We start from the raw sequence: 56,758 nt of genomic DNA, 5'->3' as shown, positions 1-56,758 counted from the left end.
CTTCATGTCGATTTTCGCAGGGTTTCTGGTTTCGCTCGCCTTCTTCATTATCCTTGGGGCGATCTTCCTGACATTTCTGCCAAAGCCCGTTGAGAAGATGCGCAAATCCATTGCTGCACGACCCGGTTTCATCATGCTGGTCGGTGTTATTGGGCTTTCGATGCTGTTCGGTATGATCCCGATCATTGCACTGACCATTGTAGGCCTGCCATTTGTGCCGATTGTCATTCTGGCGATCCTTCTGGCCTGGATGCTTGGGTATGTGCTTGGGGCCTATGCTGTTGCTTTGCGCATCTGGCAAGCCTTCGGCGGGGTAGAAGACCCCAGCAAGGTTGCCAAACTGGTAGCACTTGCCATTGCAGTGATTTGCATCGCGGTGCTGAACTTCATCCCATTCTTCGGCTGGGTCGCTAATTATACGCTTGTTTTATTGGGTGTAGGTGCGATGACCAATGCGCTGTTTGAACGGATGATCGACAGCCCTGCCCCCGCGCGCGATGTTGATATGAACCCTATCGAAGATTGATACCCGTAAAAGGAGAATTCCCATGTCCGCCCAAGGATTGAACGTCATCGATCACACTGTTCAACTGACCCACGAATGGATCAACGAGTTAACCGACCGGCTTGACTGGACGCATCAACGCGATGCCTTGCGATTGATGCGCGTTACGCTCCACCAGATCAGGGATCACCTGAGCTCGGACGAAAGCGCGCAATTCTCTGCACAGCTACCGCTTCTGATCCGGGGGATGTATTTTGAAGGTTGGGTGCCGAAGAGAACCCCGATCAAGGAACGTCGCGCGACAGATTTCTTTACGACAATCGAAGGGCAGCTTGGCGACATCGCCGAATATCGCGGTCATGAGGATATTCAAACTATGTTCAAGCTGCTCAATGCGCGTATCTCGCGCGGCGAAATAGAAGATATCCGTGCCGTTTTACCAGCAGATATCCGCGGACATTGGCCAGAACCGTAAGTAGAGAGGGTTTATTCCCCCTCTGCCAATGCAAGCAAAGCATCAGGTTTCAGGATGATCACCGTCTGGACATTCTCTAATGCGATCACATTGCATTTGCGCAGCTGAGTGATTGTGCGGCTGACGGTTTCAGTGGTCAGACCAAGGAAATCAGCAATATCTGCACGGGACATAGGCAAAGAAATTTGTTTAAACTGACCAAGATTCTCACCCACCCGATCGTTGAGTACACAAAGAAAGGATGCAACCTTCTCGCTGGCGGACTTGCGGCCAAGCATCAAGAAATGATCCTGCATTGCGCTGATTTCCCGTAATGCCGCCTGAAGCAAAGAGCGATGAAGTTTGGTATTGCCCTTGCCCGTCTCAAGCGCAGCTACGGGATGCGAGATAACAGAGGCTTTCGTTAAAGCCTCACAATCGGTGTGGTGCAGCCCATTATTCGGAAAACCTACAATATCACCCGGATATCCGAATGCGATGACTTGGCGGCGTCCATCTTCCATTATGCGCGTCAGGCGCAGTGTGCCGCTAGTGACTTGGTACAAGCGTTCCGCTTCATCACCCTCATGAAACAGGTAAGCGCCGGGTTTGACGCGGTGTTCGGGTTTGGGATTTGAACATTCCGCAATACCAAATTGCGCGGATTTTTCGATGTGTTCGGCAGGTATCGTAACATACATAGTAGCAGCCCCCATTTGTGATCTGGGTAACTTTGCGGAAGACCTGTCACAGCATCATCTTCAGCCACGTATCAATTTGTATCAAATTGTATCAATGGCCCTTAGGGTGTATGAATCCGAAAGATAGCACCCATCTTGAGTCGAAAGATATTCTCAGACAGAGGGGCCGGAAAATGGATATCACGCGCATTCTTGTTGTTGATGACGATCCGAAGATCAGAACCCTTCTGCGAAATTGCCTTGAAGGCGAAGGCTTCGCGGTTCTTGAGGCAGATTGCGCAAAGCAAGTTCTGGATGTGGTCGGCACGACACCCTTGAACCTGATCACCCTGGATATTCATCTGGGCGATGATGACGGCTTCGATATCGCACGAAAACTTCGTAAAACATCGCAGGTGCCAATTATTATGCTGACTGGCAAGGATGATGTAATTGATCGTGTTGTCGGGCTTGAGATTGGGGCGGATGACTATATCACAAAGCCCTTCCATATCCGCGAAGTGCTTGCCCGTGTCCGCGCAGTTCTACGTCGTTATGCAACGCCAACCAGCACCACAATGACCTGTGGCTGCACCCCGCCCTGTACGTGTGGTGCGCCCGAGGCAAGCGAGGTCTACAAGTTGGATGGCTTGACTATCCTTCCCGAACGATTTGAATTTTGGGACCGCAACGGCGAGCAATGTGAGCTGACAAGCGGTGATTTCAAGCTTCTCAACGTATTCCTAAGCCACCCCAAACGTATCCTGTCACGTGAAAAATTGATGGACCTTGTTGGCGGACATGACTGGGCGCCGCTGGATCGCACAATTGACAATCAAGTGGCGCGCCTGCGTAAAAAGATTGAGCGTGACCCCGCCAGCCCAAAGTTGATCAAGACGGTGCGCGGCGTTGGATATACGCTGGTAGAAGATGTCACTATGGGGAAACCTCAGGTTTCAGCTAATAGTGCATGAAGGCTACGCGCCAGATCGGATTGGCGGTACGGTTTATGGAGTATAGGCAAGCTTGGCTCAGCCTCGGATTGCAGCAAGTCGCTTGCATATCCAGATGTTAGCAACACCTTGATATTTGGAAATTCTTGCTGAGCTTTTTGCGCCAAATCGTACCCGTTCAAGGTTCCTGGCATTATCAAATCCGTGAAAATCAGATCGACCTGCGCCCCATCTTTCAACACCGCGTAGGCTTCATCGGCGTTTTCGACTGCAAGCGCTGTGAACCCAAGGTCATCAATACGCTCTACGGATAGCTTGCGCACTTTCGGATCATCCTCGACGATTAAAATCGTCTGACCACGCCCGCGCGGTGCCGCACTGACAGGGCTATCTGCCAGCATATCAGCTCTTTCCCTAAGCACGGGGAAATAAAGGTTGAAAGTCGTGCCATGACCGATCTCGCTGTAAAGTGTGATATACCCACCAGACTGCCGCACGAAGCCGTAGACCATTGCAAGACCCAGCCCGGTGCCTTTACCGCTGGGCTTGGTTGTAAAGAACGGCTCAAACGCACGACGCTGTGCTTCAAGTCCCATGCCTTCACCAGTATCTGTCACAGATAGGCATACATATACACCACGCGCGATATCGATTTCCTGTGCCATGTAGTCATCATCAATAACAACATTGGACAACCCAAAGCTTAGGACGCCGCCATCTGGCATGGCATCACGCGCATTCATCAACAGATTAATCAAGGCGCTTTGAACCTGTGTGGCATCCGCATACGTCAGTTCAATATCATCAGAGAATTGTGTCTCGATCCGGTATTTCGAGCCCAACGTGTGTTTCATTAAGGTGATCGTTGCTTGACAAAGCTCTCGCAGGTCCAGCACTTCTGGGCTTAGATCGCTCTTGCGGGCGAAAACCATAAGGCGCGACGTCAGGTCCGAGCCAAGCTCTGCAGCCTCCAGAGCGTCCTTGATCAGTTTGCTCTGTGCCTCATCACTGATCCGCATATCCAACAATTCAAGATTACCGATCACTACCGTCAGAAGATTGTTGAAATCATGGGCAATCCCACCAGTCATCTGTCCAACGGCGTCCAGCCGCTGTGAACGGGACAGCGCTGCCTCCGTCGCGCGTCTGCGCGTCAGATCATGCATAATCGCGATGAATTTGGTCTTGCCGTTGATATTTGCCCGCCCAACGGACAGATGCAGTGGAAAGACAGTGCCATCCTTGCTTAGGCCCTCGACCTCGCGGCCGATATCAATGATCCTTTTTTCACCTGTATTCAGATGATGCGCCATAAATCCATCATGCAAGCGGGCCAACGCTTCGGGCATTAGCATGTTGACCTTTTGCCCAAGTATCTCATCCACTTTGTACCCAAAAAGCTGGCCTGCTGCACGGTTGGCTCTAATGATCTCGCCTTTGCGGTTTGACACAATGATCGCATCCACTGCCGCATCCAAAACAGCATTCAGCAGAGCAGCATCATCATGGGTGCCGTGCGCATCAGTCATGACCGTGAATGTGTCACCAAACGCACCTTCTGAGCAAGGCTCACTGACTAGGCGTGCCGTGCTGTGCCATCTGGCTCAGATATCGCTCATGTGGGTGCTGTGGTTTTGAATGTTGGGCCGGATGTGTTGAGTTCCTGAAGGATTGCAAGATAACCCAGAAAATCCGAGAGAGTTATGACACCCAAAAGGTGATGCTCATCTGCCACCAGAAATTTGCGTTGGCCCGTCTCGGTCATGCGTTGCATCAGCGCTTCGGCAGACAGGTCTTGCGAAACGGTGTTATCCTCATTCAGCTCATAGAATACATCGCCAACCTGAGATGTTGGCCAGTTCTCCCGGTCTATCTTCGCTAGAACCCCGCCATCGATATACCCAAGAAGCACGCCATCTTCGACCACTGGCACAAAACTGGTCCGGTGGCGCAGCATCACCTGATTGACCAGTGCTGCAAGGCTTTGGTCAGGATCCACGGTCACGACATCGCGGGTCATCATCGCAGCGACTGTTTTGTTCTGAAAAGCTGATTTCATTACCTGATGCTGGTACGTTGTACGCGCGACAGTCAGCAGGAAGAACCCGATGAAAACCTGCCATAACCCGGCGATTTCTCGTCCTTGAAACAGCGACAGTACGCCCAGCCCCATCAGCATATAGGCAAACGCCGTCCCCGCCTGCGCCGCTTTGCGTGTTGCTTCCAGAAGATTACCGCTCCGGTTCCACAAATAGGCCCGAAGAATGCGCCCACCGTCCAGCGGAAAAGCCGGAACCAGATTAAACAGTGCAAGGATCAGGTTAACGGTAGACAGGTAGCTTAGCACATCTGTCAACGCATTGGACGTGGGCGAAATCAGCGCCAGGAACCCAAAGCCCAACCATAGCGCAAAGCTCATGGCAGGCCCGGCAACTGCTATCCAGAATTCTTCCCCTGCAGTTTTGGGTTCGCCGCCCAATTCGGCAATGCCGCCGAAGATAAACAACGTGATGCCCTTGATCTCTACCCCGAAGCGGCGTGCCACAAGCGAATGGGCAAGCTCATGCAGGACCAAGGATGCAAAGAAGGCCAGCATCGCACCTATAGCCATTCCATAATAAGTTCGGGGGTCAAGGTCAGGTCGCACTTGTGGGAAAAGCTGTGTCGCAAGACTCCAAACGATTAAGGTCGCGATCAATACCCAGCTTGGATCAAGCTTGATATCAAAGCCATAGAGCGTGAAGATTTTGACAGAACGAGAGAACATAAGGACACCTCAATCACTGGCAAAATAATAACGCCCGCCGGAGAGCCCTGAATTGATATTACTCAAGCGGCACAAAGCATCAGACATGGAAAAGCGTACCGACATAATAGGCGATGCCGGCGGCGATTGCTCCGATCACTAAGGTCTCACCGCCAGACCGCCACCATGGTGCAAGCGACCAGCGACTTTTCACAGCGCCAATAGCAAAAAATACCAATGCAGTGCTAAAAATGGCTATGGTAAAAGCGTTGGCCAGTCCTAAAACAAACGGCAAAAGCGGCACGCTGCCCGCAATCAAAAAGGCAATGAAAGTCGCGATTGCGGCCCTTAGCGGCCGCGGCTGGTCCAGCGTCAGACCATATTCGTCCGTAAGCATTATCTCGATCCATTTCTCGCGGTTCGACGAAATTGCGTGGGTGGCTTCGGTCAATACCTGGCCAGACAATCCACGCAACTGAAGGATCTGGCGCAGTTCTTCGCGCTCTCCGTCTGGTTCTTCGATGATGTGGCGTTCCTCAATGGCCCGCAGGCGGTGGCGGTCGTCCAGATCAGCCTTGGTGCCTGAGTAATTCCCCGCTGCCATGGAAAACCCATCCGCTAGAATATTGGCAATTCCAAGTGCCACGATAATTGACGGCGCAAGCCCTGCGCCCTGAACGCCAGCAACAATGGCAAAGGTTGTGACGGCCCCGTCGATACCGCCATAGATCATATCGCGCAAATATCGCCCTTGCGTGCCGGGCGCGAGCCGCGCCGCAATCTCTTCCTTGGAATGTCCGTGTTCCAGTGCCATTGCCACAACACTTGCCTATCTGTGCCGCGCCCGCCTTGACGCAAATCAAAGCGCCCAGCATCCAACACGCTAGGCCAGTCCTATGATCCCGTCCTTACCTCTTGCTGCTAACTTCGCGGCTTTCATGCTTTGCGCCGGGTTGGTCTGGTTCGCTGGTGCGCGGCTTGCCTATTTGGCCGATACGCTTGCAGACCGTTTCAAACTGGCCAAATCACTGGTTGGCTTGTTGCTTTTGTCGCTTGCCACCTCATTGCCTGAAGTCGCCACGACACTAAGTGCGGCTGTCCAGCAATCGCGCGATTTGGTGCTTAACAACCTGTTCGGTGGCATCGCATTGCAGACAGCTATTCTGGCTGCTGCTGATTTTTGGGCGCGTGGCGCTATTACCAACTACCCCCGCAAGGCCAATCATGCGCTTGAAGCAACACTTCTTGTCCTGCTCTTATCGCTTGCGATGATTGTCACTTTGTTAGGCGAGCCATGGCAAATGCTTCATATTGGGCCTGGTAGCGTTCTGATTGGGGCGGCTTACGCGGGCACGATCTGGCTCTTGCGTCACTATGACAAAGCCAGCGACTGGGTTCCCGTTGATCTGCCAGACGCTGAAGTTGATATACCCCCGGTTGCAGGCAAAATCTCCAGCATCTCAGACCAAGCTCTTATTGTGCAAACTATCGGGGCTTGCCTTCTGATCCTTATCTTCGGCGTGCTTTTGGTTACTTTCGCCGAACGTATTGCCGCTCAGTCCGGTCTTGGCGCCAGCTTCATCGGTGTGACCCTTCTGGCCGCTGCAACCTCTCTGCCGGAACTGACCACCTCTATTGCTGCTGTCCGCATCGGAGCCTACACCATGGCTATCTCAAACATTTTCGGCAGCAACCTGATCATGCTGGTCCTCGTCTTGCCTGCCGATATGCTGTTCCTGAAAGGCCCGATTCTGCGGGAGGTATCACCGACCGTAACCCTTGCCCTCAGCTTCGGGATTGCCGTTACAGCAATTTATTTGGTTGGGTTGATTGTGCGACGCAAACCTCGCGTCGGAGAGATCGGGCTCGATTCCCTGCTTGTCCTGCTTGTCTTTGTGGCCAGTCTCTTCGCTTACTTTTTGGTAAGGTAAAGCAAGGATTTCACCAGTTCCGGACCCAGAAGGATCGGCAAGGCCAGCACGCCTATCGTCAACCAATGGTTCAAACTTAGTGGCACCGTATGCAGCAGGGACTGAAGCGGTGGCCAGTAAACCGCTACAACCTGTGCGCCAAGGGTGACTGCCAATGCCAGTAGCAAAAGCGGATTAGACAACCAACCGATTCTCCAGCATGGCAAATGTAATGATCGAAACGCAAAAACGCTGATCTTCTCGAACACTACCATCGCCGTGAATCCAGCCGTGCGGGCCAGATCGACGTTTACTTCAAGCAAAGACCAAAACAGCCACAGGCTTGCCCCGCCCGTATAACAGCCTAACCCAAGGATCGTCAGCAGACCCCAACGATCCAGAATAGGCGTGTTCTTGGGCTTCACCTTCTGACGCATCTGGTCGGGCTCACCTTTCTCCAGTCCCAGAGCAACTGCCGTCACGCCGTCGGTCACGAGGTTCATCCACAGGATTTGTGTTGCTAGGAATATCAGTGGCCCGCCAATCAAAATATTGGCCAGCAATGCGATCACTTCTCCTGCGTTCGAGGACAAAAGGTAGCGCACAAATTTCCGCACATTCGCAAATTGCCGCCGACCTTCCCCAATGGCCCGCACGATGGTTGCAAAATTGTCGTCCAACAATACAAGATCCGAGGCATCCCGCGCGACATCTGTTCCCCTTACACCCATTGCGATACCGATATCGGCTTGTTTCAACGCAGGCGCATCATTCACCCCGTCGCCGGTCATTGCCACGATCTGTCCAGCGTTCTGCAAGGCTGCCACAATGCGCATCTTGTGGGCGGGACGCGTCCGCGCAAACAGGACATCGCCTTGCAACGCCATACTCAGTTCTTCATCGCTGAGCTGTTCCACTTCTGCCCCAGTCAAGGACGAGGTGACTGGCAGATCAAGCTGTTCAGCAATAGCTGCAGCAGTGATAGGGCTATCGCCGGTGATCATGATCACCCGGATGCCCGCCGCGCGTGCCAGAGTTATTGCATTTCGAACCTCAGAACGTGGCGGGTCAATCAGCCCGACAAGACCCAGAAACTCCAAACCTTCCTCGCGCAACTCGGGACTGTCGCGCTGTGCCAGCGCGATGACCCGCAGACCCGCCGCAGCCATATCTTGATAGGCTGCCAGTACTGCATCACGCGACGCCGCATCTATCGCGCAGACATCCAGAACATGCTCTGGCGCGCCCTTGGTAAATATCATGCCGCTTGCCGTCGATACGCTCATTCGCTTGCGGTCGCTGCTGAAAGGGATTTCGCCTGTGATCTCATCCGCAGCCTCGCACCAGCCTTTCAGCCCCAGCGTAACCAATGCACCTTCGGTCGGCGTGCCGAGCATCTGCCACGTATCGCCCTCGTGATGTAAGCTGGCATGGGTGCAGGTCATCCCGACCCGCAATACGGCTGCAAGCACCGGGTCATCGCTTGCCCGAACCCGTGCGCCGTCAAGCTCGATATGGCCCGCAGGGTCATACCCTGTACCAGTTACCTTATAGGTCCGCTTGGGCGTCCAGATGCGCGTGGCCGTCATCTTGTTCTCGGTCAGCGTACCGGTCTTATCCGTGCAGATCACCGAGGCTGAGCCAAGTGTTTCGACCGCCTGCAAGCGCCGCACCAGCGCTTTCTGGCGCACCATGGCAGCGGCTCCAAGAGCCAGCGTAATTGTCACCACCGCGGGCAGACCTTCTGGAACCATTGCGACAGCCAGCGAAAGCCCGGTCATGAACATCTCGACGGGATCTTGCCCCATATAGAGCCCAAGCCCCAGAATGAGCGCGGCAACCATAAGCGCCGCCAGTCCAAGCTGCGTCGCCAATCGCCCCAATTGGCGTTGCAGCGGTGTTTTCTTTGTATCGACCGAGCCCGTGAGTTCTGCGATCTTGCCAAATTCCGTATGGGTTCCCGTTGCCTGCACCACTGCTTCAGCACGCCCGGATACGACTGAGCTACCCGTGAACACCATATCGTCACAGGCTTTCTCAACAGGTAAAGACTCTCCCGTCAGAATGCTCTCATCGACCTGAACTGCAAGGGCCTCAACCAGCTCTGCATCTGCAGGAACCCGATCGCCTGCGTTAACAATGATCAGATCACCGGGCACCAGCGCGCGCGCTTCGATATGTTGCTCTTGCCCATCGCGGACAACCAATGCCTGCGGTGCCAGCATGTTGCGCAATGTATTGAGCGCCGTTTCGGCCCGCCATTCCTGCACGAAACCCAGCACACCGTTCAGCACTACGACAATGCCAATTGCCAGCGTGTCCGTCACCTCACCCACAAAGAACGCGATGCAGGCCGCTGCAATCAGAATGAGAACCAGAAAACTGGTAAACTGGCGAAACAGCACAACCAGCGGATGGACGCGGCGTGCTTCCGGCAATGCGTTCGGGCCATATTTAGCGCGGGCTTCGGCGACCTGTTCAGTCGTAAGACCGGTTCGGGGAGTTGCGTGCTTCAACATGCTGCCTCCTTGGCTGATCCTTGCCTTTTGCGTCTTGATCAAGATCAATCTATGCAACACTCAAACCAGATATAGTCCCGCAAAGACACATGCATCAAAGGGGCGCAGACATGACTGAGAAATCAAAGACTGACACTACTACAGCAAATGAGGCGGTCATGGCCTCTTTGACCGAGCTACAAAAGGCAGGCTTTGGATCAATGGCTGGTCTTGGAACAGCTTGGTTCGAAAGTATGAGCGATATGGGTGCCGAGGTGCTTAGCTTCATCTCCGAGCGGATCAAGGAAGACGTCCAGACGCAACATGAGATTTTGCATTGTCAGGATGTCACTCAGCTCCAGCATATTCAGGCTGAGTTTATCCAGAAAGCAATCAACCAGTATACGGCCGAGACCGGAAAGCTCGTTGAGATGGGCAATCAGACGCTGTCTGAGGCGCTAGCTAAAGCTAGCAGTCAGTCAAAGACGTAAGCTCCAGGCGATTTACCCAGTGATCTGTGTTTGTAAGAACGGGGCGCAGCCAATGCCCCGCCTTTTTCGTGAAGCCAACCCACCCAGGCAGGCCACCATGAACCTGCGGATTGCCTTGCCGAGTCAAACCATTCCTGCGCGTCAACATAGGGTTCACCTTCCCGTTTATGGCGCGCGCGGTAATGTCGCCTCGGATGCCCCGGTTCTGACAAAACTCCCCCGTTATGCCCGCCATTGGTCAGCACAAAACTGACATCCGTATCAGTCAACAGTAACAACCGATACACCGACCGCCAGGGCGAGACATGGTCCTTCTCGGTCGCCAGACAGAAGACTGGCACACGAATATCGCTTAACGCCACCGGCGCGTCATCGACCCTGTAGCGGCCCTTCGCAAGGTCGTTTTTCAAGAAAAGCTGGCGCAGATATTCGGAATGCATCGTCGCAGGCATTCGCGTCGCATCCGCATTCCAGGCCATCAGGTCATTCATCTCTGTCCGTTCACCCAGCAGGTAATGACGGATGATCCGGCTCCAGATCAGATCGTTCGAGCGCAACATCCGGAATGCCCCCGCCATCTGATCGGCACTCAGATACCCTTGCGTTGCCATCAAATCCTCAAGAAATGCCACTTGGCTTTCATTGATGAACAATCCCAGCTCTCCGGGTTCCGAGAAATCCACTTGCGAGGCCAGTAGCGTCAAAGAGCAGAGCCGTTCGTCCCGATCTCGGGCCATTGCCGCCGCGGTGATCGTTGCAAGCGTACCGCCAAGGCAATAGCCCATCATATGAACATGCTCAGCCCCGGTGCCTGTTATATAGTTCATTGCAGCGCGAGGCCCCAGATCTACATAGTCCTGCATGGACAACCCGGCATCCTGCGCACCGGGGTTCTTCCATGAGATCATGTAGACCTCGAACCCCTGATCACAGAGGTATTTCACCAGCGAGTTCTGCGGTGACAGATCCAGAATGTAGAACTTCATGATCCATGCAGGCACGATCAGGATCGGCTCCGGGTGTCGTTTGCCACGCTTTGGGCGATAGCGGATCAGCTCAATCAGGTCATTGCGAAAAACCACATCGCCTGGGGTGACCGCAACATCCTCGCCAACTTTGTGACCGCTACCACCGCGCCTAGTTCCACTGATCAGATGGTTGAAATCCTCAATCCAGTTGCGCGCGCCACAGATCAGGTTATTGCCCATCTCTGCGCGCGTTCTGGCCTGAACAATCGGGTTGGTCAGGAAAAAATTCGACGGTGAAACCATGTCCAGTACCTGCCGCGCTATGAAATTGACGGTATTGAGGTGCTTGGGATCAACGCCTTTCACATTGCTGGTTGCCGCCTGCCACCATTGCTGACAGGCCAGAAAGTTTGCCCGAAACAGCGCGTAAGGCAATGCGGACCAGGCAGGATCATCAAACCGCGTATCTTCTGTTAGCGGTTCGGCCTCAACCCACATCTTTCCGGCGAGACCTATCAATTCCGCCTGTTTTTCGGGCGAGCCAATGAGATGTAACGCCCAATCCTGATAGGCCGTGGCCAATGCCGCTGGGGATAACCCCGCTGTTAGCCGACCAATGGCAGAATGCCAGACCGCATCGATATTCGGCGTATTGTCCATCTTACAAAGTTCTCCGATCAACAATCGCCGTCCCATCGCGGACTGCGTCAGAGGGATGCGTGACAACCACTTCTCCGGCTTCAAGCCCATTCAGAACCTCTGCCAGTTGACTGTTACGTTGACCTAATTCCACGATCCGTTTCTGCACTACGCCGTCACTTTCGACAAAAACAGCCCAAGACTCATCATCGCGAAACAAGGCACTTAGCGGAACACGCAGCACATCTTCAGCGCGCCATTCCTCGATGCGCAAAAAGACTGCGAAACCGTCTCCCAATTGTGCGCGGGCTTCTTTGGGTGAAGTGAGTGCAAAGATCGCATCGACGCGCTGTTCCTCGATGCCTAAAGCTGAAATCTTTGTGCGCGCCACAGGTTCGATCCGGTCCAATTCGGCGGTCAGGGACGTGCCGCCCCATCGCTCAATCATGGCTTGCGCCCCATCAGTCAGTCGCACTGCATCGCTTGATAAAAGATCAGCGACCAATTCCAGATTTTGCGGATCACCAATTGTCAGCAAAAGCGCACCTGCATTCACGGGGCGTTCGCTGATTGTCACAATAGACAGAACAACACCATCGGCAGGTGCTGTCAGTTCTATGCAACAATCTTCCTGCTCTGCATCCACCTGCGGCAAGATCAACCCAGCCTCGACCCGTTCCAGAGACCCTTTTGCCATGTCGATGCGCGCCCGTGCCGCATCGACCCCGGCATTCGCAACAGCAAGCCTCTGGGCTGCATCTTCCAACTGGGTCAGCGACGCTACATTGCGTGTCACAAGGGTCTGCACCCGGTTAAACTGGCTTTGCGCAAAGGTGCTGTCTTCCTCTGCCTTGCGCAAATCCGTCTCGGCAACATGCAAGGCCGCGCGCGCCTCTTGTAAGGCCGCCTCTCCCTGAAGCCTGCTGCGCGCATCCAGAAGACTGGGTGCGACGGGTTCAACCACAGCCACCACAGTTTCACCAGCCATCACTGGGTCGCCAACACGCACCGGAGAACGCATCGCCGTGCCCGTAATTGGTGCCGACACCTCGTAAATATCGCTAATCCGTGTCTTGCCATCCGCATCAATCGTCACCTGCAATGGTCCGCGCGTGACTTCGTGCAGATCAACCGGTACTGGCTCTACACGGAAACTCACATAGAGCAACCCCGCGATGATCGCCGCGCCGGCCGCTATCAAGCCTATGGTTCTGGTATTCAGGGACATTTTGTTTACTCCCGCGTTTTCATGACAGCGACCAGATCAAGCCGGTCCAATCTGCGCCTGACAACCATCACAGATAGAAAAGACGCGCTCAGCACCACCAGCGAGGCAAGCGCAAATGTGCCAGGCTTTAAAATCAGCGGCATTGAATAGAGGTCAGACGAGAACCCGTTCACCATCGCCTGTGCCAAACCCGAACCGATCAGCCAGCCCAGCGGCTGGGCCAAAAGTGCCAGAAGCAGCGCTTCCCCAATTAGGATGAACGAAACCTCCCCTCGTGAAAAACCAAGGATGCGCAGGCTTGCCAGCTCTCGTGCGCGTTCTGACAGCTGAATCCGCGCACTGTTATAGGCGACGCCAACTGTAATCAGAACAGCGATCGTAATGTAGACGGAGTTCATCACGACCACATTTTGCCGGATAGTGTCTTGAAATGAGCGCCGCATATCGGTCAGCATAATTAGCCCGGTTAACTTCGGGATATCTTTCAGCTGCGCGTGAAGTTCTGGCAAAAGAGTGTCATCCAGCGACACATTGGCCGTGGAGACGCGCGGGGCCTGACGAAACAGTGCGCTCAGATAGGCCATGTCCATATAAGCCCCAAGGCCGAAATACTGCTCGACCACGTCGCTTACCATCAATTGATAGGTCTCACGTCGACCAGTCAGAAATTCTGCCTCAACAATATCACCGGGCTGCACTTCCAGATGTCCAGCCAACCGTGTGGATAGCAAGATCCCGCCCGGTGGTACATTCAGCACCGCGCCTTCACTATCAATAACCCGACTTAAATCAGGGTCCGGTCTTCGCGCATCGATAGGCACGCGCTTGCTGAGTGAGCCATTGCGCAAGATCGCTGCATGGAACTGTTGTCCCTCAACCTGAAGCACACCTGGCAGGCGGGCTACATCGACCAGCGCTTGTTCTGGCACGTCATTGGCGAATAGCAGCATCGCGTCCTGACGGTTTGTCTGGAAGAAGGCCGTATCCACGATGAAATCCAGCACATCATTGAAAAATGCCGCCGCCATCACACATGCCACTGCCAAAGACAGACCCAGCGTCGTCATCGCGCTGCGCACTGGCCAGCGAAATAAGCTGCGCAAAATCATCACGACAGGCTGCGAAAGGTGTAACGCTGCCATACCCCGATCAAGAACAGATCGCTTGAAACGCGGTGGCGCTGGCGGCTGCATCGCAATAGCGGGTGCCAACCATGCGGCCTTCAACGCGGCACGCACAGCCCCCAAAGTGGTTGTCAGCAAAGCTGCCAAACCCGCCATTGCATAGACCCAATAGGACACACTGTAGATCAGAAACGGAAAATCGAAAAAGCGCGCATATTGCCAAGCCAAACTGCGCGCCAAGGCTGTGCCCACGCCCCAACCGATCAAGATGCCTACGATTGCAACCAATCCGGCCAGCATCAGGTAATGCAGGCAAACTTCGGCATCGGAATAGCCAATTGCCTTCAGCAACCCGATCTCACTTCGTTCCAGAGCGATAATCCGGCCCATCACCATGCTCACCAGAAACGCCGAAATTCCGAAGAATACCGGAGGCAAAACGCTTGCCATGCTCTTCAGCTGGGAAATCTCCGCGTCAATAAATGCATCTGATTGCTGCTGGCTACGATCATGCGCCCCGTAGCCGCCATATGGTTTCAAAAGTGCGTCCAATGCGTCGATAACCGTCTCGGGGCGTGTTCCAACGGCAATTTTCAACGACAGATCATTAAACGCGCCAACCATGTCGAATGCTGCTGCCACTGCACGTTCCGGCATCCATATAATACCAAAAGCAGCGTTATCTGGCATCATAGCGCCGGGGCCGATAGTGTAGATAAACTCTGGTGAAAGCGCCGTGCCTGTGATCGTCAGTATGCGCTTCTGGCCGTTCAGATTGGCCGAGAACGTATCCCCTACGATAAACCCGTTAGCTTCTGCGAAAGGCTCATTGACCACGACCTCATCCGTGGCTCCCGGTTCCGGCATGCGCCCCGAACGTAACAGCGGCACATTCAGCAGTGCCGTATTGTCTTCCGGCAAAGACAGAATTTTTCCTACCGCACTTTCAACCCGTTCCGGCAGATCCAAAATTGCCTCACCCGAGACACGTGGCTCTGCGACCAATACGCCTTCAATCGCGGAAATCTCGCGCAATAGCCCCAGAGGCACCCGGCGCGCCGCGGCGAACACGTCAGCAAAACGGTTCCGCTCATAATAGGCCATCCGCGTTTCGTCCAAGGCGCGATACATGCCAAAGGCTGTCAGCAAAATCGCCACCCCGCAGGCAAGCACCAGCGCAATCGCCAGCGCCTGCACCCAGAGCCGCTTGAAATCCCTCAGCAATTTTCGATCCAAAGCCTGCATGATCACCACACGATTTCAGACGGGGCAAGGCGCTTCTTGTTCACAACCGTCTCACTGATCTTTCCGTCCTGAAAAAAGATCACCCGATGCGCCATCTTCTGAATTTCGGCATTATGCGTAATCACCACTGTCGTGGTTCCGAAGCGCTCATTGATGTTGCGCAAGGCTTCCAGAACTTGGACGCCTGTGGTGCTGTCCAGCGCGCCTGTGGGTTCATCACACAGTAAAATCTCAGGCCGTTTTGCAATCGCACGTGCGATTGCGACGCGCTGTTGTTCCCCGCCCGACATCTCGGATGGGAAGTGATCCAACCGGTGCCCCAACCCCACAAGATCAAGTGCCTCAGACGCAGGCATCGGATCAGGCGCTACATCCGTTACCAATTGCACATTCTCCCGTGCGGTCAGGCTTGGGACAAGATTATAGAACTGAAACACGAAGCCGACGTGATCCCGCCGATAGCGCGTCAGACCCCGGTCATTCAGTCCCGTCAATTCTTGATCGCGAAACCAGACCCGGCCATCCGTTGCATGGTCCAAGCCGCCCAAAATGTTGAGAAGGGTCGATTTTCCGCTGCCAGATGGGCCAAGAAGCACTGTCAATTCACCGCTAAACAGCTCCAGATCAACGCCCGCCAAAGCGTAAACCTTCACCTCGCCCGTGTCATACACTTTGGTGACAGCTTTGGTTTTGAAGATGATCTCGGACACTGCGGGAATCCTTTCGGAGCTATGCGTGCCATCCCCCGCGCTATGAAACCTTGATATTGATCAAATGTTTGCATCTGAGCCAAGTATCTGACGAAAGTCCGCACAAAAATCGGTAATCAGGTGGTCCATATCGGCAGTACCGTCCTGCGCATTTGAAATGCTGGTTCTGGCAGGAATCGTGCGGCCCAGATCGTCTTCTGCAACCTTGTAAGCTTTGGAGGGCGGCGAATGATCACCATTGGTCAAAAACAACCCCAAGACCTCTGGCAATGCAGGCTTACCTGACAAATAAGATCGCAAAGGCGTCGCTGGATACGATGTCCAGACCGGGCCACCAATAGCTACGCCGTCATAGTCCTGCAAGTCTGGTAGTTCTGACAATGCAGGTTTGATTTGTCTAAGGCTTTCATACCCGGCACGCATGTATCCTAAAAATCGGCTTCCATATCTGGGGCACTGAATTCGAAAGATATCCGCGCCCAAAACTTTGGCGATACCATGTGCTGCGCGTTCTGTGTGGCCGCCCCGTGAATAGTAGATAACGGCAAACTTCTTTGAATTTTCTGACATTATGCGCCTCATACATTTTCGCCGCATTGGAGCATGAAGGTCAGATGGTATATTGAGCCAGATCAATCCAACCATCACTATGTGGCGTATTTTGCCTGCTACATCAGAAAGGGCGAACGACATGCTGACCCAACCCTCTTGGAGCAACCATTTCCCCGGTCTAGGCGGTATTTCAGATCATGTGCGTGAAACGCTCGACCGCAAGACTAAACAATTGCATATCCCGCAAGGGACGGTTGTCTTCGGGCCAAATAAGGCTGCCGAGAGCCTGTTCTTGCTGATTTCAGGTACGTTACGGGTACAACAGCTTTCGGAAGCGGGGCGGGAGATTGTGCTATATCGGGTCCATGCGGGGGAAAGTTGCGTTCTGACCACGGCCTGCCTGCTGGCACATGAGGATTATTCCGCTGAGGGCGTTGCGGAAACCGATGTGGAAGCTATCGCCATCCCAAGGGATGTCTTCGACGATCTGATGAGCAGTTCTGCCGCGTTTCGCGCTTTTGTTTTCCAAGCATATTCCAAGCGGATTACCGATCTGTTTGTTGTCATCGAGGAGATTGCATTTAAACGGATGGATATTCGTTTGGCGCAGAAGCTGTTGGAGTTGCAGGACATAGAGGGAAGCCTGTCGATGACGCACCAGAATCTCGCCACCGAGCTTGGAACAGCCCGTGAGGTGATCACCCGTCAATTACAAGAATTCCAGCGGCGGGGCTGGGTCAACCTGACCCGCGGTCATATTCAGATTGATGACAGTCTATCGCTTAAAAAACTGGCTGAAACCGGCTGATAGGACCGGGTTTTATCAGGGCATGTGACAAGATCACCGACGAAGATACGTAACAGCAGATAGAATTCAGGCGTGTATATAATGGAAAGGAAACCCCATGACTGCCAATGTTGGAACTATCGATCGCGTCCTTCGGATACTTTTAGGTCTTGCCTTGATTATAGCGCCGCTTGTCGGTCTGCCTGCTGCGTGGCAAAATGGCGTCTTGTTCTACGGAGCGATCATCGTTGGAATAGTTTTAGTGGCAACAGCCATTTTCAAGTTCTGCCCATTATACCGTATTCTCGGGCTTCGAACTTGTAAGCAAGAGATATGAAGAAGGGTTAAGATGGACATACAACGTCAGTCAGACACATACAGCACAGTCGGACAAATCACGACGGACGACATACCTCTGATCCACGCGCTGGGGTTTAAGTCTGTCTTGTGCAACCGTCCCGATGGCGAAGATATTGCGCAACAACTCTTTAAAGAAATCGCCTATGCAGCCGAGAATTCTGCCCTGAAAGTGGTTTATCTGCCGGTTCCCACAACCGGCCCGGATGCAGAAATACTGGACGAATTTCGTAAGGTGTATTCAGAGCTGCCGAAACCCATTCTTGCTTATTGTGCCAGTGGCGGGCGCAGTACAGTTTTGTATAAGGTTACTGAAGGCACGCGGTGATACGGGTCATGACAAAGCTTGGCATTGCTACTCTGATTATAACAATCAGCGCTTGCGAGAGGTCTGAGCCCGATCCTGATCTGGAATGCGCCTGCGAAAAAGCGATGCGCAAGGCAGCATGTGATGGACCAAATCCACCGGCAGATTGCCCCGGATGCTGAAGGCGCTCTTTGTCGGGTCATGTGTGATCATAGTAACGATCATCTTGGCTGCCGTGCTTTTCGAAGTCGCTGGACGGACGCTTCGGCGTTTGGGTAGTCGTCTCAACGGGAAACGGGCGCTCAAATCCATTGTTGTTCTGACGGGCGCATTGTTCTGGATTCTTCTGGCGCTGACCCTGTCGATTTGGGGGTGGGCATTTGTCTATTATAGCCTTGATCTGTTTGATCACCTGGAACCTGCTCTCTATTTCGCAATCGTGTCCTTCACGACGGTTGGATATGGTGATGTGGTTCTGGAAGAAAACTGGCGGCTTCTGGCGGGGATGACTGCCACAAATGGCTTGCTGGTCTTCGGGCTTTTTACAGCATTTCTGGTCGAGGTGCTTGATCTCATCCGAACCAACCCTGTGCGGGATCGAAATGAATAGCCCCTATCGTTGCAGGCCCACCAGTCTCATTCGTTTTTGGTCCTGAGTATTTTCATCGACTCTGCCATTGCAGCTCTAAATCGTGGCGCACGCCAGTTGGTCAAGACATATCTGCATAGTCGTATTCGCAACGCATGCTTTTCCTGATGTGTAAGGCGGCTCAACATTTCCCTTAGATAACGTAGATTAGTGCGGCGTGCGCGAAGTAGGGTATAGATATTATTGCGCGTGATGTTTCCTGCGATACATCCATCAACAATCGGCTTTAAAACCCCGAGGCCAACCCAAAGCGAGGCTATGCGGTGTCCCATGAAACGGCACCTTATCTTTTCCACATTATCTGATTGAAACAAGCAGGCATGCATTGCGTCAAGCTGGGATGATGGATCATAGAATAAATACACCTTTTCGGCGGACTTGATCATATCAGGTGCATACCCGTAGCGGTTGGTAAAATTACGTCTCCACACCTTCCTATAGCGCGTTTCCCAACCTGCAATATCACGATCCAATGTAGCTTGGGGGCTGATGCAGATGACTGTCGCACCCGGAGCAGCGTTTGAAAATGCGCATGCTGCATAAGCCCCCATGGATGCTCCATAAAATACAACTTTTTCGAACCTCTCAAAAAACCCCTCTGTCTTGAGGCCATCGAAAAAATCGAAAACAGCGTCATCTCGATACCATGTCCACTCATGGGCCATCAGCCCCATCACAGACCAGTTTCGAGATTGAATATAGGAAAACCCCCATGGCATACGGCCCTCGCCACGCTTGTAGACGTCATCAAGGTTATCAAAGGTGACGATAAGCGTCCGACCTGCTTCAGCAAACAGAACCGAATGCTGATCCCCCAAGCGTTTGAAAAAACCTTGCTCACGGCCAATCCCTTCTAACCGGTTTTGCCAATCGTCCTTTGTTTCTTCAGGTAAGCCAGTGTTTTCAACTGCCATCTTGCCATCCCTACTCAACTGACCAGTTCAAAATGTTTTGTTGCCTGACAGGCTAAAACCAGATGTGTCAGCGCTTGTGAATGACGACAATCTGATCACGCTTGCGTTTGTTAAACCCCGCCTGAAACATGAAACACCCCGACATATCGGGACGAAGCGCGTTGAATTCAGCAGCAATCGCTGGATCAGAATGGTTGAACACACCGCTGGCTTGATAGTTATAAAATAACTCTGCGGTCTTGGTAATCCCGGATAACTCCATTGCGCGCGGCTGCCAGCGCAAATCCTCGACAATATATAGGCCACCTGAATTAAGTTTGGGGAACAGTTCAAGAAAAGCATTCTGTTGATGATGAGAGGCATGGGACGCATCATCAATGATGATGTCGAAATTTGGCATCTCTGACACATGCGCTGCTATATCGCTTCGCACGCCCATGTCGCAGCGATAGAATGAAAACCGGTCATCCTTGAACCACGAGAAGTCCGAGACATCCAAACCATGTATGTGTGCCTTGGTAAAGTATTCCAACCACATCCGGATGGATGGCAAATCACTGGTTTTGCGATCTGCATCAACCCCATGTTCAGGACCGCCAATGAGAAGACCCATCTCAAGGAAATTGATCTTACGCGCACGAAACGGAAGGAAAAGCATCTGATACAGCTCCGTATAGCGATGCTTTGTAGACCCCTTATCTGACCCATACTTATCGGCTATATCGGTCAGATTGACCTGCCCCCTGCCATATTTTTCTACTGCGGGAACAGGATGGATATTCTGTTGAACGGCAGGGCTTTGCTTGAGCGGTGGTAATGGCGCGTCCTCCGGGATAATGCAATGTTTCGTAAGCAACTTGCCAAGCAGGCTTTTGGGGTGGGGTATACCGCCTTCGGCCTGAACCAAGCGCGCGCGCATACGTCTTCCATACAGATGCACCGAGGACGTATTTGCAGTAACGTATACGCTGGCATCGAAATTTGGCCGCAGCATCAAACGGCGATCCTTGAATGTGAATGGATAGAGTGCATCCTGTGGCAGTGCATATCGCACTTCACCGGTTTTTCGCAGAAAGTGGGTCACGGCATGTGGACCCCAAACACCCCATGGTTGCTCGCTGGCATGAACTGGATTGCCTGCATCCACTGCATCATGAAGCTCTTGTGTGTAAGCATCACCATACCATGTCGGGATTGCGAACTCATCGCTCGTAAATTCCAATAGCGCCTGCAAAGTTTCACTGTTCTGCGGCAGACCAAGGACACCACCATTGACGTGCTTATCAGACTCCCACCCATAGAAATGACCATTCACTGTCTCGAACGGCCGCATGCAATAAGCGTCGGTATCCGCCCAGATCATTCGGTCGTTCTTTTGTAACATCCAGTAGCGGAAAAGGTCCGAATGGAGCGCTGGGCTGCCGGTGCGTTCATGGGTCAGGAAATTTGTTCGAGGCAGGATGTCAGAAGCATCCGCCAACTCGATCCCGTCTGGTACATTCTGCAAGGGACCGTAGTGATACAATTTGACATGATGCCCGGCATCAACAAAAGATTTTAGGCAAAGCTGTTCCAGAAAGCTCAGCGGACCTTCCATCCAGAGCGCGCCAATCTGATATTCTGTTTTTGTCATCGACCGACCTCAAATCATTCATTCGCAGGAAGTTATTTCAATTTTTCGAGACTTGATACCAACAATTCTTGGTAGGTTAAGGTCAAGCGCACTATTGTTGCTCAGCGTGTTTCAAACGAATTCAATTGTAGAAAATGAACCGTTTCGTTTATGCTGAAGGACATATTTAATCGGAGGGCGCAGATTGGACGGCAATACGCCAGAAATCAAGAAAGGCCGTAAATATGCTCAAGTGGTAGCTGGTGCCCGGAAAGTATTTCTGGCCGAAGGCTTTGAGGGGGCAAGCGTTGATTTGATCGCGCGCGAAGCTGGGGTATCCAAGGCGACGCTCTACAGCTATTTCCCGGACAAGCGTGTGCTGTTTGTTGAAGTTGCTAAGGAAGAATGCGCCCGTCAGGCAGATCGCGCCCTGCGTGTGGACGTTGAAGATATTCCCGTTCGTCAAATGCTGGTCGGTGTGGGGCGCAAAATGATGGAGTTTCTGACGTCCCCTTTCGCGCAACGTATTTTCCGAATTTGCGTCGCCGAATCTGATCGTTTTCCCGAACTTGGCCAGGAATTCTACATGTCTGGACCAAAGCTTCTTGAGGACCGGCTGACAGAGTGTTTCGAGCACGCCTGCGCAAGGGGTGAGCTAAACATCGATGATGTACGTATGGCCGCACGACAGTTTCAAGAATTAATGAAAGCAGATGTTTTCATCAAAATGGTATTCAACATCATCGATAAACCTGAGCAGCACGAGATAGACCGCGTGATCAACGGTGCAGTTGACATGTTTCTTGCGCGCTACGGTGTCTAAAGTTTTCTAAACATGACGAACGCATCCACGAATCCCTCAGTCGGGTGGTGGAAAGCATCGGGAAGGCGCCCTACAGTTTCAAAGCCGTAATCCTGCCAGATCGCTATTGCGCGGGTGTTGGATACAATAACGAAATTGAATTGCATCGCCAGAAAGCCAACTGCCTTCGCGGTCTCAAGCGCATGTTCAAGCATTGCACGGGCAACACCTCTGCCGCGGGCCATGGGTGACGTGACAAAGCCGCAATTGCAGACATGATCCCCTCCGCCCTGTTGATTAGGGCGCATATAGTAGGTTCCGAAAATGTCACCATCCTGCGCGACAAACGCTTTGTGAGGCTGTCCCAACCAATAGGAAAGGGCGTCATCCCGCGTGATATCCTGCGGCAATGTATAGGTGTCGCCCGCGCGAAAAACAGGCTCTAACATAGCCCAAATAGCGGTCTCATCCTCAGCCGTGGCAGGACGGATAATCACAGATCAGAACTCCACGACGGCTCTGATTGATTTTCCCTGGTGCATGAGGTCGAAGCCTTTGTTGATGTCGTCGAGGCCCATTGTGTGGGTGATCATCGGGTCGATCTCGATCTTGCCCTCCATGTACCAATCCACGATCTTTGGCACATCGGTCCGGCCGCGTGCGCCGCCAAAGGCCGTGCCGCGCCAGCTACGCCCTGTCACCAGTTGGAACGGGCGGGTGGCAATCTCGGCCCCTGCCGGGGCCACGCCGATGATAATGCTCTCGCCCCAGCCCTTATGCGCGGCCTCCAGTGCTGTGCGCATCACCCCCACATTGCCCGTCGCATCAAAGGTGTAATCCGCCCCGCCACCGGTCAATTCCACCAGATGAGCCACCAGATCGCCGTCCACCTCGGAGGGGTTGACGAAGTCGGTCATGCCAAAGCGGTCCGCCATGGGCTTCTTGCCATCGTTCAGGTCAACACCCACGATCTGATCCGCCCCGGCCAGTCGTAACCCCTGAATGACATTCAACCCGATGCCCCCCAGGCCGAACACAATCGCGGTGCTGCCGATCTCGACCTTGGCGGTGTTGATGACCGCCCCGATGCCGGTCGTCACGCCGCAACCGATGTAGCAGATCTTGTCAAACGGCGCGTCCTCGCGCACCTTGGCCAGCGCAATTTCGGGCAGAACCGTGTGATTGGCAAAGGTCGAGCAGCCCATGTAATGCAGGATCGGATCGCCATCGAGCGTGCTGAACCGGGACGTGCCATCGGGCATCAGCCCCTGCCCCTGCGTGCTGCGGATCGCCTGACACAGGTTGGTCTTCGGGTTCAGACAATACTCGCAGGTGCGACACTCGGGCGTGTAGAGCGGGATCACATGGTCGCCCTTCTTCAGCGAGCTGACGCCCGCGCCCACATCAACCACCACGCCCGCGCCCTCATGACCCAGAATGGCCGGAAACAACCCTTCGGGATCCGCACCGGACAAGGTGAACTCATCCGTGTGACAAATCCCCGTCGCCTTGATCTCAACAAGAACTTCCCCCGCACGCGGACCATCCAGATTGACGTCCATAACCTCCAATGGCGTCCCAGAAGCCAATGCAACCGCAGCACGTGTGCGCATGATCCAATCCCTTTTTCTACATATCTTTTCTGTAACACTATCTGTGTCGCCAAGGTCCGGTGAACGCAAGTATAAAGGCCGTTGCATTCATGCTATCCGGATCAGCCTATCGGGTGCGAATGTCTTGACCAGCGCACATTCCCCCGCTTTGTGTATCCGATCGGCAGAATGGAATCACGCGTGGCAAAACCGAGCACGAAGAAAGACCCTAAAAAGAAAACACCTGCAAAGAAAAAGAAGAAATCTCTTTTCTGGTGGATCGGCGTCATGCCCGTTATCGCAGTGCGATGGGGTATGCGATTTATCGTCGTGGTGGCGATGATGGTTATTCTGGCCGTCGGTCTTTATGTCGTCATCAATCCCCCTACGACAGCTTATATTATCTCCGAGGGGTTACGCCTTGGCAGTGTGCGCCGGGAATGGCGGGACTTCGAGACGATCTCCGCTCATATGCCACGGGCTATCGTGGCGGCAGAGGACGCAAATTTCTGTAATCACTGGGGGTTCGACATGGATGCTATCCGGGATGCGCTCGCCAAAGGTGGGCGACGCGGTGCCTCAACGCTATCTCAACAGACCGTCAAGAATGCTTATCTCTGGCATGGTCGTAACTGGACGCGCAAAGCAATGGAGGCAGTTATCACGCCGGTTGTCGAGGCCTTCTGGTCCAAGCGTCGCATACTGGAGGTCTATATGAATATCGCTGAGTTTGACGAAGGCGTCTTTGGCGTAGGGGCTGCATCACAATGGTATTTTGGGGTCGACGCCAAGGATCTTAGCCTTACACAGGCGTCTAGGCTTGCAGCGATACTGCCCAACCCTAAAGGTCGATCCGCGTCGCGCCCTACGAATTTCGTGCAAAAACGTGCGCGGAGCATTGCGTCAGGGGCTCAGACAATAAGGGTTGATGGGCGCAGTGCCTGTTTCGAAGGTTGAAAAACCCACGCAAGCTTGCCATGACAGATCATCGAAGTTGATTGGTTGGATACCTGTATGAACCGTCTCTATCATGTGCCGCTATCGCCTTTTTGCCGTAAGGTGCGTCTTGTGCTTGCCGAAAAGAAGGTAGAAATCGAGCTGGTCGAGGAACGCTATTGGGAAGAGTCCATTGAGTTCATGCGCCGCAACCCCGCAGGTAAAGTGCCGATCCTGAAGATTGACAGCCAGGTTCTTAGCGAAAGCCAGGCGATCTGTGAATATCTGGAAGAAACCATTCCTGAGCCGGCATTGATGCCGCGCAAACCTGAAGACAGGGCCGAAATGCGCAGATTGGTTTTCTGGTTCGATGACAAGTTTCATCAGGAAGTAACGTCCAAGCTGCTTTATGAACGGGTCAATAAGAAGATCATGGGACAAGGCTATCCCGAAAGCCGCAACGTGAAACTGGGAGCGCAGAAGATCAAGTTTCACATCGACTATATGGGTTGGCTTCTGGAACAGCGGCGTTGGTTGGCTGGTGACACAATGACCTTGGCTGATTTCACAGCGGCAGCGCATATGAGCTGTCTGGACTATATTCGCGACGTGGATTGGAACCGGAACTCCCATGTGAAAGACTGGTACGCCAAGATCAAATCGCGCCCTGCTTTCAGATCAATTCTGGCCGATCAAGTTCCAGGTTTTCCGCAGCCGTCCCATTATGCGGACCTTGATTTTTGACTCTGAAAGTTCGTTTGCAGGATCAGGCTTTGTCCGAGGGCTTCGCCAAAATGCGCGTGTGCCGGCCCAGTGACATAGAGCACGCCGCTGGCCGTTTGGTAGAATTTGTGAACAAGGGCTATCACGGTCAGATGGGCTGGATGGCCGAGCGGATGGAGTGGCGAGGCGACCCATCTGCGCTTTGGCCTGAGGCCCGATCCGTCATTATGTTAGCAGAGCTTTACACGCCAGATCATGACCCGATGGCGATTTTAAAGCAGAAGGACCGGGGCGCAATTTCGGTTTATGCTCAGAACCGCGATTACCATGATCTGGTCAAGAAACGACTGAAGCGGGTGGGGCGTTGGCTGCTGGAACAGGCCGAAGGCGAACAGATCAAGGTTTTTGTGGATACTGCGCCTGTTATGGAAAAGCCTTTGGCACAAGCGGCAGGGCTAGGCTGGCAAGGTAAGCATACCAACCTTTTGGCGCGTGATCTTGGCAACTGGTTTTTTCTTGGCGCAATTTTTACCACTGTGGAAATAGAGCCTGACACTGCGGAAATTGACCATTGCGGCAGCTGTCGGGCTTGTCTGGATATATGTCCGACCGATGCGTTCCCGGCCCCTTACAAGCTGGATGCGCGCCGGTGTATTTCTTACCTGACGATCGAGCATAAAGGACCCGTAGACACGGAACTTCGCGAAAAGCTGGGGAACCACATATACGGCTGCGATGATTGCCTTGCAGTTTGCCCATGGAACAAATTCGCGGCTGATGCCCGCGACATACGTTATGCGGCACGCGATGATCTGGCAAACCCCAAACTGTCCGAGCTGGCGATATTGGATGATGCAGGGTTTCGTGCAAAGTTCAGTGGATCACCCATCAAACGTATTGGCCGCAACAGGTTCGTCCGTAACGTACTTTATGCCATAGGAAACTCTGCCATACCGGCATTGCAGCCTACGGCTTTGATCCTTTGTGATGATATGGATGAAACCGTGGCCGATGCCGCACGATGGGCAACTGAGCGGTTGGAGCACGCGCAATGACCCATATGCTGAGCTTTGGGCACGGGTATTCAGCCCGCGCGTTGGCAAAACGACTGCATCCAAAGGGGTGGTCGATCACAGGCACAACGCGAAACGAGGAAAAGGCTAAACAGCTTCGCATTGAAGGTATTACACCGCGCCTTTGGCCAGGGGATGATCTAACCGATGATATCGCGAAAGCCACGCATCTGCTGATCTCTGCTGGACCGGATGCTGCGGGTGATCCTGTGCTGAACCTGCTGAAGGGTCAAATTGCTAAACACGCCAAACAGTTTGCGTGGGTGGGGTATCTATCCACAACCGGGGTCTATGGCGATCATCAAGGCGGCTGGGTGGACGAGACCACGCCTCTGAACCCCAGTACAGAACGTGGAAAGCACAGAGTCTTTGCAGAAACCCAATGGCAGGCGCTGGCGCGTGATACTGGTCTGCCGCTGCATATCTTTCGATTGGCAGGCATCTATGGGCCTGGAAGAGGTCCATTTTCCAAGGTGCGCAATGGTACGGCAAAACGGATCATAAAACCGGGCCAAGTGTTTAGCCGCATTCATGTGGATGATATTGCTCAGGTTTTGGAAGCCTCGATCCGGCAACCCAACCCTGATGCGGTTTACAACCTCTGTGATGACGACGCTGCACCACCTCAGGATGTTCTGGAATACGCTGCCAAACTTCTGGATGTACCCATTCCACCCGCAATAGCCTTTGAAAACGCTGAAATGAGCCCAATGGCCCGTAGTTTTTATGCGGAATCGAAGCGTGTGCGGAATGACCGGATCAAAACAGAACTCGGCGTTGAATTGCTCTATCCCGACTACCGCACTGGTTTAGAGGCCCTTTTGGCTCATGATCAGTGATCACAAACGTGTCATATATGCTCAATAGACCCTATTTATAGATTTTCCCGATTCCTCGATAGGCGGATTTACGCTAGTGTTTTCCAAAATATAAATCGGGACAGGGTCTATATATGTCTTTCAGAATTATTCGCAGTGTCGCCTTAGTGATGGTTTTATTCTTATCGGCCTGCTCTTCCAAATTCATCAATTATAATGGTCCCGAAGTCACCAGAGTTGAAGTTTTCAAAAACGCTCGCATTATGAACCTATATCATGGCGATAGCCTTCTAAAGCGCTACGCTGTCGATCTGGGGTTTGGTGCAACTGGTCATAAGCAGTTTGAGGGCGACGGCAAAACGCCTGAGGGTCGATACACAATTGATCGACGCAATCCGGAAAGCTCTTTCTACCTGTCGCTTGGGATTTCATATCCGAATGAACAGGACATTGCCTATGCAAAATCCATTGGCAAAGATCCCGGTGGTGATATCTTTATTCACGGTCAACCCAATATTACAGGGCCGCGTGGCCCTGATTGGACGGCAGGGTGTATCGCGGTGACCAATAAAGAAATGCGTCAGATATATGCCATGGTTAATGATGGTACGGTTATCGACATTTTCCCCTGACCCCGGTCGCTCAGTTCCCGTAATTACAAAGAAAAAGCCCCAGCACATCCACCGGGGCTTTGCTGCTTCTTGAAGCGGGGAAATTATTCCTCAGCCGCTTCCTCTTTCTTGATCTCTTCGCCCGTCTCTTGATTGACGACTTTCATCGATAGGCGAACCTTGCCACGGTCGTCGAAGCCCAGAAGTTTGACCTTCACTTCCTGACCTTCTTTCAGAACGTCTGAAGGATGGTTCAGGCGACGATTTTCGATCTGGCTGACATGGACCAAGCCGTCGCGCTTGCCGAAGAAATTCACGAAGGCACCGAAATCGACCAGCTTCACAACCGTCCCGGTGTAGATCACACCTTCTTCCGGCTCTGCCACGATTGAGTGGATCATGTCATAGGCTTTCTTAATCGCTTCCCCATTGGGCGAAGCAATCTTGATCACGCCGTCATCATTGATGTCGACCTTGGCACCAGAAACCTCAACGATCTCGCGGATAACCTTGCCGCCTGAACCGATGACTTCGCGAATTTTATCCGTTGGCACCTGCATCGTCTCGATGCGGGGCGCATGGACAGAGAAGTCGCCTGCCTCAGTCAGCGCTTTGGACATCTCACCAAGGATATGCAAACGCCCCTCTTTGGCCTGCGCCAGAGCCGTTTTCATGATCTCAGGTGTAATACCCGCGACTTTGATATCCATTTGCAAAGACGTGATACCATTCTCGGTCCCGGCGACTTTGAAGTCCATGTCACCAAGGTGGTCTTCGTCACCCAAGATATCCGTCAGAACTGCGTAGGATCCGTCGTCTTCCAAGATCAGGCCCATAGCAACGCCCGCCACTGGCGCTTTCAACGGTACGCCGGCATCCATCATGGACAAGGAACCACCGCACACCGACGCCATCGAACTTGAGCCGTTGGATTCGGTGATCTCGGACACAACCCGGATCGTGTAGGGGAAATCCGTAGGCGCTGGCAAAACAGCCTGCAATGCCCGCCATGCGAGCTTTCCATGACCAACCTCGCGACGGCCGGGAGGGCCGAAGCGACCAACTTCGCCGACCGAATACGGCGGGAAATTATAATGTAGCAGGAAGTTTGATTTATACGTGCCTTGCAGCGCGTCAATCATCTGCTCGTCATCGCCAGTGCCTAACGTGGTGACAACCAGACCTTGTGTCTCGCCACGGGTGAACAGAGCAGATCCATGGGTCCGTGGCAGAATGCCAACCTCAGATTCAATCCCACGCACTGTATCCAATGCACGCCCGTCAATACGCTTCTTGTTCTTGACGACATCGCCGCGCAGAACCGTCGATTCCAGCTTTTTCAAAGCAGAACCGAGGTTTTCATCCTCTAGCTGTTCTTCTGTCAGCTTGGATTTCGCTGTTTCTTTTGCCGCAGCAACGGCCGAAGTACGCTCTTGCTTATCGGTGATCGCATAGGCCGCGCGCATCGCCTTTTCGCCCGCTTTCGAGACGGCTTTGTACAAGGCCGAATAATCTGGCGGTGTGAAATCGAATGGCTCTTTCGCACAATCCTCAGCAAAGTCGATGATCAGATCAATCGCTGGCTGGATTTGCGCATGAGCGAACTCAACTGCGCCAAGCATCTCATCCTCGGTCAGCTCATAGGCTTCCGATTCAACCATCATCACCGCGTCTTTGGTGCCAGCGACGACCAGATCAAGGCGCTGTTCAGGGTTGGCGCGCAGGTTGTGCATGTCATCAAGTTCGGGGTTCAGGATGTATTCGCCGTCCTCAAAACCTACACGGCATGCCGCGATTGGTCCCATGAAAGGGGCGCCGGAAATGGTCAGCGCTGCCGAGGCCGCAATCATCGCAACCATATCCGGGTCATTAACCAAATCATGTGAAAGCACCGTGCAGATCACCAGAACTTCGTTTTTGAAGCCCGGGACGAACAGCGGACGGATCGGACGGTCGATCAAACGCGATGTCAGCGTCTCTTTCTCGGTCGGACGCGCTTCGCGCTTGAAAAAGCCGCCAGGGATTTTACCGGCGGCGTAGTATTTCTCGTTATAATGGACGGTCAGCGGGAAAAAGTCCTGCCCCGGCTTTTGTTCTTTTGCAAATGTTACAGCGGCCATAACGGAGGTCTCGCCATAAGTGGCAATTACGCAGCCATCAGCCTGACGCGCAATCTTGCCGGTTTCGAGTGTCAGCGTCTCTTCGCCCCACTCGATGGATTTCTTCGTTTCGTTAAACATATATCGTTTCCTGTCTGGGCCAATCTCGGCGTTCCGAGTGCCCGTTTGAATGGTGGCCCCATTGCCACCGACCCCTTGATCCTTTGCGTGGGCGCCGGGGTCAGGGCGCTACGTCTCAGATGAAGCAGCCCTTACAGTAGATTAGATAGTTTGGGAAGTGCCTGACACATTATCGCAAAATCATAGGCTTTGTTGAAGGCGAGCACTCTGCCAAAGCCATGTCCAATGAAATCGCAATACGGCATTTGCAGACAAAACATTATACCTAACGATAGCCGAATGTTCTGTCGGGGATTTCTTCTTTAAACGGGGCAATGCGGATACCGGGGGTTTGTCCATACCACTCATGTTTATGGCCTCCGATCTGTACAAGACGTTCTTTTGCCTGAGTAGAGCTTTCCTTACCCTTTCGCTTTAGCACGATAAGGTTTCGCCTTAGCCAAGACAAAGTAGCCAACGCACGCATACCTAAGCTGTCATTCAAATCAGCAACCCAACCGCGCTTTTCCCAAAGATCCAGAACCTCTGTAATGCTGCGGCAGTTTATGTGACCGTTTCCGGGTTGTGTCGGTTCTGCCATGGAGAACAGAATTAAGTCCTTGGCGTGCCGAGCAATATTATCGAGCGCGATATCAATGGCTTCAGGCTTCAGATGCTCGATGACTTCGATGCACATGACCAGATCAAATTTTTTGCCGACATCGAGAGGATTCTGTAAATCGACCTTATCGTATTCACTCTCGCCAAGTGCTGTTGCGGATAGTGGGATACCATCGACGCCATATATTTCATCGACATCCAGCGTTTTTAGAAATTGCAAATATCCACCGACGCCACAACCGACGTCGAATACCTGTTTCGGCTCATATTTCTCAACAAGGTAGCGAAACGGTGAATCATCCAAGAACAAATTATCCCAATGCCACTCATTATTGAATGCATTAGTGATATTCGACTGATCTGAGATTGAGGATTGACCAGCATTGACGAGTTGGAAGTCTTGCTGCTCAACGAGGTTGTTTGCCGCCGCGATCAGCACATCAGGGTCGAAAAATTTGCCATCAGAATATCTTCGGGTAGGATCAATATGATGTTTGACAGCAACCACGTTGTCGTTAAAAGGTTCGGTCTTTTCATCCTGCGCGTATGCCAAGGCTTCATTGGTAAGGACGTACGGTTGCTCCAGAACACCTGGTGTTTGTGCCAAATCGTGTATATGTTTCCAATGATATCCTTCAGTCTGCAAATTGCCTTCAGAATTCCGTGCAAGATTCGCTTTCCATCCGATAACCCCCTTGGCTTTAAGCTGGTTAACGCTTCGCAGCGGAACATGCATGAGCTTCAAATCCTCAAGCACTTGCGTGCGTAATAGCACCCCCTTGCGAAATACTTCATGACTGCCTTGACCTATAGTGATGGCCGGATCAATTCGGCCACCGAACCGCATAATTGATTTGTAGAATTGTGGTTGTTCTTTCTTCCGCCGCAAAGTCATACGTGCCAGAGGATCTTCACCAAGTTCTGCGAGAGGATCAGGGATCAGTGTTTCCCAGGGAAGCTGCGCTGCTTCGCCAATCGGAACGTTTGACAATGACTCTAGAAACGCTTCTTTATTGGGGCTTTTGATAAATTCATCGGCATCAAGAAAAGCGAAGAAATCAGCGAAGCATACTGATTGTACGCAATGCATAGTTGCGGTGGTAAATTTTGCTTGCCGATAGGCCGTTTCCGGCTGATTGGAAACTACAATATTCCCAAGCTCACGGGCGCATTCAAAAAGGATTTCGCGTGTTCGATCTGCTGAATTATTATCCAGAACAACCATCAAATCGAAGAACTTGTAGTTATGCCGCAGAAAGGGCTCAATGATATCCTGCTCGTTCTTTATTATTGAAATGCAAACACTAGGAAGTACGGGCAAGTTCTGAACTGTCGGATCATTTTTAAACCCGTCGGCTAAAGCGCGGCGTATTATGTTCTTAAGACGTCCCATGCTTTTCTTTCTCGAACTTGACCGCACTTTTGCAAGGCAAAGTATAAGTGCCGTGGTCAGCGTTGTCCATTTGTTCGGAATGCTCAGATGCAAACAGAAACGCCCGCCGAAATGGCGAGCGTCTTTCAAAATTCAAATATTAAGCTGTCGAATTTAACGACGAATGCCCAGCTTTCCGATCAGGTCGGTGTAGCGCTGTTCTTCTTTGGCTTTGAGGTAGTCCAATAGCTTCCGGCGCAGAGCGACCATTTTCAGAAGACCACGACGACCGTGGTTGTCTTTCTTATGGGTCTTGAAGTGTTCTGTCAGCGTGGTGATGCGCGAGGTCAGAATGGCAACCTGAACTTCCGGCGAGCCAGTGTCGCCTTCTTTGGTTGCAAATTCTTTCATCAGACGTGCTTTTTCTTCAGCAGTGATCGACATCGGGGTCTCCTTCATTAGGTTAAGGGTTATGGCGCAAGCCGGGATGTCGTCCAGCAAGGCCCGTGGAGTGTCTGCGCAATTGCAGATGGCGCGTATAGGAGGTTTTGGCGAGAAAGGAAAGCCTCGATTTGAGCCTCAGACAAAATGTTCAACCCAAACTCAATGTTGCAGAAAAAACCTTTCAAAACATGCGATCACTGCCGCCGGATTTTCTTCCATTACGAAATGTCCGCTTATGCAGCTTTCTATCGTTAAGTCCGGTGCCCAATCACGCCAGACACTGCCTGGATCACCTGTCTGGGCGGGAAAGCCACCCTCGCCGTAAAGAAATTTCATTGGGCATTGAATCTGCCTTCCTTTGGCGCGGTCCGCTTCGTCCAAAGCCCTGTCAAATGTTGCCCCTGCCCGATAATCTGCGCACATCGCATGAAGTCGCGCAGGGTCTTCTGCTTGCGTCCGGTAACTTTCCAAAGCTGCGGGCTCGAACACATCCAGCGATTTGTCCAACACCCATGCGCTTAGTGTCCAGTCTATATAGCTGCGTGCGTCAGCGCCGATCATCCTTTCCGGTAACGGGGCATCCTGCGCCAGAAACGTCCAGTGATATGCTTTCATCGCTAGATCAGCGTTCCAAGCTGCCCAGAAATCGCCTGTAGGCACAATCTCAATGATCCCAAGCTTCAAGACTAGTTCAGGGTGATCCAACGCCATTCGATACGCGACCCGTGCCCCGCGATCATGACCCAGAATGTAGGCGCTCGAAAGTTGCAGCGCATCCAGCAGGCCAACAATATCGCGCGCCATCTGCCGTTTGGAATATACGCTATGCGCGTCATTATCCGCAGGCGCGTCGCTTAGACCATAGCCCCGTAAATCTGGCACGATACACGTGAAGGATTTTGCAAATTGGGCGGCCACCTTTGCCCAGCAATGATGATTCTGGGGATAGCCATGCAGCAGCACCAATGGTGGGCCAGATCCGCCGATCTGCACATTTAGGGTCAGGTCGCCGACATCAATCCGTTCCTCGGTAAACCCGTCAATCATGACCAGACCTCGGGCTGTTGTGCATAAGAGATATAAAGAGGGTGCTTTGGATGCCCTGCTTTGCTCAGCCCCAGATGATAGAGCGGTTTGTCGCGTTGCCGCATTAACTGTTCAACCGCTGGCCCCCGGCCCAGATGCGCTCCATGGGTGCCCCACCCGCAAAGGGTCTGATCCGCCCAGTCAGCAGCCTCAAGGATCACCGCGTCATTTCCTTTGCCCACAGGCTCTGCGGCCTTGCGCATGGCAAATGGGTTCGTATCGCGCCATGCGAAAATATTGCAGACCCTAAAAGCCCCAAACCCAAGGGCGCGTGCGCGCCTTTCGCACCGCTCCACTGTGGGATCGTTTTGTACTTCGTCAGCCGTAGAGGGGTTCAGCATTACGAACGCAATTTTGCGACCGGACTGGTCCCAAACCCGCGTAAGAGAATAGCGGTACAATTCACAAGAGGAATAGATCGCAGTGCTTGTAGTAGTATTGTTGTTTGTATGCGTGCGGGTGATCATGGGCCAGAGACTGGCAGGCCCATGACCTCGCATCAAGCTCTATTGCAGGGCGCGGGGACCCCGTTCAATAACAAAGGCAGCGACAAGCGCGTAGAGGATATGCCCCCAGAACGCGACATAGGTAATACCGGTCCAACCTAGAAATGGCGGGTTTCCAGCAATCAGATGCGCGACGAAATATAGCGCAAAGACCCACAGCCCGATGCCATAAGCAACAGCTGTTAGAGGCCAAGGCAGGATCGGCATGATTTTTTTCTGAAGCGGGCGTGCGACCAGCAAATACCCCAGCGGGTATAGGATGAGGCCAGTGATGAAATGCATCATGTCCCCGCCACCCTTGGGAACTGATCCGAAAATTGTATTCAGTGTCGAGGTGGCCAGTCCGACGGGCGCAAGTTTGGCAAAACCAAAAAGCGGGCTTAGCGCTTGACCAAACATATCAAAAGCAATCGTTGCCAATGCTCCTGCGGTGAGGATGGTGAAGATACTGCGGTTCATTTTGTTTGCTCCATAATAGGTTTTCCATCGAATACGTGATGGAATCCGCGCAGCAAACCCACCTCACGCAAGCCTGTTCGTCGCCGGAATTTTCGTGAACGATTGTAACAATATTTCTGTGTAGGCTTTTTAGAGACTGTTTTTGTTCAATTGGTGAAAAAAACCGCCTACACATTTTTAATTTTCTTGAATTTAGTTTTCAGGATTGCAATATCACTGCAGGCTATGATGAGTTTTTACAATGACCAGTTTTGATCTGAGTGCATTTTTGCCCTATCAAATTGCTAACGCGGCCAACAAGATTTGTCGGGAACTGGAACATGAGTTTCAGGATAAATTTGATATATCCATATCAGAATGGAACGTATTGGTGCGCCTCTCTCAGGGTGGTCCAATCAGCGTCCGAGAAATCAGCGCTCACGTGAACATGGATAAATCCAAAATCTCACGCGCAACAAGCCGACTTGAAATATCAGGGTATGTCTCCAAACGTATCGATAAAAAGGATCGGCGACTTGTCAGTCTGGCTATGACTGACAAAGGGCGCACCACATTTGCCGAGCTGGCACGGGTTGCTGATAATTATCAGGCGCGCTTGGACAAACAGCTTGGTCAAAAGGCACCGCCGCTGGTCTCGGGGCTGAAACAACTGATGCAGTAGCGTTTCGACGCTACGTCAGGCTAACTGTTGTACGGGTTGCGGCGTAGTATTGCGCAAAGCAGTCCAATGACAGGGAACATCATATGTCAGATATCGTAATCCTAAGTGGTGCGCGCACTGCAATCGGAACATTCGGCGGCGCTTTGGCTGGAACGGCACCCATTGATCTGGGCACGGCTGTTGCCAAGGCTGCTCTGGATCGGGCCGGAGTCGATGGTGCGCAGATTGGCCATGTAGCCTTTGGTCATGTCATCAATACAGAACCACGTGATATGTATCTGTCCCGTGTGGCTGCGATGCAGTCGGGGATACCAGATACGGTGCCCGCCATGAACGTGAACCGGCTTTGTGGGTCTGGGGTCCAGGCAATAGTTTCGGTGATACAGTCTCTGATGCTGGGCGATGCTCAGTTTGGCCTTGCAGGCGGGGCCGAGAATATGAGCCGGTCCCCTTACATAATGCCGCAAGCCCGTTGGGGTCAGAAAATGGGTGATGTGGACGTGCAGGATATGATGCTTGGTGCATTAAATTGCCCATTTGGAACCGGACATATGGGTGTGACCGCAGAAAATGTCGCAGCAGAGCATGATATTTCTCGTGAGGCGCAGGATGCTTTCGCACTGGAAAGTCAGACCCGCGCAGCGCGCGCGATTGAAGAGGGGCGTTTCAAAGATCAAATCGCCCCGGTCGAGGTGCGTGTGAAGCGTGACATGGTTGCTTTTGAGGTTGATGAGCATCCCAAGGCGACATCCTCTGAAGCACTTGCATCGCTACGGCCTGCCTTCCAGAAAGATGGCTCTGTTACAGCTGGAAACGCCTCGGGTTTAAATGATGGTGCTGCTGCTGTTGTATTGGCACGTGCTGACGCGGCCGAGGCAGTTGGCTTGACCGCGCGTGCCAGAATTGTGGGCTACGCCCATGCGGGCGTGCGGCCTGAAGTTATGGGGATTGGCCCTGTTCCTGCGGTTGAAAACCTGCTGGCCAAAACGGGCTTGTCTGTTACGGATTTTGATGTGGTCGAGTCGAACGAGGCTTTTGCGGCGCAAGCTCTTGCCGTTAATAAAGGTTTGGGTCTGGACGCTGCGAAGGTGAACCCGAATGGTGGCGCTATCGCGTTGGGTCATCCTGTGGGGGCGACGGGTGCAATAATCACGGTCAAAGCCTTATACGAGTTGGAGCGTATCGACGGAAAGCTGGCCCTGATTACCATGTGTATCGGTGGTGGCCAGGGGATCGCACTGGCAATTGAACGCATTTAGAGTCTTTTTAGCTCTGACGTGGAATGTCATGTATTGGCTTATTTTGCTCCCTTGATCGAGGCGTAATTCGCTAATTCAATTCCGGTGGTACGCGCAAGGATCAGCCATGATGGGACCGAGGCAGGAAGCGCAGGCGGCGTTGTTCTACGAATTCTGGCTGGAGGATAATGTTTCCCAAGATCACCTGCTGCGGTCGATTGATCGGTTTGTCGAGCTAGGGCTTGTAGACATTCAGGCTAGGACTGATCAAATGAATGCTCCACACGCTGTATATTAGTATCTCGACACGCTGGATGAGGCTGCGTTTGGTGCTGCCAGCGAAGTACAACCCAAGTTCACGTCCCATTCCGATCCGGCAAGCCAATGGACCTCTGCTCGTAAAGGACCAGTATTCTTTAGCTATTCGGACAATTACCTCATCGGCACTAATCATGGGGCGATCATCGATGACGAGGCAACGCATTCAATCCGGCAGATCGAAGTCGGGTCGACGAAAATCATGCAGAAGTGGGTCAAAGAGAAGTTCGATTTGCATCCTGGACGCCTGATCGTAGACACAACCTATGGCACTGGGCCAATACTAGGCTGGCTGGTTGATCGTAAGATAACCCACGTATTCCGGTCTTCGACAAGGCAGATCGATCCGATGGTATATGGTCACGCGCCCACTTTGAATGGGATGCCGAGAATGATAAAGACGTCTGTATTGAAGGCTATGCCCTCAAGCCGTTCCGAACCGAGGTCTGACGGGCAAAGGGGTCGCGCGATACCGCGCGCTGAAACTGACCTGCCAAGCCTGCCTATCGAAAGCCGAAGTGCTGCCCGAACGTCGATGCCTGCAAGATCACTTGTGAAGAACATGAAGACGCCCGCCAGTACGTCATCTCCATGAAGCTCAGGAAGAAGGTCGAGATGCTCTTCGCCCACCTCAAACGCATCCTCGGCTTGGGATGGCTCCGACTACGTGGCCCATGCGGTGCAAACGACGAATTCCTCCTTGCAGACACCGCCCAGAACCTGGCTAAGATATTTCCCGCCCCGCAGCAACTGCGCAAAGCCTGATCACAAAAACGCTCGCAGCGGGCTCAAGATGCTGCTTTCTGCGATCGCAACACGTTGCTTTTTAACAGAATCGACTCAAAGCCTTCATCTGGCCCATTTTCGGATGACTACGCAGCCGTACATGCTTGCTAAACCTTCTCAAACGTAATCACCACATCGCCCACATCCGCCCCAAAGCGTTTCATGTAGGCTTTGTTCAGCAAGCGGTCCTCGCTCAGCAACCACATCCAGTCATCGAACGTCACGCGCGTGGTCTCGCCCGGACCGGCCGGCAGATCAATCGTGTATGTCCAGTTGAACCGATCCCCGTCCTCGCGCCCTTTGGCCTGCCCAATCACGCCGGGGGCTGTGCCGACCCAAGTGTCCGGCCCGGTCTTGCGCAGCGACCAGACGCGCTGTTCGGTCGTGCCATCGTCATACACGAAATCCTCGACCAGCGTCAGCACCTTACCGTCCCACGTGCCTTTGATCGCAACCTCGAACCGATTGCGTACCGTGCCAAATACGTCTTGAAACTGACCATAAGCCACCAGATCACCAACAAAGAACTCCTCAAGGTTCAGCTTACGTGTACTCAGCGCAGGATCATTGAACGAAGGCTTGCCCGTGCAGGCGGTCACGAAAAGGCAGAGGGCAAGGATAAATACACGCATGATCGATCTCCGTTTTTCTTAATACGGACGAACCCTTGTTGCAGATGTATCTTCCCCTATCCCAGTTCCCCGCCTATAAGCGCGCCATGTTGGATCAAACCGAAATTCATCCTCTGTTTGAGGGTGCGCCAAAAACGACCGAGTTCAAGAAGCTGCGCAAGCGGATCGTTAAAAACGCGCGTGACGCGATTGAACAATACGCGATGATCGAACGGGGCGCGCGCTGGCTGGTTTGTCTGTCCGGGGGCAAGGACAGCTACACGCTTTTGGCCGTACTTTACGAACTGAAATGGCGCGGACTTCTGCCGGTCGAGATACTGGCCTGCAACCTAGATCAGGGACAACCTGGTTTCCCTGCCACTGTCTTGCCGGACTTTCTGGAAAAGATGGGTGTGCCGCACCGGATTGAGTATCAGGACACCTATTCTGTCGTCATGGACAAAGTTCCGCAGGGGCGGACATATTGCGCTCTTTGTTCGCGGTTGCGGCGAGGAAATCTTTATCGGATCGCGCGCGAAGAGGGCTGCAACGCCGTAGTGCTTGGTCATCATCGGGACGACATTTTGGAGACCTTTCTAATGAATCTCTTTCATGGCGGACGGCTCTCTACGATGCCGCCGAAGCTCGTGAATGAAGAGGGCGATTTGTTCGTGTTCCGCCCGCTCGCTTATGTAGCGGAACAGGATTGCGAGCGATTTGCGCAGGCGATGAGCTACCCAATTATTCCCTGTGACCTGTGTGGAAGTCAGGACGGATTGCAGCGCCAACAGGTCAAACAAATGCTCGACGGATGGGAAAAGAATAGCCCCGGACGCCGTCAGGTGATGTTCCGAGCCTTGATGAATGCTCGCCCGTCGCACCTGCTCGACCCGGAGATGTTTGATTTTGCCAGTTTGACCCGCGCTGCCAAAGAAACCACGGAAACAGGATGAGTATTATTGCCTGAGTGGCATCGAATTTGGTCGATGGCAGCCAAAGCCTTTTGGGCCAAATTTGATGAAAATCCTCTGTAAATTGATGTGCTCGGTTAATACTCTGCCCATCGTGTCATCGTAGCGTAATGCCCATCACATGCTGAAGGGTCTCCGATGATCAACTTAAAGCAATATTGGCAACGATTGCGCAGATTGAACCAACCCCGCGATCTGCTTTTGGCAGCAATGCCTTTTGTCGCGCTGCTTGCCTATTGGTTTGACAATAATTCAGTTGCCGTCGCGGTTGCTGGTCTTTTGGCTGCCGCTCTTTTGCTTGATCATACAAAAAGCCCAGCGCCTGTCTCTGTGCGTCAGACGGGCGATGTGACGGATGAAACCGGGTTGATCCTTGCGATGGATAGCAACCTCAAACGTCAGGCTGATTTCAGACAAACCGCTTGTATCTTATTGGAAATCGACAATTTTGATCAGATGGAACGGGAATTGGGGCGTGAAACCTGTGATCGGCTCTTAGATCAGATCACGGGACGGATGCGTGCATTGATGCGCTCGGAAGATACGATTGCGCTTGTATCCCGATCCTGCTTCGGAATCGGCGTGCGCGCCGTGCGCCGTCCGGAACTAGGCGCGGTGATTGCGCTCATCAAGCGCCTTCAGGATGGCAGCACACATTCCATTGCGGCTAATGGTGAAGTGTCCATGCACACCACTATTACCGCTGGGTTCTGTCTGGACGGTCAATCGCCGACCCGTACAGGTGCGGCACTGGTGGCTGCCGCGCAAGACGCATTGCAAGAGGCAAAACGATCTTCCCCCGGCGCGATACGGGCTTTTTCCGGCAGGCAACACGCGCAGAGCCGACAGGACGACAGGATCGTGTCAGACTTTCTGCATGCGCTGCACCACGGGCAGGTCCGTCCGTGGTTCCAGCCTCAGATATCAACTGATACGGGCGAAGTGACAGGGTTTGAGGCTTTGGCCAGATGGCACCATCCGGAACGGGGCATTCTTGTACCGGCTGACTTTCTGCCTGCGCTCGAAGATGCGGAACGCACCGAGGAACTTTGTGAGGTGATCGTACAGCAGGCGCTCAAGGCCCTGAAATCGTGGGATAAAGCGGGCATTTCAATCCCATCTGTGTCAGTGAATTTCGCAACGCAGGAACTGCGAAATCCAGCGCTGGCCGAACGCATCAAGTGGGACGTGGACCGGTTTGAACTGACTCCGGATCGCCTGACCATAGAAATTCTTGAAACCGTTGTCGCTAATGCTGATGACGACGTAATTTCCCACAACATCCGTGCTTTGGCAGCGCAGGGCTTCCAGATTGACCTGGATGATTTTGGCAAGGGGCAGACATCGCTTCTGAATATCCGGCGATTCAATGTGGATCGTATCAAGATTGATAGATCCTTCGTAATGCATGCTGATGACGATCCAGCACAGCAACAGATGATCGCCGCCATCATCAGTATGGCCGAGCAGTTGCGTATCGATACAATCGCGGAAGGCGTTGCCACTTTGGGCGAGCAAAGCATTCTGTCACAACTCGGATGCACCCACCTGCAAGGCTATGTCATTGCCCGGCCAATGCCTTTTGAAGACACGGTGCCATGGCTGTCCGAACGCCAGACCAAGCTATGCAGGACACCCCGGCTTGGTCGGCGTGTAGGATAGGCTAGTTCAGAGCCGAAAACACCAGCCTGGCGTGACCTGACATACCGTCACTTTACCCTAAAACTGCTTGACCTTTGGCGGCACAAACGATTGAACCACTCTGACATTCCAAAGACAGGTGGTAGTCCCCGAATGGACGATCAAAACAAGAACCTTATTCTTGCAACAGTTCTCAGTTTTCTTGTGATTGTGGTGTGGTTCGTCCTGTTCCCGCCTCCAGAGCCTGTTGTCGATCCCAACACAACCTCTGTGACAGAGACACAGACGCCCGACGCGACAAATGCAGATAGTTTGCAAATACCTTCCGGGGATCAGACAGGTACACCCAATGTGGGCCAATTGCCCCAACAGAGCGATGCACTAAGAGAGCTATCCGCAGCTGAGCGGATCACCATCGACACCCCCGAACTCAGCGGCTCGTTAACGCTTTTGGGTGGGCGGATCGATGATCTGTCCTTAAAATCTTACAAAGAAACGCTTGATGAGGGGTCGCCCACCGTCACACTTCTGGAACCAGAGGGCAATCAAAATGCCTATTACAGCTTACAAGGCTGGGTTCCATCGGGCGATATAAGCGCCGATCAAGTGCCAGATAAGAATACCTTGTGGACGGTAGAAAGCGGCGAGACGCTTACCCCAGAAACCCCGGTAACGCTACGCTGGGATAATGGCGCTGGGCTGGTATTCCTGCGCCAGATCTCGGTAGACGATAAATATATGTTTGCGATCACTCAATCGGTCGAGAACCAGACGAATAGCGAAATCAAGCTGTTTCCCTACTCCTATATCGCGCGTCATGGTGAGCCTGATACGATTGGTTTCTTCATCTTGCATGAAGGGGTTGTACGTCTGACCAATGGAATTTTGGGCGAGATCGACTACGGCGATATGGCCGATCTTGACCCGACCGAGGCTGATGAGACAGACAGCGAACGGATGCAATTAACTGAAAGCGGCTGGATCGGATTTACCGACAAGAACTGGATGACAACGCTTATTCCCGAACAGGGAAAGCCAGCGACAACACTTACCAAATACTATGCCGCACATGACATCTACCGGACCGAGCTTTGGCAAGACCCCGTGACAGTTGCCGCAGGTCAAACCGCAGAGGTTAAATCCCAACTTTTCGCTGGTGCGAAAGAATGGGAAGCGATCCGCCATTATCAGGATGAAGGCGTCACGAAGTTCATCGAAAGCATCGACTGGGGCTGGTTTTCATATCTGACCAAGCCGATCTTCCGTATGCTGCACTGGCTGAACGAAATCATCGGCAATATGGGCTGGTCGATCATTGTCCTGACGCTTGTAATCAAGGCCGTTCTACTGCCATTGGCCTATAAGTCCTATGTCTCCATGGCAAAAATGAAAGAGCTTCAACCTGAAATGGAAAAGCTCAAGGAACGTGCCGGGGACAACCGCGAAGAGCTGCAAAAAGGGATGATGAAGCTCTACAAGGATAACAAGGTGAACCCGGCGGCAGGCTGCCTGCCTATTTTATTACAGATCCCTATCTTTTTCTCGCTCTACAAGGTGATTTTCGTCACGATCGAGCTGCGCCACGCACCGTGGCTTGGCTGGATCCGTGACCTAAGTGCGCCCGATCCGTCCTCGATCCTGAACCTGTTTGGCCTGATGCCTTGGAGCACACCCGAGGTTGGGTCGATCTTCTTCATCTTCTCACTGGGTGTGTTGCCGATCATTCTGGGTATCTCGATGTGGCTTCAGCAAAAATTGAACCCGGCCCCGACGGACCCGACACAGGCGATGGTGTTTGCATGGATGCCATGGGTATTCATGTTCATGCTGGGCAGTTTTGCCAGCGGTCTGGTGTTGTATTGGATCGCCAACAACATCATTACCTTCGCCCAGCAATATATGATTATGAGAAGCCAAGGTTACTCGCCTGATCTGTTTGGAAACATCAAGTCCAGTTTCAAACGTAACAAACCACCGGCAGAATGACCGGGACGGTTGCCCATATACGTCGTCACCCAATTAAATCCCACGGTCGGGAAGCATTGGATCATGTGACACTGACTGCCGGTCAGACCATGCCGTGGGATCGCACATGGGCCGTTGCCCATGAAGGGGCGCGTCTGGATGGCTTAGAGTGGGTCCCTTGTGCGAATTTTTCGCGTGGGGCCAAAGCACCGCAACTGATGGCCATTAGTGCCAAGCTAGATGAAGCGACCGAGACAATTACCCTGACCCACCCTGATCGGCCAGACCTGACCTTGCACCCCGAAAAGGATGCCAACGCATTACTGGACTGGGTGGCACCGCTGATGCCGCAAGACCGGGCGCAATCGGCGCGGGTCATCCGCGTGGCAGGTCGTGGAATGACGGATACAGATTTCCCTTCTGTTTCGATCAATACTCTCGCCAGTCATCGTGCTGTCGAAGCCCAGATCGGACATGATCTGGCCCTTGATCGCTGGCGCGGAAATATCTGGCTGGACGGGTTTGAGCCTTGGGAAGAATTCAACTGGGTCGGCAAGACACTTCGGATAGGGGATGCACAGCTGGAGATACGTGAGCGGATCACCCGCTGTCTTGCAACCACGGCCAACCCCGCCACAGGCAAGCGCGATGCAGACACTCTGGCAGCGCTTGACCATTGGGGGCATCGCGATTTCGGCGTCTATGGCGTTGTGACCAAAAGCGGTCAGATCACCTGCGGCGATGCCGTAACAGTTAGCGCATGAGCCAGTTCACCTTCAAAACGGCCGACGCACCAGAGCCGGACATTGCCGAGATCGGGCGCAAGCTTTTCGCAGGTCAGACAGAATTTCTGAAGGGTGTGGTCGCGATGGACGGCATGCCGCCTGCCGACCGGCTTGAGGTCTGCTTTGCGGGCCGGTCCAATGTCGGCAAGTCCTCTTTGATTAACGCGATCACAGGGCGCAAAGCGCTGGCGCGGACCTCAAACACACCTGGTCGCACGCAAGAGATCAACTTTTTCACTCTGGCCGAAAGCCATTATCTGGTTGATCTACCCGGTTACGGCTTCGCCGAAGCCCCGCTGCCCATCGTCGAGAAGTGGCAACGATTGTTAAAAGCCTATCTGTCCGGGCGTCAAACCCTACGGCGGGCTTTCGTGCTGATTGATGCGCGCCATGGGATCAAGAAGGTTGATCAGGATATTCTGACGTTGCTGGATAAATCGGCAGTGATATTTCAAGTTGTTCTGACGAAGATCGACAAGATTAAATCAAAGGATCAGAATGCTGTAATCGCGCAGGTCAGTCAGGTGCTGTCGTCCCATCCTGCCGCATATCCGGAAATTGTACTGACTTCTTCTGAAAAGGGTGATGGTATCGCCACCCTGCGCAGCATCATCGCGACACTGGAATAGGCAAACGCTTTGCTAGGCAGCTCATATCTGCAAAACACGGTATTTCTAACATCACAACAATTGCAAAGTTTTAAAGCGGTAACGCTGTTGTCGATTTGATCTCCTCCATCGAAAGCAGCGCTGTAACATTATAGATTCGCACTTCTGAAATCAGCGCCTGATAAAACACGTCATAGGCACGGGCATTTTCGACGCGGACCTTCAGAATGTAGTCAATTTCACCGGCCAATCGGTGTGCTTCCATCACTTCAGGGCGGGCTTTCAGTGTCGCAAGGAATTTCTGTTGCCAGTCGCTCTCATGCTCTGATGTGCGAATAAGGACGAAAAAACAAGCCTCTAGCCCAAGCGCATCTGCGTCCAGTACAACGGTGTCTTGCTTGATCACCCCGGCAGCGCGCAGCTTCTTGATACGGTTCCATACCGGCGTTTTGGAGGAGCCAACCTTCCGTGCGATGTCCTCAAGAGATTGTGAGGCATCTTCCTGTAGTTGCTTGAGAATATTCCGATCCATGGCATCCAGTCGGGCAGACATTCTGATTTCTCCGGTTTCTTGGAACGCGTATATCTATTGCAACGCAAATTAGAACATTATTCCTTATTTTGCATAGTGTATAGCCAATAATTGGGAAAATATCCTATATTACCCATAAGTTCTCAAAGAGGCCGATATGAAGCACTTTCCGATTTTCATAGCAGTTGAGGGCCGCCGGATTGTTGTATCAGGCGGCGGAGAAGCAGCACTGGCCAAGCTACGCTTGTTGCTGAAAACCGAAGCGCATCTCAATGTCTTCGCCGCTGAGCCCGCGCAGGAAATCCGCGATTGGGCACATAAAGGTCGCCTGACTCTGACCCCACGCGCCTTGGAGCCGGGCGATACGCTCTGCGCCAAATTGTTCTATGCCGCAAATGAAGATGAGGCTGAGGACGCACGCGTTGCAGCGCTGGCACATGCAGACGGCGCATTGGTCAATATCGTAGACAACCTTAATGATAGCGCCTTTATCACGCCTGCAATTGTAGATCGTGACCCCGTGACTATTGCCATTGGTACAGAAGGCGCTGCCCCGGTTCTGGCGCGGACTATCAAGAAAGACCTTGAGGAAAAGCTCCCTGCAAACCTTGGTTTGCTTGCCCGCATCGGCAAAGCATTTCGCAACCGCATGGAGGCCCTACCCTTCGGCGTGAAGCGTCGTGATTTCTGGTTGGATTATTATTTCAACACTGACGTCTCTACCAATGCAACCGAAGCGCAGCATACGCTTGAAACACTTCTTGAAAAGCATCTGCAGAGTGATGACAAAAAAGGACGTGTCGATCTGGTTGGCGCGGGTCCCGGCGACCCTGAACTTTTAACATTGAAAGCCCGCAACGCCTTGGACAAGGCGGATGTCGTGATCTATGACCGCCTCGTTTCGCAAGAAATTCTTGAGCTGGCCCGACGCGAAGCAACCATGATTTCCGCTGGCAAGGAAGGCTTTGGCCCATCCGTCTCTCAGGATGAGATCAACGCGATGATCACTGGGCATGCCATAAATGGCGCTCATGTGGTGCGCTTGAAATCAGGCGACCCCACAGTTTTCGGCCGGCTAGATGAAGAGATTGAAGCCTGTGAAGCCTTAAACATCGACTGGCGCATCATTCCCGGCATCACTGCAGCCTCTGCCGCGGTTGCTTCGATCGGGCAAAGCCTGACGAAACGCGGGCGTAACTCTGGCATCCGCTTCCTGACGGGCCATGACACAAAAGGGTTTGCCGATCACGATTGGCGTGCGCTCGCCCAAAAGGGCGAGGTTGCGGCGATCTATATGGGTAAGAAATCCGCCCGGTTTTTCCAAGGCCGTCTGCTGATGCACGGGGCCGACCCTGCGACACCAGTGACAGTGATCGAGAATGCATCGCGCACTGATCAACGCATTCTGTCCACAACTCTGTCCGAGCTGGAACCTGCGTTAAGCAATGCCAATCTGACGGGTCCTGCGCTGACATTTCTGGGTCTCGCCCCACGCGCTGCCTTGCAGGCGGCAGAAGACATCAACCCACAGGAGGTAGCCTATGAGCCGCGCCTTTACACCTAAAGTTATTACCGCAAATGCCTTGCTGGAAGGTGACGTTATTTACCTGACTGCAAACGACCAATGGTCGCGGGAGCTTTCGCAGGCCGAAGTGATCGAGGACGAGGCTCATGGCGATCTTCGATTGCTCTTTGCACAATCCCAACCCGATGAGATCGTAGGCGCCTACCTTGCTGATGTGAAGATCGGTGAAAACGGCCCAGAGCCTGTGCATTTCCGCGAGGAATTCCGCACGCGTGGTCCCTCAAATTACAAACATGGCAAACAGGCGGAGACTGTCTGATGTATCAATACACCTCCTTCGACCGCGATTTTCTGGCTGAACGCAATGCGCAATTCCGTGCTCAGGTCGAGCGCCGCATTGATGGTTCACTGACAGAGGATGAATTCAAACCACTGCGCCTGATGAATGGTCTCTACCTGCAGCTTCATGCCTATATGCTGCGGGTGGCAATTCCTTACGGTACGCTGAACAGCGCCCAGATGGATCAATTGGCGATGATTGCAGATAAGTGGGACAAGGGTTACGGCCATTTCACAACGCGTCAGAACATCCAGTATAACTGGCCAAAACTGCGCGATGTGCCCGATATGCTTGATGCTTTGGGCGAGGTTGGCATGCATGCCATCCAGACCTCTGGCAACACGATCCGCAATGTGACTGCCGATCATTTCGCCGGTGCTGCCGCTGATGAAATCGAAGATCCGCGCCCGATAGCGGAACTGCTGCGTCAATGGTCTACGGACCATCCTGAATTCCAGTTCCTGCCCCGCAAGTTCAAGATTGCCGTATCAGGTGCCGAACAGGACCGCGCCGTTACACGCGCCCATGATATTGGCCTGCAAATGGTCCGTCGTGGCGAAGACGTCGGCTTTGAGGTCATCGTCGGCGGTGGTCTTGGCCGCACGCCGATGATTGGCAAAACCCTGCGTGAGTTTCTTCCCAAAGAAGACCTGCTGCCTTATTGCGAGGCTATTGTCAGCGTCTACAACCTGCTTGGCCGCCGCGACAACAAATACAAAGCACGCATCAAGATTACGGTGCATGAAAACGGTATCGACACGATCCGTGACCTTGTGGAAGAGCGTTTTGCGTTGTTGAAACCGCAATTCAACGGTGTCGATCAAGAGATGCTGCGCGGCATTGAGGCACAATTTGCGGCGCCTGATTTCCTGAAAAGCTCTACCGCGTCTTTCAAAGCGACCTATCACGAAGATCCTGTCTTCCGGTCCTGGGTGGATACCAACATCACGAAGCATCGTAATGACGATTACGCAATCGTCTCGATCAGCCTCAAGAAACAGGGGCAGACCCCCGGTGATGCGACCAGCGACCAGATGCGTGTCATGGCGAATATTGCACGGGATTTTGCCCATGATGAGCTGCGTATTTCGCATGAACAGAATGTCATCTTGCCGCATGTTCATCGCGCGCATTTACCTGAAATCCACACACGGCTTAAGGCTGCGGGTCTCGCAACTGCCAATATTGGCTTGATCTCTGACATTATTGCTTGCCCCGGTATGGATTACTGCGCACTGGCCACAGCGCGCTCCATCCCGGTTGCACAAAAGATCGCAACCCGGTTCGACGAGTTGAAGCTGGAGCACGATATAGGTGAGCTGAAGATCAAAATCTCCGGCTGCATCAACGCCTGCGGGCATCACCATGTCGGCCATATTGGCATTCTCGGCCTTGATCGTGCGGGTGTAGAAAACTATCAAATCACCCTTGGCGGTGATCACACGCAAACCGCGAATATAGGTGAGCGTGCTGGCCCCGGTTTCGCCTATGACGAGATCGTCCCGGCCATCGAGCGCCTGATCTATGCCTATCTTGATTTGCGCGAAAACGGCGATGAAACCTTCATCCAGACCTATCGTCGCCTTGGCCTCGCGCCCTTCAAAACCGCGCTTTATCCGGAGGCGAAAGCCAATGCCGCTTGATCTTGAGCTTGCGCCGATAAAAGACCGCGTTGCCGCATTGAACAATGAACTTGGCGATGCGGCACCCGAGGATGTTCTGCGCGAGGCCCTGCAAAGCGCAGGGGTTGGGCTGACCGCAATGGTCAGCTCTTTTGGTGCGGAATCGGTGATGCTTTTACACATGCTTTCGCGCATTGACCGACTTGTTCCGGTACTGTTCATTGATACGGAAATGCTGTTTCCAGAAACGCTGAGCTATCAGAAAGAACTGACGTGCACCCTAAAACTCAACAGCCGTGTGATTACCCCTGATCGCGCAAAGATGTTTGAGCGCGATACGGACGGACTATTGCACCGTAATGACCCTGATGCCTGTTGCGCCCTGCGTAAGTCTGAACCTTTGGAACAGGCGCTCAGCAATTTTGACGCCTGGATTACCGGACGCAAGCGCGTCCAAGGTGGTGTGCGGGCGCAGATGCAGGTGTTTGAAGCCGATGGAACCCGTCTAAAGGTGAACCCACTGGCCAACATTGCGGCTCAAGACGTGCAGGCCTATATCGACACACATAATCTTCCGCGCCACCCACTTGTGGCCCGTGGCTTCCCTTCGATCGGCTGTGCGCCCTGCACAACAAAAGCAAAAGCGGATGAAAACCCGCGCGCGGGCCGCTGGCGTGGGATGGAAAAGACCGAATGCGGAATCCACCTCAAGGCTGGCCCGGCCGACCACAATACCACATCAGGAGTGGCAGAATGAGCATTATCGTTACCGACACAGGCTTTGCCAGTGATGATTGGACCCGTGGTTTCACCTCACTTGATGCAATGCCCGCCAATGACAACATATGTTGTCTTGATCTGCCCTCTGACGCTGACCCGACCATCCTGTCGAACAGGCTGAACGATATTGATATGATCCGTGTCGATTTTCCTAGTTTCGCAGATGGGCGCGGCTTCACCATCGCGCGCCGCCTGCGACTGATGGGATATGAAGGGCGTCTACGGGCAAAGGGCCATGTGATCGCGGATCAGTACGCAATGGCACGGCGCGCTGGTTTTGATGAGATCGAAATCAGCGATGATCTTGCCGCCCGTCAGCCCGAAAACCAATGGCTTGCCCGCGCGGATTGGCAACAGCATGACTATCAGTCGCGCCTGCGCGGCTAGACTTTTCCCTGAATTAAACTCTACAGAAGGACGGGGCTCAATCGCCCCGGTAACGCTATGAACGAGCAAGTGAACGTGACCCAAACTGCCGCCAAACCTGTACCCACCCTTCCCGACGCGCAGACCGTAACCTCTGTGCAGCATTGGACCGACCGCCTTTTCTCTTTCCGCGTGACGCGCCCCGCAAGCTTGCGCTTCCGCTCGGGCGAGTTTGTGATGATTGGCCTGATGGGCGACCCTGATCCAAAGACGGGCAAGCAAAAGCCGCTATTGCGCGCCTATTCCATTGCCTCGCCAAGTTGGGATGAAGAGCTGGAATTCTACTCGATCAAAGTGCAGGACGGGCCTTTGACATCAAGGTTGCAGCATATCCAGCCGGGCGACGAAATCATTCTACGTCCGAAGCCCGTTGGTACGCTGGTTCATGATGCACTGCTTCCGGGCAAACGCATCTGGTTTTTTGCAACCGGAACAGGCTTTGCGCCTTTCGCGTCGTTGTTGCGTGAACCTCAGACCTACGAGGATTATGATGAGGTTATCATAACCCATACCTGTCGTGATGTGGCTGAACTGGAGTACAGCCGCCAGCTTATTGAAGGTCTTAAGCAGGACGAGTTGATGCAAGAGCTGATCGGCACCGAGAATCTTAACAAGATCAAATACTACCCGACAACGACCCGCGAGCAGTCCCCAAAGATGGGCCGTATCACGACGCTTTTGAAAGATGGAACTGTCTTCCAAGACCTCGGGATTGACGGCATCTCTGCCGAGACTGACCGCGCAATGGTTTGCGGCTCCATGGGTTTGAACACTGATCTGAAAGAGATACTGGAGGGATTCGGCCTGCGGGAAGGTGCAAATTCAGAACCAGCGGAATATGTTGTCGAAAAGGCCTTTGTTGGCTAAGAACAAATTCCTGAATATGTCGTATCTTCAGGGTTTGCAGGCACCCAGACCCTGAAATTCACGCCAATTCCGAAGGATGAACAGAAAACCGACTTGAACAGACGGCTCACGCCTTCTAGTTTCGCCAGCATAACTGATTTAACAGTAGAAGGATTTCAGGCCATAGCCCGTAGACCCCATAACGCACCCCCGGTGCGTGAAACAGGACCCCGTGTAAACGAGAAAATCCGAGGACCAGAAATTCGCCTGATCGGCGCAGAAGGTGAAAATGTTGGCGTAGTCACGCCAGAACGCGCCATGGAAATGGCCGATGAGGCCGGACTTGATCTAGTGGAGATTTCACCAAACGCAAATCCACCCGTTTGCAAGATTATGGATTTCGGTAAATACAAATACGAAACCCAGAAAAAAGAAGCCGAAGCCCGTAAGAAGCAGAAGATCATTGAAATCAAAGAGGTCAAATTTCGACCTAATACTGATACACACGATTACGACGTCAAAATGCGCAATGTTTTCAAGTTTCTCGAAAATGGCGACAAGGTAAAAGTAACACTGCGGTTCCGCGGCCGGGAAATGGCGCACTTAAATCTGGGGCGTGAACTTTTGGAGCGTGTGGCTGCTGATGTCGACGGACACGGCAAGGTCGAGAACATGCCAAAAATGGAAGGCCGTCAGATGATCATGCTGATCGGGCCAGTCAAATAACCTTTTAACCGGCACGGGGGTGGGGGCGCGATGGCATTTCTTTCAAAAGCCCCCCGACCCCCATACCCATAATATCTTCGGACGTAACGGGTACGCCACACAAGACGCGCTCTAAGACCCAATCTGCGCCATTCAAGGCCGGGGAACGGGCGCAACCCGGCAACCCGATGACAGGCTTTTCACCCATCTTGCCTAAAAACAGCAAATTACCGGGGTCAACGGGCATTCCGAAATGCTCTACCGTGCCACCTGCGGCGCGCAAAGCTTCGGGGGCTGTATCGTGACTGTCTGACGTGGCTGAGCATGTAAGTACAAACAGCGCCTCGCCCTTCGCTTTTTGCATGGCTTCGGCCAGGTGGGTCGCATCATGAGGCACGCTGATATTTTCAGCCAGCGAAAGGCCCAAGCGATCTAACCTTGTTTTAAGGGCTCTCTGGCCCTTTTGATCATCGTCAGAGGTATCATGAACCGTCTGTAATAGGCTGACAGTCTTGTAGGCGCTTGGCAGCAGGGACAAAGCGCCGTGCGCTTCTGCGCAAGCCTGATCCAGCGCATCCCTAGGTACACCGTAAGCGATAATCTTGACGGTCGCCACCATCCCACCTGCATCCATACGCTTCCATTTCGGCACGGTTGCGACTGTGATCATCGGATGAATGCGATTGACTGCATTGATTCGATCAGCGTTGATTTTGGCAATACCGCTGGAATGGGCAAAAAGGTTCACGCGCCCGGTTCCCGAAGGTCCGATTCTAAGGCACGCGGCCTTGGGATCTGGCACTAAAGCATGGGCCAGCCGTTCCGCGGCAACATCTTCATGCACATCGCAATCCTCAAGACGCGCAACTACGACTTCTTCAAACCCGGCCTGCGCAAGCTGCTTCAGATGTTCAGAGGTCAAGATCAGACCTTTGCGCAGGCGCTTGCCAGACAGTTGTATGGAATGCGCAAGAACCGCACCTTCTGCCTGCTCTAGCGAAACCGTGCCAAACTGCATCAGCCGCGCCTTAGCCGTTCAATGATCTGCGCCATAATAGAGATCGCAATTTCAGCTGGCGATTTCGCTCCGATGTCCAATCCGACAGGAGCATGGATACGGGCAATCTGATCTTCAGCGAAGCCCGCTTCTTCCAGACGGGCCATGCGTTTGGCGTGGGTACGTGTAGACCCAAGACACCCCAAATAAAAACAGTCCGAGCGTAAGGCAGTTATAATGGCAGGATCGTCAATCTTTGGATCATGGCTGAGCGTCACAACTGCGCTACGCGCATCAAGGGCGAAATCGGTCAATGCCTGATCCGGCCAGTCATGCACAAGCACCTCACCCGGAAACCGCGTCTCACTGGCGAAAGCTTCCCTTGGATCGATCACGCTCACACTGAAACCAGCCAGCTTCGCCATAACGACCAATGGCTGCGCAATATGGGCCGCGCCGATAACGGCCATTCGTAACGGCGGGTTATACACACCTACGAAACTGCCTCCTTCGAATCCGGATTTGTCGGATCGAAACCTGTCTGCATAGCCTTCATTGGGCAAAACCAGCCTTCTGTCCCAGCTTTCGATATTCACGACATAGGCCACAGCCTCCGCTTTTTCCCTGTATGATACCAACTCAGCCAAAAGCGCTTCGGGAATTGCTTTGCCGATAGGTTCCACCAACACACGAATGGTCCCACCACAGGCAAGCCCAACAGCGAAAGCCTCGTCATCGCTGACACCGTATTCAAGCAAACGTGGCATGCCGTCTTCCAGCGCTTCTATCGCCTCAACGACCACAGCCCCTTCGACGCATCCCCCCGAGACCGAGCCCATGATTTCACCAGAACTGCTAATCACAAGCTGGCTTCCAACGGGGCGCGGGGCGGACCCCCATGTCTCGATAACGGTTGCAAGAGCCGCACCTTGGCCGGCCCTGTGCCAACGTAGGGCAATGGCAGGAATGTCATTTAGATCGTTCGGCAAAATCGTCCTCCCAGACGCTGATGCACAGTCTAGGCCAGACAATATGCTTTTGGAAAGTTCAATACGGCGTGAAAGGTCAACAGAATTTGCGATAATCGGCAATCAGGTCACTCAGATCATCGTAGTAATAAAGCTTGGAGTTATAGATCAGAACGCCGCGGTCACAGTAATCCCGGACTGTCTTTTCCGAATGAGATATCATGATCACCCGCGCGTTACGGATCTTTTCATCTAAAGCAGCCGCGCTTTTCTTCTTGAAGCGGCGATCGCCCACAGCGGTGATTTCATCGATCAGATAGCATTCAAAGTTGATCGCTAGTGACAACCCAAAAGCCAAACGGGCCTTCATCCCGCTTGAATAGGTCGAGATCGGCAGTTTGAGGGATGGCCCAAGCTCTGCAAAGCTTTGCACGTCTTCCAGAACGCGGTCCGTGTCTTCCCCATATATCCGGGCAACGAAGCAGACGTTCTCCATACCAGTCATGGTCCCGTTGAAGCCTGCGGAAAACCCCATTGGCCAGCTGACTTTTTCACTACGCTGAATCAGGCCAGAGGTTGGCAGTTCCACCCCGGCGATCATTCTCATGATGGTAGATTTCCCAGCGCCATTTTTGCCCATCAAAGCAATATTCTGGCCATCTTCGAAACAGAAAGACGCATCATCCAGAATGATCTTACGAACGTTCTTTACGTTATAAATCTTGGTAACAGTGTCGAATTCGATCATGGCTTTACACGCGCTGCTTGCGTGAAATGCGTTCCCAGAACAACCCGATCAAAACCAGAATAGCCGCCAATGAGAGAGGGTAGAAAATATTGAGAACATCACTTTCGTAGTTGTAGTAATAGCCTTCCCGCGTCCATTCAACGAGATGAAGTACAGGGTTCCACTTTAGAACGGCGACGGCCTCGGGTGGCATGGCTGACGGAATGTAGAAAACGCCTGATAGAAAAAATAATGGCCGTGCGACAACCTTTTCGAAATGCTGCCATGCCTGATTGCGCTGATACAAAATGGCATTGAGCGTGCCAATTCCAAAACCCAAAAAACAGGTCGCCAAAAAAGCCAGAATGATGCGTTCCGGATGGGCAGGTAATTCAGCCAAATTAAGCGCGATCAGTCCAGTATAGAAGCAAAGGTTGATCACAATGAATGTGCAGGCAATCAAGGTTAGCCGGGCGAACAGGGTGTCGGTTTCCCGAATTCTGGGATAGGTCAGCAACGACTTGTTCGATGTAAACGCTCGCATAAGCGAGACGGAAAGCTTGTTATACAGCTCCAACGTCAGAATTGCGGTCGAAAAGAATAATGCCAGTGATGTCCCGTAGGGTGATTGCCGACCGATCAGATAGAACAGGAACACCAGAAAGCTGATCGACACCAGGGGCTGGATGATCGCCCAGAAATACCCTGCGTGGGAGGTTCCGAAGGTCATACGTGTCTCGCGCAGGGTCAGGGCCGCGACAACGCGGATTTGCAACCATAAAGAGTCGAACATCGCGACCAAGACCTGCCCCCTTTAACGCAAGTGGTCGCGCACGGCATACCCGACTAGCGTGCAGATCGACCAGAAGACAAAAAAGCCTACAATGACGAGTATCGAGTTGCGCAACCTATAGGGGTAAAGCGCTTCTTCCGGCAAAAAAGGTCTTGAAAAGATGGCCAGATAGCGCTGTTGGCGATCCGCATCCATGCGCGCACCTTCCAGTGACGACAGCGCCGATGCGTAGCGCTGTTGTGCAAAGGTTTGTTCAATTTGCAGCCCTTCGAATTCCGCAAGCATCTGCGCTGTGGATTGCCCATCCTGACCTACACTATTCGACCCGATAGCGGCCCGGCGCTGATCAATTTGCGCGCGCAACGACTCGGCCTGACGGCGCAATTGGCGCAGCACCGGGGTATCGGGGTCCACCACGCCAGACAATGTATTCATACGCGCCTGCAAGTCTGCCAATTGCGTTTCCAATGCGCCAATCAGTTCTGCATCCATCTGCGCATTGACCGTCGGATCAACGGACCCCCTGCGGGAGCGAAATTCCCGAAGGTCAATCTGCGCATCGCGCAGCCTTTCCTCGGCACGCTCAACCTCGGTTGTGGCGAATTGCACCGAGTCCCAGCGCGCCTTTTCCGACAGATCATTGACCAACCGGTCTGCGGCCTCAAGAACTGCCTTTGCAAGCGCTACGGTTGTTTGCGGATCAAAGCCCTGAACTTCAAACGATACAATTCCAGTCGTGCTGTCATAGGACGTGATGATCCTGCGCTGCCAATATTCGACAAATTCCTCGAAAGGCCGTGACTGATCAAACCGTGAGAAGGAATCAATATTATCCGCGCCGTAATGCGCTTGAAGGTCAAACTGGGTTCCAAGCTCCCGTACCAAATCGGGGCTGCCAAGATATCGGCGAATAATATAGCTGTCTGACGTTGTAGAGCCTGCCCCGGTCAACCCGGTGAAAGAGCTGATGATATCGGTCGACCCGCCGCTTTCCAACCCTCTTACAACGAAGCTGGCACTCGCGACATAGCGATCTGTCGCGATGAATGTGTAGTAGAAAACCCCCAGAATTGACGGCACCACAAACCCCAATAGGAATGCGGCAATCAACAACCTGCGGCGGCGCTCTTGCGCGCCTATGTTGCGCGGCGGGGTTTGCACACCCTTGGGCCCGCCCGCCGGGTTTGGTGGTGCCTTAACTACTTTCTTGGGCTGCTGCAGTGTTTCTTCAGCAGCTTTTTTTAGGGCGCCCAGTTTCTTCGTAAATGAATCCACAAGCGACACCTTCCGCGGTCCGAGACTTATCCTTTGGTCGGCCATCTTGCGCACCTTCCTATGTCCCATGCTGTGTCTGGACTGCATCTGGTGACGTACCCTCGATAAGCTCCAGGCAGGCAATTTTAAAAGCTTCGCCCGCCGGTTGCCCCATGTCCCCGAACGCATAGTGCTGCGTTTCAAGCCGTTGTGGCTTCAATGGGTCTTTGCCAGTTGCCAGCATGATCATTTCAGGCAGGTTTTTCAACTCTGCATCTACTTGATAGCTTGCCCGAAGAGAGGGAAACCGTTCTGCGTCACTATCGTCAAGGTTATCAGGGCGCACAACGAGCATTGGCTTTCCGGAATATAGAAAATCAATCATCACAGATGAAATATCTGTAATCAGAATATCTGCCTGATTATAGAGATCAAACGGCGCCATTCCATCATCACAGAACACGGCTGAGTTACCATTTGCGCGGGTTTGCGACAGCGCTGCGCGTATATCGTTTTGAAACACCGGCCAATCCGGATCCTTATAAGACAAAGGATGCGGCTTGAAGATCAGCTCTACCGGTTCTTTTTGTGCAAGAACCGTATTAATGAGCTGAGCAGCCTTAGCCAGAGAGGAAAACTGTGTATCTTCAAAAAACCCACGCCATGTGGGCATGTAGACGATCTTCAGCCGCTCACCGGATTTGCGCTTGTTCGCTGGTGTAATGGCCCGTACCTGCGGTCGTCCAACGATGCGAAACTTCGCGGGATCAATATGTACGTTGTTGCGACTATATCGGTCGATAGCCATCTGACCCGCGACAAACAGGTAATCATAATTGCGCGCAATAGGGGAATAGGATGGTGGCTTATCACTATCGCCATGCAATAGCTGTACATGAGACACGTTTGGATAATCCGCAATCATCGGGCGGTTTTTCTGGCCGTTATTGGCATAAAAGACTGCACGCACTGATCGAGGTAGAAGACCTTTCAGCTCTGGGCGTTTCTGAACAAATATCGCTGGCGGCTGTCCTGGGCCATTGAAGCTTGCCAGATGTTTGCGTTCGC

Annotated in this window: 57 protein-coding genes and 1 pseudogene (2 of these 58 only partly in view); 30 read left to right on the top strand and 28 right to left on the bottom strand. The window is 53.0% G+C overall.

Annotation, left to right across the window (positions count from 1 at the left end; genetic code table 11):
• Positions 1-526 carry the 3' end of a DUF8173 domain-containing protein gene (locus ACZ1HF_RS15160; RefSeq protein ID WP_472658300.1) on the top strand. It extends 653 nt beyond the left edge of the window, so the window shows 526 of its 1,179 coding nt (coding positions 654-1,179); the start codon falls outside the window, past its left edge; its stop codon occupies positions 524-526.
• Between the two features lie 22 nt (positions 527-548).
• Positions 549-980 carry a DUF2267 domain-containing protein gene (locus tag ACZ1HF_RS15155; protein WP_472658299.1) on the top strand — a complete coding sequence of 144 codons (432 nt, stop codon included), beginning with the start codon at positions 549-551 and terminating at the stop codon, positions 978-980.
• An 11-nt stretch (positions 981-991) separates the two neighbouring features.
• On the opposite strand, the gene ACZ1HF_RS15150 is transcribed toward ACZ1HF_RS15155, so the two are convergent.
• Positions 992-1,660, bottom strand: coding sequence for a helix-turn-helix domain-containing protein (locus tag ACZ1HF_RS15150; protein WP_472658298.1), 669 nt, complete (start codon positions 1,658-1,660; stop codon positions 992-994).
• 173 nt (positions 1,661-1,833) lie between these two features.
• On the opposite strand from ACZ1HF_RS15150, the gene ACZ1HF_RS15145 reads away from it, so the two are divergent.
• Positions 1,834-2,613, top strand: a complete 780-nt coding sequence (locus tag ACZ1HF_RS15145; protein WP_472658297.1) for a response regulator — start codon at positions 1,834-1,836, stop codon at positions 2,611-2,613.
• Here ACZ1HF_RS15145 and ACZ1HF_RS15140 read toward each other — a convergent pair.
• From ACZ1HF_RS15140 to ACZ1HF_RS15130, 3 genes are all read right to left on the bottom strand, one after another.
• Positions 2,589-4,121, bottom strand: coding sequence for a PAS domain S-box protein (locus ACZ1HF_RS15140; protein ID WP_472658296.1), 1,533 nt, complete (start codon positions 4,119-4,121; stop codon positions 2,589-2,591). The two genes, ACZ1HF_RS15145 and ACZ1HF_RS15140, sit on opposite strands and share 25 nt — an antisense overlap.
• 86 nt (positions 4,122-4,207) lie before the next feature.
• The gene (locus ACZ1HF_RS15135) at positions 4,208-5,359 is read right to left on the bottom strand and encodes a site-2 protease family protein (protein WP_472658295.1); all 1,152 of its coding nucleotides are present in this window, start codon (positions 5,357-5,359) and stop codon (positions 4,208-4,210) included.
• A gap of 79 nt (positions 5,360-5,438) precedes the next feature.
• Positions 5,439-6,152, bottom strand: a complete 714-nt coding sequence (locus ACZ1HF_RS15130; RefSeq protein ID WP_472658294.1) for a VIT1/CCC1 transporter family protein — start codon at positions 6,150-6,152, stop codon at positions 5,439-5,441.
• 82 nt (positions 6,153-6,234) lie between these two features.
• Between ACZ1HF_RS15130 and ACZ1HF_RS15125 the strand changes: the two genes are divergently transcribed.
• A complete protein-coding gene (locus ACZ1HF_RS15125) occupies positions 6,235-7,269 on the top strand; it encodes a sodium:calcium antiporter (protein WP_472658293.1) in 1,035 nt (344 codons plus the stop codon).
• Here ACZ1HF_RS15125 and ACZ1HF_RS15120 read toward each other — a convergent pair.
• Complete coding sequence (locus tag ACZ1HF_RS15120) at positions 7,251-9,767, bottom strand: cation-translocating P-type ATPase (RefSeq protein WP_472658292.1); 2,517 nt, start codon at positions 9,765-9,767, stop codon at positions 7,251-7,253. The genes ACZ1HF_RS15125 and ACZ1HF_RS15120 overlap by 19 nt on opposite strands.
• 110 nt (positions 9,768-9,877) lie before the next feature.
• Between ACZ1HF_RS15120 and ACZ1HF_RS15115 the strand changes: the two genes are divergently transcribed.
• Complete coding sequence (locus ACZ1HF_RS15115; RefSeq protein WP_472658291.1) at positions 9,878-10,237, top strand: phasin family protein; 360 nt, start codon at positions 9,878-9,880, stop codon at positions 10,235-10,237.
• Here ACZ1HF_RS15115 and ACZ1HF_RS15110 read toward each other — a convergent pair.
• The 5 genes from ACZ1HF_RS15110 to ACZ1HF_RS15090 are packed head-to-tail and all read right to left on the bottom strand — an operon-like array spanning position 10,222 to position 16,721.
• Positions 10,222-11,931: a PHA/PHB synthase family protein gene (locus tag ACZ1HF_RS15110; RefSeq protein ID WP_472658290.1), complete on the bottom strand. Its 1,710-nt coding sequence runs from the start codon at positions 11,929-11,931 to the stop codon at positions 10,222-10,224. The genes ACZ1HF_RS15115 and ACZ1HF_RS15110 overlap by 16 nt on opposite strands.
• Positions 11,867-13,072, bottom strand: coding sequence for an efflux RND transporter periplasmic adaptor subunit (locus tag ACZ1HF_RS15105; RefSeq protein WP_472658289.1), 1,206 nt, complete (start codon positions 13,070-13,072; stop codon positions 11,867-11,869). The genes ACZ1HF_RS15110 and ACZ1HF_RS15105 overlap by 65 nt, the downstream gene beginning before the upstream one ends.
• A gap of 5 nt (positions 13,073-13,077) precedes the next feature.
• A complete protein-coding gene (locus ACZ1HF_RS15100) occupies positions 13,078-15,441 on the bottom strand; it encodes an ABC transporter permease (protein ID WP_472658288.1) in 2,364 nt (787 codons plus the stop codon).
• A gap of 2 nt (positions 15,442-15,443) precedes the next feature.
• Positions 15,444-16,151: an ABC transporter ATP-binding protein gene (locus tag ACZ1HF_RS15095; protein ID WP_472658287.1), complete on the bottom strand. Its 708-nt coding sequence runs from the start codon at positions 16,149-16,151 to the stop codon at positions 15,444-15,446.
• Between the two features lie 60 nt (positions 16,152-16,211).
• Positions 16,212-16,721 (bottom strand): flavodoxin family protein, encoded by a 510-nt coding sequence (locus tag ACZ1HF_RS15090; protein ID WP_472658286.1) that lies wholly within the window; start codon positions 16,719-16,721, stop codon positions 16,212-16,214.
• 121 nt (positions 16,722-16,842) lie between these two features.
• Here ACZ1HF_RS15090 and ACZ1HF_RS15085 point away from each other — a divergent pair, with 121 nt between their 5' ends.
• The 4 genes from ACZ1HF_RS15085 to ACZ1HF_RS15070 all read left to right on the top strand — a co-directional run bounded on the left by ACZ1HF_RS15085 (position 16,843) and on the right by ACZ1HF_RS15070 (position 18,764).
• Positions 16,843-17,511: a Crp/Fnr family transcriptional regulator gene (locus ACZ1HF_RS15085; protein WP_472658285.1), complete on the top strand. Its 669-nt coding sequence runs from the start codon at positions 16,843-16,845 to the stop codon at positions 17,509-17,511.
• 97 nt (positions 17,512-17,608) lie between these two features.
• The gene (locus ACZ1HF_RS15080) at positions 17,609-17,827 is read left to right on the top strand and encodes a YgaP family membrane protein (protein ID WP_472658284.1); all 219 of its coding nucleotides are present in this window, start codon (positions 17,609-17,611) and stop codon (positions 17,825-17,827) included.
• Between the two features lie 12 nt (positions 17,828-17,839).
• The gene (locus ACZ1HF_RS15075; RefSeq protein WP_472658283.1) at positions 17,840-18,175 is read left to right on the top strand and encodes a protein tyrosine phosphatase family protein; all 336 of its coding nucleotides are present in this window, start codon (positions 17,840-17,842) and stop codon (positions 18,173-18,175) included.
• A 154-nt stretch (positions 18,176-18,329) separates the two neighbouring features.
• Complete coding sequence (locus ACZ1HF_RS15070) at positions 18,330-18,764, top strand: potassium channel family protein (protein WP_472658282.1); 435 nt, start codon at positions 18,330-18,332, stop codon at positions 18,762-18,764.
• A 26-nt stretch (positions 18,765-18,790) separates the two neighbouring features.
• On the opposite strand, the gene ACZ1HF_RS15065 is transcribed toward ACZ1HF_RS15070, so the two are convergent.
• Complete coding sequence (locus ACZ1HF_RS15065) at positions 18,791-19,717, bottom strand: phosphoadenosine phosphosulfate reductase (protein WP_472658281.1); 927 nt, start codon at positions 19,715-19,717, stop codon at positions 18,791-18,793.
• 67 nt (positions 19,718-19,784) lie between these two features.
• Complete coding sequence (locus ACZ1HF_RS15060) at positions 19,785-21,350, bottom strand: hypothetical protein (protein WP_472658280.1); 1,566 nt, start codon at positions 21,348-21,350, stop codon at positions 19,785-19,787.
• 184 nt (positions 21,351-21,534) lie between these two features.
• Here ACZ1HF_RS15060 and ACZ1HF_RS15055 point away from each other — a divergent pair, with 184 nt between their 5' ends.
• Complete coding sequence (locus ACZ1HF_RS15055; protein ID WP_472658279.1) at positions 21,535-22,152, top strand: TetR/AcrR family transcriptional regulator; 618 nt, start codon at positions 21,535-21,537, stop codon at positions 22,150-22,152.
• On the opposite strand, the gene ACZ1HF_RS15050 is transcribed toward ACZ1HF_RS15055, so the two are convergent.
• Positions 22,149-22,628, bottom strand: a complete 480-nt coding sequence (locus ACZ1HF_RS15050; RefSeq protein ID WP_472658278.1) for a GNAT family N-acetyltransferase — start codon at positions 22,626-22,628, stop codon at positions 22,149-22,151. The two genes, ACZ1HF_RS15055 and ACZ1HF_RS15050, sit on opposite strands and share 4 nt — an antisense overlap.
• Positions 22,629-22,631: 3 nt before the next feature.
• Positions 22,632-23,744: an S-(hydroxymethyl)glutathione dehydrogenase/class III alcohol dehydrogenase gene (locus ACZ1HF_RS15045; protein ID WP_472656442.1), complete on the bottom strand. Its 1,113-nt coding sequence runs from the start codon at positions 23,742-23,744 to the stop codon at positions 22,632-22,634.
• Between the two features lie 180 nt (positions 23,745-23,924).
• Here ACZ1HF_RS15045 and mtgA point away from each other — a divergent pair, with 180 nt between their 5' ends.
• From mtgA to ACZ1HF_RS15020, 5 genes are all read left to right on the top strand, one after another.
• Positions 23,925-24,680, top strand: a complete 756-nt coding sequence (gene mtgA / locus ACZ1HF_RS15040) for a monofunctional biosynthetic peptidoglycan transglycosylase (protein WP_472658277.1) — start codon at positions 23,925-23,927, stop codon at positions 24,678-24,680.
• Positions 24,681-24,737: 57 nt separating this feature from the next.
• On the top strand, positions 24,738-25,403 hold the full coding sequence (gene fzlA, locus ACZ1HF_RS15035) for an FtsZ-binding protein FzlA (RefSeq protein WP_472658276.1): 666 nt from the start codon (positions 24,738-24,740) through the stop codon (positions 25,401-25,403).
• A gap of 2 nt (positions 25,404-25,405) precedes the next feature.
• Positions 25,406-26,437 carry a tRNA epoxyqueuosine(34) reductase QueG gene (gene queG, locus ACZ1HF_RS15030; protein WP_472659061.1) on the top strand — a complete coding sequence of 344 codons (1,032 nt, stop codon included), beginning with the start codon at positions 25,406-25,408 and terminating at the stop codon, positions 26,435-26,437.
• Positions 26,434-27,294 carry an SDR family oxidoreductase gene (locus ACZ1HF_RS15025; RefSeq protein WP_472658275.1) on the top strand — a complete coding sequence of 287 codons (861 nt, stop codon included), beginning with the start codon at positions 26,434-26,436 and terminating at the stop codon, positions 27,292-27,294. Before queG ends, ACZ1HF_RS15025 begins: the two co-directional genes overlap by 4 nt.
• 113 nt (positions 27,295-27,407) lie before the next feature.
• Complete coding sequence (locus ACZ1HF_RS15020) at positions 27,408-27,905, top strand: L,D-transpeptidase family protein (protein ID WP_472658274.1); 498 nt, start codon at positions 27,408-27,410, stop codon at positions 27,903-27,905.
• 83 nt (positions 27,906-27,988) lie between these two features.
• Here the strand turns inward: ACZ1HF_RS15020 and pnp are convergent, their stop codons facing one another.
• From pnp to ACZ1HF_RS14990, 6 genes are all read right to left on the bottom strand, one after another.
• Positions 27,989-30,124 carry a polyribonucleotide nucleotidyltransferase gene (gene pnp, locus ACZ1HF_RS15015; RefSeq protein ID WP_472658273.1) on the bottom strand — a complete coding sequence of 712 codons (2,136 nt, stop codon included), beginning with the start codon at positions 30,122-30,124 and terminating at the stop codon, positions 27,989-27,991.
• Between the two features lie 265 nt (positions 30,125-30,389).
• Complete coding sequence (locus tag ACZ1HF_RS15010; protein WP_472658272.1) at positions 30,390-32,117, bottom strand: glycosyltransferase family 2 protein; 1,728 nt, start codon at positions 32,115-32,117, stop codon at positions 30,390-30,392.
• 153 nt (positions 32,118-32,270) lie between these two features.
• Positions 32,271-32,540, bottom strand: coding sequence for a 30S ribosomal protein S15 (gene rpsO / locus ACZ1HF_RS15005; protein ID WP_472658271.1), 270 nt, complete (start codon positions 32,538-32,540; stop codon positions 32,271-32,273).
• A 159-nt stretch (positions 32,541-32,699) separates the two neighbouring features.
• Positions 32,700-33,587 (bottom strand): alpha/beta fold hydrolase, encoded by an 888-nt coding sequence (locus ACZ1HF_RS15000; protein WP_472658270.1) that lies wholly within the window; start codon positions 33,585-33,587, stop codon positions 32,700-32,702.
• The gene (locus ACZ1HF_RS14995; protein WP_472658269.1) at positions 33,584-34,093 is read right to left on the bottom strand and encodes a DUF1643 domain-containing protein; all 510 of its coding nucleotides are present in this window, start codon (positions 34,091-34,093) and stop codon (positions 33,584-33,586) included. The genes ACZ1HF_RS15000 and ACZ1HF_RS14995 overlap by 4 nt, the downstream gene beginning before the upstream one ends.
• 39 nt (positions 34,094-34,132) lie before the next feature.
• Positions 34,133-34,591, bottom strand: coding sequence for a hypothetical protein (locus ACZ1HF_RS14990; protein ID WP_472658268.1), 459 nt, complete (start codon positions 34,589-34,591; stop codon positions 34,133-34,135).
• Positions 34,592-34,832: 241 nt separating this feature from the next.
• On the opposite strand from ACZ1HF_RS14990, the gene ACZ1HF_RS14985 reads away from it, so the two are divergent.
• From ACZ1HF_RS14985 to ACZ1HF_RS14975, 3 genes and pseudogenes are all read left to right on the top strand, one after another.
• The gene (locus ACZ1HF_RS14985; protein WP_472658267.1) at positions 34,833-35,252 is read left to right on the top strand and encodes a MarR family winged helix-turn-helix transcriptional regulator; all 420 of its coding nucleotides are present in this window, start codon (positions 34,833-34,835) and stop codon (positions 35,250-35,252) included.
• Positions 35,253-35,335: 83 nt separating this feature from the next.
• The gene (locus ACZ1HF_RS14980) at positions 35,336-36,511 is read left to right on the top strand and encodes an acetyl-CoA C-acyltransferase family protein (protein WP_472658266.1); all 1,176 of its coding nucleotides are present in this window, start codon (positions 35,336-35,338) and stop codon (positions 36,509-36,511) included.
• Positions 36,512-36,761: 250 nt separating this feature from the next.
• Positions 36,762-37,573: pseudogene (locus ACZ1HF_RS14975) on the top strand (transposase); the annotation flags it as partial.
• A gap of 128 nt (positions 37,574-37,701) precedes the next feature.
• On the opposite strand, the gene ACZ1HF_RS14970 reads toward ACZ1HF_RS14975, so the two are convergent.
• Positions 37,702-38,226: a DUF3833 domain-containing protein gene (locus ACZ1HF_RS14970; RefSeq protein WP_472658265.1), complete on the bottom strand. Its 525-nt coding sequence runs from the start codon at positions 38,224-38,226 to the stop codon at positions 37,702-37,704.
• An 86-nt stretch (positions 38,227-38,312) separates the two neighbouring features.
• Here ACZ1HF_RS14970 and ttcA point away from each other — a divergent pair, with 86 nt between their 5' ends.
• The 5 genes from ttcA (at position 38,313) to yihA (ending at position 44,196) form a co-directional block, all read left to right on the top strand.
• On the top strand, positions 38,313-39,158 hold the full coding sequence (gene ttcA, locus ACZ1HF_RS14965) for a tRNA 2-thiocytidine(32) synthetase TtcA (protein ID WP_472658264.1): 846 nt from the start codon (positions 38,313-38,315) through the stop codon (positions 39,156-39,158).
• A gap of 156 nt (positions 39,159-39,314) precedes the next feature.
• Entirely contained in the window at positions 39,315-40,838 is a 1,524-nt protein-coding gene (locus tag ACZ1HF_RS14960) for an EAL domain-containing protein (RefSeq protein WP_472658263.1), read from the top strand.
• 132 nt (positions 40,839-40,970) lie between these two features.
• The gene (gene yidC / locus ACZ1HF_RS14955) at positions 40,971-42,803 is read left to right on the top strand and encodes a membrane protein insertase YidC (RefSeq protein ID WP_472658262.1); all 1,833 of its coding nucleotides are present in this window, start codon (positions 40,971-40,973) and stop codon (positions 42,801-42,803) included.
• Complete coding sequence (locus ACZ1HF_RS14950) at positions 42,800-43,546, top strand: MOSC domain-containing protein (RefSeq protein ID WP_472658261.1); 747 nt, start codon at positions 42,800-42,802, stop codon at positions 43,544-43,546. Before yidC ends, ACZ1HF_RS14950 begins: the two co-directional genes overlap by 4 nt.
• Entirely contained in the window at positions 43,543-44,196 is a 654-nt protein-coding gene (yihA, locus tag ACZ1HF_RS14945; protein ID WP_472658260.1) for a ribosome biogenesis GTP-binding protein YihA/YsxC, read from the top strand. Before ACZ1HF_RS14950 ends, yihA begins: the two co-directional genes overlap by 4 nt.
• 70 nt (positions 44,197-44,266) lie before the next feature.
• On the opposite strand, the gene ACZ1HF_RS14940 is transcribed toward yihA, so the two are convergent.
• Positions 44,267-44,728, bottom strand: a complete 462-nt coding sequence (locus ACZ1HF_RS14940) for an Lrp/AsnC family transcriptional regulator (RefSeq protein WP_472658259.1) — start codon at positions 44,726-44,728, stop codon at positions 44,267-44,269.
• A gap of 136 nt (positions 44,729-44,864) precedes the next feature.
• Here ACZ1HF_RS14940 and cysG point away from each other — a divergent pair, with 136 nt between their 5' ends.
• From cysG to infC, 7 genes are all read left to right on the top strand, one after another.
• Positions 44,865-46,271, top strand: coding sequence for a siroheme synthase CysG (gene cysG / locus ACZ1HF_RS14935; protein WP_472658258.1), 1,407 nt, complete (start codon positions 44,865-44,867; stop codon positions 46,269-46,271).
• On the top strand, positions 46,249-46,551 hold the full coding sequence (locus ACZ1HF_RS14930; RefSeq protein WP_472658257.1) for a DUF2849 domain-containing protein: 303 nt from the start codon (positions 46,249-46,251) through the stop codon (positions 46,549-46,551). Before cysG ends, ACZ1HF_RS14930 begins: the two co-directional genes overlap by 23 nt.
• Entirely contained in the window at positions 46,551-48,215 is a 1,665-nt protein-coding gene (locus tag ACZ1HF_RS14925; protein WP_472658256.1) for a nitrite/sulfite reductase, read from the top strand. The genes ACZ1HF_RS14930 and ACZ1HF_RS14925 overlap by 1 nt, the downstream gene beginning before the upstream one ends.
• A complete protein-coding gene (locus ACZ1HF_RS14920) occupies positions 48,205-48,951 on the top strand; it encodes a phosphoadenylyl-sulfate reductase (protein ID WP_472658255.1) in 747 nt (248 codons plus the stop codon). Before ACZ1HF_RS14925 ends, ACZ1HF_RS14920 begins: the two co-directional genes overlap by 11 nt.
• Positions 48,948-49,361, top strand: coding sequence for a DUF934 domain-containing protein (locus ACZ1HF_RS14915; protein ID WP_472658254.1), 414 nt, complete (start codon positions 48,948-48,950; stop codon positions 49,359-49,361). The genes ACZ1HF_RS14920 and ACZ1HF_RS14915 overlap by 4 nt, the downstream gene beginning before the upstream one ends.
• 57 nt (positions 49,362-49,418) lie before the next feature.
• Positions 49,419-50,267: a ferredoxin--NADP reductase gene (locus ACZ1HF_RS14910; RefSeq protein ID WP_472658253.1), complete on the top strand. Its 849-nt coding sequence runs from the start codon at positions 49,419-49,421 to the stop codon at positions 50,265-50,267.
• 192 nt (positions 50,268-50,459) lie between these two features.
• The gene (infC, locus tag ACZ1HF_RS14905) at positions 50,460-50,972 is read left to right on the top strand and encodes a translation initiation factor IF-3 (RefSeq protein ID WP_472658252.1); all 513 of its coding nucleotides are present in this window, start codon (positions 50,460-50,462) and stop codon (positions 50,970-50,972) included.
• Positions 50,973-50,976: 4 nt separating this feature from the next.
• Here the strand turns inward: infC and ACZ1HF_RS14900 are convergent, their stop codons facing one another.
• From ACZ1HF_RS14900 to ACZ1HF_RS14875, 6 genes are all read right to left on the bottom strand, one after another.
• Positions 50,977-51,969, bottom strand: coding sequence for a molybdopterin-binding protein (locus ACZ1HF_RS14900; protein WP_472658251.1), 993 nt, complete (start codon positions 51,967-51,969; stop codon positions 50,977-50,979).
• Positions 51,969-52,940, bottom strand: coding sequence for an XdhC family protein (locus ACZ1HF_RS14895; protein ID WP_472659060.1), 972 nt, complete (start codon positions 52,938-52,940; stop codon positions 51,969-51,971). The genes ACZ1HF_RS14900 and ACZ1HF_RS14895 overlap by 1 nt, the downstream gene beginning before the upstream one ends.
• Before the next feature lie 73 nt (positions 52,941-53,013).
• Positions 53,014-53,664 (bottom strand): ABC transporter ATP-binding protein, encoded by a 651-nt coding sequence (locus ACZ1HF_RS14890; protein ID WP_472658250.1) that lies wholly within the window; start codon positions 53,662-53,664, stop codon positions 53,014-53,016.
• Between the two features lie 4 nt (positions 53,665-53,668).
• Positions 53,669-54,436 (bottom strand): ABC transporter permease, encoded by a 768-nt coding sequence (locus ACZ1HF_RS14885; protein ID WP_472658249.1) that lies wholly within the window; start codon positions 54,434-54,436, stop codon positions 53,669-53,671.
• A gap of 21 nt (positions 54,437-54,457) precedes the next feature.
• Entirely contained in the window at positions 54,458-55,711 is a 1,254-nt protein-coding gene (locus ACZ1HF_RS14880) for a KpsE/RkpR family capsule polysaccharide export protein (RefSeq protein WP_472658248.1), read from the bottom strand.
• A 58-nt stretch (positions 55,712-55,769) separates the two neighbouring features.
• Positions 55,770-56,758: the 3' portion of a CDP-glycerol glycerophosphotransferase family protein gene (locus tag ACZ1HF_RS14875; protein ID WP_472658247.1), read on the bottom strand. It continues 475 nt past the right edge of the window; 989 of the gene's 1,464 nt are visible here — the last part of the coding sequence; its start codon lies beyond the right edge, outside the window — the gene reads right to left on this strand; the stop codon is at positions 55,770-55,772.

The sequence above is a fragment of the Litoreibacter sp. GN1-5 genome, from assembly GCF_055693805.1.
Note: the sequence above shows the minus strand (reverse complement) of the source record. Positions and strands in the feature narration are given on the sequence as shown.

Bases quoted from the DNA above. Each gene is read 5' to 3' on its own strand.
- ACZ1HF_RS15155 (WP_472658299.1), top strand. From the start codon at position 549: ATGTCCGCCCAAGGATTGAACGTCATCGATCACACTGTTCAACTGACC.
- ACZ1HF_RS15150 (WP_472658298.1), bottom strand. From the start codon at position 1,660: ATGTATGTTACGATACCTGCCGAACACATCGAAAAATCCGCGCAATTT.
- ACZ1HF_RS15145 (WP_472658297.1), top strand. From the start codon at position 1,834: ATGGATATCACGCGCATTCTTGTTGTTGATGACGATCCGAAGATCAGA.
- ACZ1HF_RS15140 (WP_472658296.1), bottom strand. From the start codon at position 4,121: ATGACTGATGCGCACGGCACCCATGATGATGCTGCTCTGCTGAATGCT.
- ACZ1HF_RS15135 (WP_472658295.1), bottom strand. From the start codon at position 5,359: ATGTTCTCTCGTTCTGTCAAAATCTTCACGCTCTATGGCTTTGATATC.
- ACZ1HF_RS15130 (WP_472658294.1), bottom strand. From the start codon at position 6,152: ATGGCACTGGAACACGGACATTCCAAGGAAGAGATTGCGGCGCGGCTC.
- ACZ1HF_RS15125 (WP_472658293.1), top strand. From the start codon at position 6,235: ATGATCCCGTCCTTACCTCTTGCTGCTAACTTCGCGGCTTTCATGCTT.
- ACZ1HF_RS15120 (WP_472658292.1), bottom strand. From the start codon at position 9,767: ATGTTGAAGCACGCAACTCCCCGAACCGGTCTTACGACTGAACAGGTC.
- ACZ1HF_RS15115 (WP_472658291.1), top strand. From the start codon at position 9,878: ATGACTGAGAAATCAAAGACTGACACTACTACAGCAAATGAGGCGGTC.
- ACZ1HF_RS15105 (WP_472658289.1), bottom strand. From the start codon at position 13,072: ATGTCCCTGAATACCAGAACCATAGGCTTGATAGCGGCCGGCGCGGCG.
- ACZ1HF_RS15100 (WP_472658288.1), bottom strand. From the start codon at position 15,441: ATGCAGGCTTTGGATCGAAAATTGCTGAGGGATTTCAAGCGGCTCTGG.
- ACZ1HF_RS15090 (WP_472658286.1), bottom strand. From the start codon at position 16,721: ATGTCAGAAAATTCAAAGAAGTTTGCCGTTATCTACTATTCACGGGGC.
- ACZ1HF_RS15085 (WP_472658285.1), top strand. From the start codon at position 16,843: ATGCTGACCCAACCCTCTTGGAGCAACCATTTCCCCGGTCTAGGCGGT.
- ACZ1HF_RS15080 (WP_472658284.1), top strand. From the start codon at position 17,609: ATGACTGCCAATGTTGGAACTATCGATCGCGTCCTTCGGATACTTTTA.
- ACZ1HF_RS15075 (WP_472658283.1), top strand. From the start codon at position 17,840: ATGGACATACAACGTCAGTCAGACACATACAGCACAGTCGGACAAATC.
- ACZ1HF_RS15070 (WP_472658282.1), top strand. From the start codon at position 18,330: ATGCTGAAGGCGCTCTTTGTCGGGTCATGTGTGATCATAGTAACGATC.
- ACZ1HF_RS15065 (WP_472658281.1), bottom strand. From the start codon at position 19,717: ATGGCAGTTGAAAACACTGGCTTACCTGAAGAAACAAAGGACGATTGG.
- ACZ1HF_RS15060 (WP_472658280.1), bottom strand. From the start codon at position 21,350: ATGACAAAAACAGAATATCAGATTGGCGCGCTCTGGATGGAAGGTCCG.
- ACZ1HF_RS15045 (WP_472656442.1), bottom strand. From the start codon at position 23,744: ATGCGCACACGTGCTGCGGTTGCATTGGCTTCTGGGACGCCATTGGAG.
- fzlA (WP_472658276.1), top strand. From the start codon at position 24,738: ATGAACCGTCTCTATCATGTGCCGCTATCGCCTTTTTGCCGTAAGGTG.
- ACZ1HF_RS15025 (WP_472658275.1), top strand. From the start codon at position 26,434: ATGACCCATATGCTGAGCTTTGGGCACGGGTATTCAGCCCGCGCGTTG.
- ACZ1HF_RS15020 (WP_472658274.1), top strand. From the start codon at position 27,408: ATGTCTTTCAGAATTATTCGCAGTGTCGCCTTAGTGATGGTTTTATTC.
- pnp (WP_472658273.1), bottom strand. From the start codon at position 30,124: ATGTTTAACGAAACGAAGAAATCCATCGAGTGGGGCGAAGAGACGCTG.
- ACZ1HF_RS15010 (WP_472658272.1), bottom strand. From the start codon at position 32,117: ATGGGACGTCTTAAGAACATAATACGCCGCGCTTTAGCCGACGGGTTT.
- rpsO (WP_472658271.1), bottom strand. From the start codon at position 32,540: ATGTCGATCACTGCTGAAGAAAAAGCACGTCTGATGAAAGAATTTGCA.
- ACZ1HF_RS15000 (WP_472658270.1), bottom strand. From the start codon at position 33,587: ATGATTGACGGGTTTACCGAGGAACGGATTGATGTCGGCGACCTGACC.
- ACZ1HF_RS14995 (WP_472658269.1), bottom strand. From the start codon at position 34,093: ATGATCACCCGCACGCATACAAACAACAATACTACTACAAGCACTGCG.
- ACZ1HF_RS14990 (WP_472658268.1), bottom strand. From the start codon at position 34,591: ATGAACCGCAGTATCTTCACCATCCTCACCGCAGGAGCATTGGCAACG.
- ACZ1HF_RS14985 (WP_472658267.1), top strand. From the start codon at position 34,833: ATGACCAGTTTTGATCTGAGTGCATTTTTGCCCTATCAAATTGCTAAC.
- ACZ1HF_RS14980 (WP_472658266.1), top strand. From the start codon at position 35,336: ATGTCAGATATCGTAATCCTAAGTGGTGCGCGCACTGCAATCGGAACA.
- ACZ1HF_RS14970 (WP_472658265.1), bottom strand. From the start codon at position 38,226: ATGCGTGTATTTATCCTTGCCCTCTGCCTTTTCGTGACCGCCTGCACG.
- ttcA (WP_472658264.1), top strand. From the start codon at position 38,313: ATGTTGGATCAAACCGAAATTCATCCTCTGTTTGAGGGTGCGCCAAAA.
- ACZ1HF_RS14960 (WP_472658263.1), top strand. From the start codon at position 39,315: ATGATCAACTTAAAGCAATATTGGCAACGATTGCGCAGATTGAACCAA.
- yidC (WP_472658262.1), top strand. From the start codon at position 40,971: ATGGACGATCAAAACAAGAACCTTATTCTTGCAACAGTTCTCAGTTTT.
- ACZ1HF_RS14950 (WP_472658261.1), top strand. From the start codon at position 42,800: ATGACCGGGACGGTTGCCCATATACGTCGTCACCCAATTAAATCCCAC.
- yihA (WP_472658260.1), top strand. From the start codon at position 43,543: ATGAGCCAGTTCACCTTCAAAACGGCCGACGCACCAGAGCCGGACATT.
- ACZ1HF_RS14940 (WP_472658259.1), bottom strand. From the start codon at position 44,728: ATGTCTGCCCGACTGGATGCCATGGATCGGAATATTCTCAAGCAACTA.
- cysG (WP_472658258.1), top strand. From the start codon at position 44,865: ATGAAGCACTTTCCGATTTTCATAGCAGTTGAGGGCCGCCGGATTGTT.
- ACZ1HF_RS14930 (WP_472658257.1), top strand. From the start codon at position 46,249: ATGAGCCGCGCCTTTACACCTAAAGTTATTACCGCAAATGCCTTGCTG.
- ACZ1HF_RS14925 (WP_472658256.1), top strand. From the start codon at position 46,551: ATGTATCAATACACCTCCTTCGACCGCGATTTTCTGGCTGAACGCAAT.
- ACZ1HF_RS14920 (WP_472658255.1), top strand. From the start codon at position 48,205: ATGCCGCTTGATCTTGAGCTTGCGCCGATAAAAGACCGCGTTGCCGCA.
- ACZ1HF_RS14915 (WP_472658254.1), top strand. From the start codon at position 48,948: ATGAGCATTATCGTTACCGACACAGGCTTTGCCAGTGATGATTGGACC.
- ACZ1HF_RS14910 (WP_472658253.1), top strand. From the start codon at position 49,419: ATGAACGAGCAAGTGAACGTGACCCAAACTGCCGCCAAACCTGTACCC.
- ACZ1HF_RS14900 (WP_472658251.1), bottom strand. From the start codon at position 51,969: ATGCAGTTTGGCACGGTTTCGCTAGAGCAGGCAGAAGGTGCGGTTCTT.
- ACZ1HF_RS14890 (WP_472658250.1), bottom strand. From the start codon at position 53,664: ATGATCGAATTCGACACTGTTACCAAGATTTATAACGTAAAGAACGTT.
- ACZ1HF_RS14885 (WP_472658249.1), bottom strand. From the start codon at position 54,436: ATGTTCGACTCTTTATGGTTGCAAATCCGCGTTGTCGCGGCCCTGACC.